The organism is Nocardia sp. SSK8 (genome assembly GCF_037034205.1).
Taxonomy (GTDB): domain Bacteria; phylum Actinomycetota; class Actinomycetes; order Mycobacteriales; family Mycobacteriaceae; genus Nocardia.
Genome location: NZ_JBAGKD010000012.1, coordinates 112678 through 168939 on the forward strand (window position 1 = coordinate 112678; position 56262 = coordinate 168939).

57 protein-coding genes and 1 tRNA gene (2 of these 58 cut by a window edge) are annotated in these 56262 nt (G+C 68.7%); 23 read left to right on the forward strand and 35 right to left on the reverse strand.

Going from position 1 to position 56262, the window contains the following annotated elements; all coding sequences use genetic code 11:
- The 5 genes from WA675_RS21495 to WA675_RS21515 all read right to left on the reverse strand — a co-directional run.
- On the reverse strand, positions 1-292 hold the 5' portion of the coding sequence (locus WA675_RS21495; protein ID WP_336086558.1) for an HIT family protein. 143 nt of this gene lie to the left of the window's left edge; only the first 292 of its 435 coding nucleotides appear in the window; the start codon lies at positions 290-292; its stop codon lies beyond the left edge, outside the window.
- 46 nt (positions 293-338) lie between these two features.
- Complete coding sequence (locus WA675_RS21500; protein ID WP_336086560.1) at positions 339-674, reverse strand: hypothetical protein; 336 nt, start codon at positions 672-674, stop codon at positions 339-341.
- A 127-nt stretch (positions 675-801) separates the two neighbouring features.
- Positions 802-873: transfer RNA gene (locus WA675_RS21505), tRNA-Thr, on the reverse strand.
- A 127-nt stretch (positions 874-1000) separates the two neighbouring features.
- Entirely contained in the window at positions 1001-1237 is a 237-nt protein-coding gene (locus tag WA675_RS21510) for an MbtH family protein (protein WP_022565839.1), read from the reverse strand.
- 139 nt (positions 1238-1376) lie between these two features.
- Positions 1377-2210, reverse strand: coding sequence for an alpha/beta fold hydrolase (locus WA675_RS21515; RefSeq protein ID WP_336086561.1), 834 nt, complete (start codon positions 2208-2210; stop codon positions 1377-1379).
- Positions 2211-2381: 171 nt separating this feature from the next.
- Between WA675_RS21515 and WA675_RS21520 the strand changes: the two genes are divergently transcribed.
- The 4 genes from WA675_RS21520 to WA675_RS21535 all read left to right on the forward strand — a co-directional run bounded on the left by WA675_RS21520 (position 2382) and on the right by WA675_RS21535 (position 6434).
- The gene (locus tag WA675_RS21520; protein WP_278264795.1) at positions 2382-2540 is read left to right on the forward strand and encodes a hypothetical protein; all 159 of its coding nucleotides are present in this window, start codon (positions 2382-2384) and stop codon (positions 2538-2540) included.
- 67 nt (positions 2541-2607) lie between these two features.
- Positions 2608-4143, forward strand: a complete 1536-nt coding sequence (locus WA675_RS21525; RefSeq protein WP_336086714.1) for an alpha,alpha-trehalose-phosphate synthase (UDP-forming) — start codon at positions 2608-2610, stop codon at positions 4141-4143.
- 141 nt (positions 4144-4284) lie between these two features.
- Positions 4285-4989: a response regulator transcription factor gene (locus WA675_RS21530; RefSeq protein WP_336086564.1), complete on the forward strand. Its 705-nt coding sequence runs from the start codon at positions 4285-4287 to the stop codon at positions 4987-4989.
- A complete protein-coding gene (locus WA675_RS21535) occupies positions 4986-6434 on the forward strand; it encodes a HAMP domain-containing sensor histidine kinase (protein ID WP_336086566.1) in 1449 nt (482 codons plus the stop codon). Before WA675_RS21530 ends, WA675_RS21535 begins: the two co-directional genes overlap by 4 nt.
- 95 nt (positions 6435-6529) lie before the next feature.
- Here the strand turns inward: WA675_RS21535 and WA675_RS21540 are convergent, their stop codons facing one another.
- Positions 6530-7039 carry a h domain protein gene (locus WA675_RS21540; RefSeq protein ID WP_336086568.1) on the reverse strand — a complete coding sequence of 170 codons (510 nt, stop codon included), beginning with the start codon at positions 7037-7039 and terminating at the stop codon, positions 6530-6532.
- A gap of 17 nt (positions 7040-7056) precedes the next feature.
- On the opposite strand from WA675_RS21540, the gene WA675_RS21545 reads away from it, so the two are divergent.
- Entirely contained in the window at positions 7057-8106 is a 1050-nt protein-coding gene (locus tag WA675_RS21545) for an RNA-guided endonuclease InsQ/TnpB family protein (RefSeq protein WP_336086715.1), read from the forward strand.
- Positions 8107-8156: 50 nt separating this feature from the next.
- On the opposite strand, the gene WA675_RS21550 is transcribed toward WA675_RS21545, so the two are convergent.
- From WA675_RS21550 to WA675_RS21600, 11 genes are all read right to left on the reverse strand, one after another.
- Positions 8157-8984, reverse strand: a complete 828-nt coding sequence (locus WA675_RS21550; RefSeq protein ID WP_336086570.1) for a hypothetical protein — start codon at positions 8982-8984, stop codon at positions 8157-8159.
- Positions 8981-10384, reverse strand: a complete 1404-nt coding sequence (locus WA675_RS21555) for an MlaD family protein (protein ID WP_336086572.1) — start codon at positions 10382-10384, stop codon at positions 8981-8983. Before WA675_RS21555 ends, WA675_RS21550 begins: the two co-directional genes overlap by 4 nt.
- Positions 10381-11613, reverse strand: a complete 1233-nt coding sequence (locus tag WA675_RS21560; protein WP_336086716.1) for an MCE family protein — start codon at positions 11611-11613, stop codon at positions 10381-10383. The genes WA675_RS21555 and WA675_RS21560 overlap by 4 nt, the downstream gene beginning before the upstream one ends.
- Before the next feature lie 29 nt (positions 11614-11642).
- Positions 11643-12911: an MCE family protein gene (locus WA675_RS21565; protein ID WP_336086574.1), complete on the reverse strand. Its 1269-nt coding sequence runs from the start codon at positions 12909-12911 to the stop codon at positions 11643-11645.
- Positions 12908-13975 carry an MCE family protein gene (locus WA675_RS21570; protein ID WP_336086576.1) on the reverse strand — a complete coding sequence of 356 codons (1068 nt, stop codon included), beginning with the start codon at positions 13973-13975 and terminating at the stop codon, positions 12908-12910. Before WA675_RS21570 ends, WA675_RS21565 begins: the two co-directional genes overlap by 4 nt.
- Entirely contained in the window at positions 13968-14996 is a 1029-nt protein-coding gene (locus WA675_RS21575; protein ID WP_336086578.1) for an MCE family protein, read from the reverse strand. The genes WA675_RS21570 and WA675_RS21575 overlap by 8 nt, the downstream gene beginning before the upstream one ends.
- On the reverse strand, positions 14993-16192 hold the full coding sequence (locus tag WA675_RS21580) for an MCE family protein (protein ID WP_336086580.1): 1200 nt from the start codon (positions 16190-16192) through the stop codon (positions 14993-14995). The genes WA675_RS21575 and WA675_RS21580 overlap by 4 nt, the downstream gene beginning before the upstream one ends.
- 4 nt (positions 16193-16196) lie before the next feature.
- Positions 16197-17048 (reverse strand): MlaE family ABC transporter permease, encoded by an 852-nt coding sequence (locus tag WA675_RS21585; RefSeq protein WP_336086583.1) that lies wholly within the window; start codon positions 17046-17048, stop codon positions 16197-16199.
- 5 nt (positions 17049-17053) lie between these two features.
- The gene (locus WA675_RS21590) at positions 17054-17818 is read right to left on the reverse strand and encodes an MlaE family ABC transporter permease (protein ID WP_278264806.1); all 765 of its coding nucleotides are present in this window, start codon (positions 17816-17818) and stop codon (positions 17054-17056) included.
- A gap of 324 nt (positions 17819-18142) precedes the next feature.
- Positions 18143-19045 carry a 3-oxoacyl-ACP reductase gene (locus WA675_RS21595; RefSeq protein WP_336086586.1) on the reverse strand — a complete coding sequence of 301 codons (903 nt, stop codon included), beginning with the start codon at positions 19043-19045 and terminating at the stop codon, positions 18143-18145.
- A 43-nt stretch (positions 19046-19088) separates the two neighbouring features.
- Positions 19089-19277: a ferredoxin gene (locus WA675_RS21600; protein ID WP_019044780.1), complete on the reverse strand. Its 189-nt coding sequence runs from the start codon at positions 19275-19277 to the stop codon at positions 19089-19091.
- Positions 19278-19465: 188 nt separating this feature from the next.
- On the opposite strand from WA675_RS21600, the gene WA675_RS21605 reads away from it, so the two are divergent.
- Complete coding sequence (locus WA675_RS21605; RefSeq protein ID WP_336086590.1) at positions 19466-20659, forward strand: acyl-CoA dehydrogenase family protein; 1194 nt, start codon at positions 19466-19468, stop codon at positions 20657-20659.
- Between the two features lie 23 nt (positions 20660-20682).
- Positions 20683-21777, forward strand: coding sequence for an acyl-CoA dehydrogenase family protein (locus WA675_RS21610; RefSeq protein ID WP_336086592.1), 1095 nt, complete (start codon positions 20683-20685; stop codon positions 21775-21777).
- A 70-nt stretch (positions 21778-21847) separates the two neighbouring features.
- On the opposite strand, the gene WA675_RS21615 is transcribed toward WA675_RS21610, so the two are convergent.
- Entirely contained in the window at positions 21848-22432 is a 585-nt protein-coding gene (locus WA675_RS21615; protein ID WP_336086594.1) for a TetR/AcrR family transcriptional regulator, read from the reverse strand.
- A 100-nt stretch (positions 22433-22532) separates the two neighbouring features.
- Between WA675_RS21615 and WA675_RS21620 the strand changes: the two genes are divergently transcribed.
- Positions 22533-23711 (forward strand): FAD-dependent oxidoreductase, encoded by a 1179-nt coding sequence (locus tag WA675_RS21620; protein ID WP_336086596.1) that lies wholly within the window; start codon positions 22533-22535, stop codon positions 23709-23711.
- Positions 23712-23855: 144 nt separating this feature from the next.
- Here WA675_RS21620 and WA675_RS21625 read toward each other — a convergent pair whose 3' ends face one another.
- Positions 23856-25499, reverse strand: coding sequence for an acyl-CoA synthetase (locus tag WA675_RS21625; RefSeq protein ID WP_336086598.1), 1644 nt, complete (start codon positions 25497-25499; stop codon positions 23856-23858).
- An 84-nt stretch (positions 25500-25583) separates the two neighbouring features.
- On the opposite strand from WA675_RS21625, the gene WA675_RS21630 reads away from it, so the two are divergent.
- Positions 25584-26366, forward strand: a complete 783-nt coding sequence (locus WA675_RS21630) for a crotonase/enoyl-CoA hydratase family protein (protein ID WP_336086600.1) — start codon at positions 25584-25586, stop codon at positions 26364-26366.
- Positions 26367-26421: 55 nt separating this feature from the next.
- Here the strand turns inward: WA675_RS21630 and WA675_RS21635 are convergent, their stop codons facing one another.
- Complete coding sequence (locus WA675_RS21635; RefSeq protein ID WP_336086601.1) at positions 26422-26835, reverse strand: VOC family protein; 414 nt, start codon at positions 26833-26835, stop codon at positions 26422-26424.
- Between the two features lie 132 nt (positions 26836-26967).
- Between WA675_RS21635 and WA675_RS21640 the strand changes: the two genes are divergently transcribed.
- Entirely contained in the window at positions 26968-27966 is a 999-nt protein-coding gene (locus WA675_RS21640; RefSeq protein WP_336086603.1) for a sigma-70 family RNA polymerase sigma factor, read from the forward strand.
- A 10-nt stretch (positions 27967-27976) separates the two neighbouring features.
- Here the strand turns inward: WA675_RS21640 and WA675_RS21645 are convergent, their stop codons facing one another.
- On the reverse strand, positions 27977-29512 hold the full coding sequence (locus WA675_RS21645) for an acyl-CoA synthetase (RefSeq protein WP_336086605.1): 1536 nt from the start codon (positions 29510-29512) through the stop codon (positions 27977-27979).
- Positions 29513-29534: 22 nt separating this feature from the next.
- Positions 29535-30572: an LLM class F420-dependent oxidoreductase gene (locus tag WA675_RS21650; RefSeq protein WP_336086607.1), complete on the reverse strand. Its 1038-nt coding sequence runs from the start codon at positions 30570-30572 to the stop codon at positions 29535-29537.
- 59 nt (positions 30573-30631) lie between these two features.
- Here WA675_RS21650 and WA675_RS21655 point away from each other — a divergent pair, with 59 nt between their 5' ends.
- The 5 genes from WA675_RS21655 to WA675_RS21675 are packed head-to-tail and all read left to right on the forward strand — an operon-like array spanning position 30632 to position 35106.
- Positions 30632-31603 (forward strand): Zn-ribbon domain-containing OB-fold protein, encoded by a 972-nt coding sequence (locus WA675_RS21655; RefSeq protein WP_336086609.1) that lies wholly within the window; start codon positions 30632-30634, stop codon positions 31601-31603.
- A gap of 8 nt (positions 31604-31611) precedes the next feature.
- A complete protein-coding gene (locus tag WA675_RS21660; RefSeq protein WP_336086611.1) occupies positions 31612-32634 on the forward strand; it encodes a thiolase domain-containing protein in 1023 nt (340 codons plus the stop codon).
- The gene (locus tag WA675_RS21665) at positions 32631-33800 is read left to right on the forward strand and encodes a thiolase domain-containing protein (RefSeq protein WP_336086613.1); all 1170 of its coding nucleotides are present in this window, start codon (positions 32631-32633) and stop codon (positions 33798-33800) included. The genes WA675_RS21660 and WA675_RS21665 overlap by 4 nt, the downstream gene beginning before the upstream one ends.
- Positions 33797-34684 carry a TIGR03619 family F420-dependent LLM class oxidoreductase gene (locus tag WA675_RS21670; RefSeq protein ID WP_336086616.1) on the forward strand — a complete coding sequence of 296 codons (888 nt, stop codon included), beginning with the start codon at positions 33797-33799 and terminating at the stop codon, positions 34682-34684. The genes WA675_RS21665 and WA675_RS21670 overlap by 4 nt, the downstream gene beginning before the upstream one ends.
- Positions 34684-35106: a nuclear transport factor 2 family protein gene (locus WA675_RS21675; RefSeq protein WP_336086618.1), complete on the forward strand. Its 423-nt coding sequence runs from the start codon at positions 34684-34686 to the stop codon at positions 35104-35106. The genes WA675_RS21670 and WA675_RS21675 overlap by 1 nt, the downstream gene beginning before the upstream one ends.
- A 56-nt stretch (positions 35107-35162) precedes the next feature.
- Here the strand turns inward: WA675_RS21675 and WA675_RS21680 are convergent, their stop codons facing one another.
- A complete protein-coding gene (locus WA675_RS21680) occupies positions 35163-36443 on the reverse strand; it encodes a cytochrome P450 (protein ID WP_336086620.1) in 1281 nt (426 codons plus the stop codon).
- A 133-nt stretch (positions 36444-36576) separates the two neighbouring features.
- On the opposite strand from WA675_RS21680, the gene WA675_RS21685 reads away from it, so the two are divergent.
- Together WA675_RS21685 and WA675_RS21690 are read left to right on the forward strand one after the other, a co-directional pair.
- Positions 36577-37740, forward strand: coding sequence for a steroid 3-ketoacyl-CoA thiolase (locus WA675_RS21685; RefSeq protein WP_336086622.1), 1164 nt, complete (start codon positions 36577-36579; stop codon positions 37738-37740).
- Between the two features lie 365 nt (positions 37741-38105).
- Positions 38106-38522 carry a helix-turn-helix domain-containing protein gene (locus WA675_RS21690; RefSeq protein ID WP_019044759.1) on the forward strand — a complete coding sequence of 139 codons (417 nt, stop codon included), beginning with the start codon at positions 38106-38108 and terminating at the stop codon, positions 38520-38522.
- A 266-nt stretch (positions 38523-38788) separates the two neighbouring features.
- On the opposite strand, the gene WA675_RS21695 is transcribed toward WA675_RS21690, so the two are convergent.
- From WA675_RS21695 to WA675_RS21715, 5 genes are all read right to left on the reverse strand, one after another.
- The gene (locus WA675_RS21695) at positions 38789-39823 is read right to left on the reverse strand and encodes a hypothetical protein (protein WP_336086628.1); all 1035 of its coding nucleotides are present in this window, start codon (positions 39821-39823) and stop codon (positions 38789-38791) included.
- Positions 39820-40335, reverse strand: a complete 516-nt coding sequence (locus WA675_RS21700; RefSeq protein ID WP_336086630.1) for an ImmA/IrrE family metallo-endopeptidase — start codon at positions 40333-40335, stop codon at positions 39820-39822. Before WA675_RS21700 ends, WA675_RS21695 begins: the two co-directional genes overlap by 4 nt.
- Before the next feature lie 11 nt (positions 40336-40346).
- Positions 40347-41576: a hypothetical protein gene (locus WA675_RS21705; RefSeq protein ID WP_336086632.1), complete on the reverse strand. Its 1230-nt coding sequence runs from the start codon at positions 41574-41576 to the stop codon at positions 40347-40349.
- A 394-nt stretch (positions 41577-41970) separates the two neighbouring features.
- Complete coding sequence (locus WA675_RS21710) at positions 41971-42882, reverse strand: SDR family oxidoreductase (protein ID WP_336086634.1); 912 nt, start codon at positions 42880-42882, stop codon at positions 41971-41973.
- A gap of 144 nt (positions 42883-43026) precedes the next feature.
- Positions 43027-43803 (reverse strand): SDR family oxidoreductase, encoded by a 777-nt coding sequence (locus WA675_RS21715; protein WP_336086636.1) that lies wholly within the window; start codon positions 43801-43803, stop codon positions 43027-43029.
- A 70-nt stretch (positions 43804-43873) separates the two neighbouring features.
- Between WA675_RS21715 and WA675_RS21720 the strand changes: the two genes are divergently transcribed.
- From WA675_RS21720 to WA675_RS21740, 5 genes are all read left to right on the forward strand, one after another.
- Entirely contained in the window at positions 43874-44638 is a 765-nt protein-coding gene (locus tag WA675_RS21720) for an enoyl-CoA hydratase family protein (RefSeq protein WP_336086639.1), read from the forward strand.
- 5 nt (positions 44639-44643) lie between these two features.
- Entirely contained in the window at positions 44644-45522 is an 879-nt protein-coding gene (locus WA675_RS21725) for a CoA transferase subunit A (protein ID WP_336086642.1), read from the forward strand.
- Entirely contained in the window at positions 45519-46319 is an 801-nt protein-coding gene (locus tag WA675_RS21730; protein WP_336086644.1) for a CoA-transferase subunit beta, read from the forward strand. The genes WA675_RS21725 and WA675_RS21730 overlap by 4 nt, the downstream gene beginning before the upstream one ends.
- Before the next feature lie 71 nt (positions 46320-46390).
- The gene (locus WA675_RS21735; protein ID WP_336086646.1) at positions 46391-47473 is read left to right on the forward strand and encodes an NAD(P)H-dependent flavin oxidoreductase; all 1083 of its coding nucleotides are present in this window, start codon (positions 46391-46393) and stop codon (positions 47471-47473) included.
- Positions 47474-47828: 355 nt separating this feature from the next.
- Entirely contained in the window at positions 47829-48134 is a 306-nt protein-coding gene (locus WA675_RS21740; RefSeq protein WP_336086648.1) for a hypothetical protein, read from the forward strand.
- Between the two features lie 39 nt (positions 48135-48173).
- Here the strand turns inward: WA675_RS21740 and WA675_RS21745 are convergent, their stop codons facing one another.
- The 7 genes from WA675_RS21745 to WA675_RS21775 form a co-directional block, all read right to left on the reverse strand.
- Positions 48174-50144: a molybdopterin-containing oxidoreductase family protein gene (locus WA675_RS21745; protein WP_336086650.1), complete on the reverse strand. Its 1971-nt coding sequence runs from the start codon at positions 50142-50144 to the stop codon at positions 48174-48176.
- 43 nt (positions 50145-50187) lie between these two features.
- Complete coding sequence (locus WA675_RS21750; protein ID WP_336086652.1) at positions 50188-51042, reverse strand: hypothetical protein; 855 nt, start codon at positions 51040-51042, stop codon at positions 50188-50190.
- A gap of 94 nt (positions 51043-51136) precedes the next feature.
- Positions 51137-51730, reverse strand: coding sequence for an Rv0361 family membrane protein (locus tag WA675_RS21755; RefSeq protein ID WP_336086654.1), 594 nt, complete (start codon positions 51728-51730; stop codon positions 51137-51139).
- Between the two features lie 276 nt (positions 51731-52006).
- The gene (locus tag WA675_RS21760; RefSeq protein ID WP_442945689.1) at positions 52007-53191 is read right to left on the reverse strand and encodes an acetyl-CoA C-acetyltransferase; all 1185 of its coding nucleotides are present in this window, start codon (positions 53189-53191) and stop codon (positions 52007-52009) included.
- Positions 53192-53200: 9 nt separating this feature from the next.
- The gene (locus tag WA675_RS21765; protein ID WP_336086656.1) at positions 53201-53821 is read right to left on the reverse strand and encodes a TetR/AcrR family transcriptional regulator; all 621 of its coding nucleotides are present in this window, start codon (positions 53819-53821) and stop codon (positions 53201-53203) included.
- 61 nt (positions 53822-53882) lie between these two features.
- Positions 53883-54680, reverse strand: coding sequence for an SDR family oxidoreductase (locus WA675_RS21770; RefSeq protein WP_336086658.1), 798 nt, complete (start codon positions 54678-54680; stop codon positions 53883-53885).
- A complete protein-coding gene (locus tag WA675_RS21775) occupies positions 54677-55858 on the reverse strand; it encodes an acyl-CoA dehydrogenase family protein (protein WP_442945693.1) in 1182 nt (393 codons plus the stop codon). The genes WA675_RS21770 and WA675_RS21775 overlap by 4 nt, the downstream gene beginning before the upstream one ends.
- Before the next feature lie 85 nt (positions 55859-55943).
- Between WA675_RS21775 and WA675_RS21780 the strand changes: the two genes are divergently transcribed.
- On the forward strand, positions 55944-56262 hold the 5' portion of the coding sequence (locus tag WA675_RS21780) for a FadD3 family acyl-CoA ligase (RefSeq protein ID WP_336086661.1). It continues 1247 nt past the right edge of the window; only the first 319 of its 1566 coding nucleotides appear in the window; its start codon is at positions 55944-55946; its stop codon lies beyond the right edge, outside the window.

The following is a 56262-nucleotide window of genomic DNA, read 5'->3' on the forward strand; positions in this document are numbered from 1 at the left end:
GGGCGATGCTGCGGCCCGCGATCGCGGAGAAGACCGATTCCGGCGCGAGTTCGGCGCGCAGAGCGGACGCCGCCCGGCGGGCGGCCCAGCCGACGACCGCGGCCTCGTCGTCGGTGAGGTCGGCGAAAGTGGGTGCGTGGCGGGTGGTTTCAACGAACAGGTAGCCCGGTAGTGGCGGGTTCTGAGTCAACGGACGATGGCTTACCGTCACGAGGTCATCGGTGAAGATCACCGGGCCGACGAGTGGGCCGTCGCCGCGATGTTTGTCGCAGATCGGGCAGGCGGTGTTCACGGTCGTCAGGGTAGTGCCGCGGCGAGCTGACTGGTGCGCAGGGCGGTCATGGATGGTCTCCGATCGTGGTGCGCGCGGCGACGGCGTCGAGCACCTCGACCTGCGCTTCGGGGACGCCGACAGCCATGAGAAGCCCGTCGGCGGTGCTCGCGAAGTCGAAGGTGAAGAACGAGCAGCAGCTGGTCTCCTTGGCCGCGAGCTCGCGGGCGAAAGGCTCGACCTCGGGATCCAGAACCAGCTCGAGCCGGACCGGACTGGGTCGGCGCGACCCCCGGACAGCGGCGAACAACTGATCGAACTCGGCGACCCGCACCGGCCGCTGCACGGTGGGCAGGGTGCACGCCGCAGGCACCCAGTCCCCCTGACCTGGTGAAATCCTCATATGTCCACGGTAAGCCTGTACCCGGGTACCGGATGCAACCCGACCGGGAGCAGTCCAACGCGAGGAATCGCTCCCACAGACAGGTCGAGCCTGTGGTCAGGTAATGACCACAGGCTCGACCTGGAAGAGCCCCCTGTCAGGATTGAACTGACGACCTTCGCTTTACAAGAGCGGTGCTCTACCACTGAGCTAAGGAGGCGGGTTCTAGCTGGGCCCCGGAGGGCAGCGACCATCATAACCGGGCGCGGCGGCCGCGGGCATCGGTAGTGCCACGCGGCCGACGCGCTCGGTGAGTGCGGTCCCGGCGCAGTATCGGAAGTTACTGCTCAGGACTGGGCGCGGGCCGCATCGTCGGCGGCCATCGCGTCGCGCAGGCTCTTGGGACGCATATCGGTCCAGTTCTTCTCGACGTACTCGACGCACGCGGCCCGGCTCTCTTCGCCGAACACGACACGCCAACCCGCCGGGACCTCCGCAAACGCGGGCCACAGGGAGTGCTGCTCTTCATCGTTGACCAGAACGAAGAAGCGGCCGTCCTCGTCGTCGAAGGGGTTGGTGCTCAATTTCACCTCACTGGATACTGGCGCTGTGTACGGGATCGCACCGGGTGCGAACCCCCGGGCGTTGTGTCGACCCTAGCAAGGGAGACGTTACGTCTGGGCGGTTACCTCGGCAGTGTCCGTTTCCGCGCGGTGCGCGGTGTCAGCCCGCGAAGAAGTCGAGGAGGATCTTGTTGACCGCCTCGGGCCGCTCCAGGTAGCCGTAGTGGCCGGTGTCGGGGATCTCCTGGTACCTGGCGCCGGGGATGGCCTCGGCGACCTCACGCGACAGGTAGGGCGGGATCATCCTGTCATCGGCGAAGCCGATTGCCAAGCACGGGACGGTGATCGCCCGGTAGGCGGCCACCCGGTCGAAGTCGTGGTCCATCGCCCGCTGCGCCCGGATGCCGGGGGTGGCGGGGCCGCCGGTGAACTCGAACAGGTCGAGCCAGTCGCGGGCGGCGTTGGTGTCGGCCATCGTCGCCGGGGACAGGTTCATCACCGCGGTGAGGGCGGCCTCGAACTTGGCGGGCAGCTGCACGCCCGCGGCGTCGAGGTCCTGCTCACCGGCCGAGAGGGTCTTCTGGAACTGGTCGAGGCGGCCGTGACCGGCCATGAACACCGCCTTGCGGACCAGATCGGGCCGGGCCAGCGCCAGCTCCTGGGCCACCCGGGCGCCCATCGAGGTGCCCGCGACCAGGGCCGGACCCTCGCCGAGGAACTCGATCAACGCGGCGGTGTCGGCGACCAGCTCCTCGATCCGCATGCCACCGGCGGCCTCGTGCGAGGGCGCGATGCCCCGGTTGTCGAAGGTGCAGACCCGGTATCCGGCGGCGACCAGCGCGGGCACCTGGTGCAGTTCCCACACCCGGCCCGGCGAACCGGTGCCCATGATCAACACCACCAGCGGACCGCCACCTGCGATATCGGTGCCCTTGGTACGGTCGCCCTTGACCTGATAATTCAGCGCGATCCCGTTGACCGTGGCCAGTGGCATGAAACAAACCTCTCTGCGGAGTTGAGCTGTCCGACCCCACGGTAACGGGACAACCACGACACGGCACCGGGGCGGGGTGATCGGACCAGGAGTTCATCGGCCGTCCACGGGGGCCCGATAGTATTGACTACTCGCACGCGAAGCGTTTGAAAACCGGGAGGACGAACCATTATGGCCGCGAAGAGCAGCGCCAACGACATCGCCGACGACGAGCTCGAGCCGCTGGCCGACGAGACCGCTCGCCAGGCGCAGCGCGTCGTCGCGGCATACGCCGACGACGCCGACGAGTGCCGCATGCTGCTGTCGATGCTCGGCATCGGCCCCAGCTGAGCCGACCCGGCGACCACAATCTCAAAGCGGGACCCTGCGACGCGCAAAGGATGCGTGAGTGGACCAGATGATCGATAAACAGTCCAACGACCGTCCGTCCGAGAACAGCGAAGCCGTCGCGCCCGCGCCGAGCGGATCGGGCTCGGGGTTCGTGGTCGTCGCCAACCGGCTGCCGGTCGACCTCGAGCGCCTGCCCGACGGCACGACCAGGTGGAAGCGCAGCCCCGGCGGGCTGGTCACCGCCCTGGAGCCGGTGCTGCGCAGCAACAAGGGGGCGTGGGTCGGCTGGGCCGGGGTGCCCGATGTCGAGGTCGAGCCGATCATCGAGGACGGACTCGAACTGCATCCGGTGCCGCTGTCGGCGCAGGAGGTCGAGGACTACTACGAGGGGTTCTCCAACGGCACGCTGTGGCCGCTGTATCACGATGTGATCGTCCGGCCGGTCTACGACCGGTCCTGGTGGGCGGCCTATGTCGAGGTCAACCGCCGGTTCGCCGAGGAGACTGCGAAGGTGGCGGCCGAGGGCGCCACGGTTTGGGTGCAGGACTACCAGCTCCAGCTGGTGCCCAAGATGCTGCGAATGCTGCGGCCCGATCTCACCATCGGCTTCTTCCTGCACATCCCGTTCCCGCCGGTCGAGCTGTTCATGCAGATGCCGTGGCGCACCGAGATCATCGAGGGCCTGCTCGGGGCCGATCTGATCGGTTTCCACCTGCCCGGCGGCGCGCAGAACTTCCTCTACCTGGCCCGCAGGCTGGCCGGTCAGCCGACCTCGCGCGGCACCGTGGGCGTGCGGTCCAAGCTGGGTGTGGTGCAAGTGGGCTTCCGCACGGTGCGGGTGGGCGCGTTCCCGATCTCGATCGACTCCGCCGATCTGGACGAGCTCTCGCGGCGCCGCTCGGTGCGCGAACGGGCGGCCAAGATCCGCGCCGAGCTGGGCAATCCCAAGAACATCATGCTCGGCGTCGACCGCCTCGACTACACCAAGGGCATCGACATCCGCCTCAACGCGCTGCAGGAGCTGCTGCAGGAGGGCCGGATCGACCCGGCCGACACGGTGATGGTGCAGCTGGCCACGCCCAGCCGCGAGCGCGTGCAGAGCTACATCAAGATGCGCGGCGACATCGAACGCCAGGTGGGCCGGATCAACGGCGAGTTCGCCCGGGTGGGCTATCCGGTGGTGCACTACCTGCACCGGCCGATCCCCCGCGACGAGCTCATCGCGTTCTTCGTGGCCGCCGACGTCATGCTGGTGACGCCGCTGCGCGACGGCATGAACCTGGTCGCCAAGGAGTACGTGGCCTGCCACAGCGACCTCAACGGCGCGCTGGTGCTCAGCGAGTTCACCGGCGCCGCGGCCGAGCTGCGCCAGTCCTACCTGTGCAACCCGCACGACCTGGACAGCGTCAAGGACGCCATCGTCGGCGCCCTCGACGACGAACGCGACACCCGCCGCCGCCGGATGCGCTCGATGCGCCGCCAGGTGCTCACCCACGATGTGGAGCGCTGGGCCCGCGCCTTCCTCGACGCGCTCTCCCAGGGCAATGTCGCCGGGGCCGCGCTGCTCAGCGACGAGGACGTGTACCCCGAAACGCGGCGCTGAACGGCACACAGCGACCTCACAGCGTCGGTCCAGCCACTTCCCAGCCGGGTGGTGGAGCATTGCGGCATGAACGGTCAGCGGCCGGAGGCGGTAGCGCAGCGTGACCACGCAGGCCGCCCGGGCATGCCGAATGGAGGCAGCATGAGTGGTGTGCCGCAGGCACCCGAGGCGCGGGTGCTCGTCGTCGACGACGAACCGATGATCGTGGAACTGCTGTCGGTGAGTCTGCGTTTCCAGGGCTTCGAGGTGGCCACGGCCGCCGACGGCGCCGAGGCGCTGGACCGGGCCCGCGCCTTCCGCCCGCAGGCGCTGATCGTCGACGTGATGATGCCCGGGATGGACGGCTTCGGGCTGTTGCGCAGGCTGCGCAGCGACGGCGTCGACGCGCCGGTGCTGTTCCTGACCGCCCGCGACGACGTGGACGACAAGATCACCGGGCTCACCCTGGGCGCCGACGACTATGTCACCAAGCCGTTCAGCCTCGAGGAGGTGGTCGCCCGGTTGCGGGTGATCCTGCGCCGGGCGGGCCAGGCCAAGCCCGAACAGGCGAGCACCCGGCTGCGCTTCGCCGATATCGAACTCGACGACGACACCCACGAGGTGTGGAAGGCGGGCGAGCCGGTGGCCCTGTCCCCCACCGAGTTCACGCTGCTGCGCTATTTCATGGTCAACGCGGGCAGTGTGCTGAGCAAGCCGCGCATCCTGGATCACGTGTGGCGCTACGACTTCGGTGGTGAGGTGGGCGTGGTGGAGACCTATGTGTCGTACCTGCGCAAGAAGGTCGATACCGAGCAGCGGTTGATCCACACCCTGCGCGGGGTCGGTTACGTGATGCGGGAGAAATGAGCGCCGCGCTGCGTGCCCGGCTCGCGGCGATCCCGCTGCGGGTGACGCTGGTGCTGATGCTGGTGCTGCTGGCCGGATTCGGTTTGGTGGCTTCGGGTTTCGTGGTGACCACCGCCATGGCCAACTCCCTGCGGAACCGCACCGACCAGCAGCTCACCGACGCGGCGATGGAATGGGAACGCCGGATGACCCTGCCCGCGCCGCCCGGACCACCGCAGAACCCCAGTGGTCAGCCGCCGAGCCGCTACTACCTGCGCGCCGAGACACTCGACGGCTCGCGCACTTTGGTGCTGGACCACGTGTTCGGCACCGACGCGAAACCGGCACTGCCCGATCCGCCGGTGACCGAGCCGGTCACCGTGGGCTCGACCGGTGACGCCACCGAGCAGTGGCGGGTGCTGACCGTGTGCGGGCCGGTGTCGCAGGCGACGGTGGCGCTGCCGCTCACCGAGAACATCGACACCGTGCGCAATCTCGTTGTCGTGCAACTGATCGTGGGCGCGCTGGTGCTCACCGCGCTGGCCGTGGCCGCCTATTTCGTGGTGCGCGGCAGCCTGCGGCCGCTACGTAGGGTGGAGGCGACCGCGGCGGCCATCGCCGAGGGGCAGCTGCATCGCCGGGTTCCGGTGCGCGGCAACGACACCGAGGTCGACCGGCTATCCCGCTCACTCAACAGCATGCTCACCCAGATCCAGCAGGCCTTCGCCGCGACCGAGGCCTCCGAGGCCGCCGCGCGCGAATCCGAGTCGCGGATGCGGCGATTCGTCGCCGACGCCAGCCACGAACTGCGCACCCCCCTCACCACCATCCGTGGCTTCGCCGAGCTCTACCGTCAGGGCGCGACCGGCGACCCGGCCACCTTCATGAACCGCATCGAACACGAAGCCCAGCGCATGGGCCTGCTGGTGGAGGACCTACTCATGCTGGCCCGCCTGGACGCCCAACGCCCCGTCGACCTGCGCCCGGTGGACCTGCTGGCCCTGGCAGGCGACGCCGTCCACAGCGCCCGCGCGGTCACCGCCGCCGAGGGCACCCACCGCCCGATCACCCTCGACATCGCCGACGGCACCGGCACCCTGGAAATCCTCGGCGACGACCACCGCCTGCGCCAGGTCCTGACGAACCTGCTCAGCAATGCCCGGGTCCACACCCCGGACGGCACCGCGATCACCGTGCGGCTGACCCCAGCCGACGACGAAGTGCGGCTCGAGGTAGCCGACACGGGCCCTGGTCTAGCCCCCGAGGACGCCACCCTGGTCTTCGAGCGCTTCTACCGCGCCGATGCCTCGCGCACCCGCGGCAGCGGGGGAACCGGCCTCGGCTTGTCGATCGTGGCGGCGCTGGTCGCGGCACACCGCGGCACCGTGCGGGTCGAGCAGACGCCGGGCGGCGGCGCGACCTTCGTGGTGCTGCTACCGCGGGGTGATCTCCCCCGATCCACCTGACGACTCCGGCATTTTCGTGCGATCGGAAGGCCGCTGGTAGGAAAACTGACTGGGCCGCATCCGAATGCGCGAAAACACCGGCGTCTCCGGCCGGGTCAGACCGGGGTGACCTGGGAGACCAGCCAGCGGTCGTCGGACTTGTCCAAGGAGACGCGCACGCGGCTGCCCGAGGTAGTGCCGTCGGGGGTGTCCTTGCTGGTGGTGAGCTGGTTCAGGTAGAGCAGGACCACGGCGTGGTCGGGGTCGGCGGAGACGACGCCCTCGGCCTGGGTGGTGGCCTTGACGGTGAGCTGCTTCTCCTTGGCGCCGGGGGCGATGGCCTCGGTGATGAGCTTCAGGTAGTCGGCGCGGAAGGATTCGGTCAGGCCCTCGGCCGCCTTGGGGAGTTCGGTGTCGACCGTGGCGGGCTCGTAGGTGAACATGGCGCTCACCGTGCGGCCCGCGGTGGTCATGGCGTCGGAGCGGGCCTGTTCGGTGCGGTCGTGCTGCCAGAGCTGGTAGCCGCTGACGCCGAGCACGATGGCGGCGATCAGGCCTAGGGCCGCCAATGTGCCGAAAACGATCTTGATTGACTTTCCAGTCACCGAGCCGCTCCTATCATCCATAGCGATACCGGCTTGATATCGGTTGTACAGTCCACCAGCAACGTAGCGGCGCGAAACCGACGTTCGCGCATCTGTCCAAGATGCTGACCGCCGCACGAAGTCGAACTGCGTGGCTGCGCGCGGGATCGCAAGTCGCCCAACAGCAAACCCTGCGAACTTACGCTATTGCCCTGAAGCATTCGTTCACGATCAAAAGCAGAAGCCGACCGACTACCAAGTCGCGCAAGACGTCCCTGCCATCGCTGGAGTACACAACGCGGGGATTTTCGATCCGCGATCGCCGATTGCGGTTGCCGAACGGCGTGTCGGTACCAGTTGTGTGGTCGCGTGAGCTGCCCTCCACACCAACATCTGTTCGTGTCTACCAAGACTGCCTGGGACATTGGTACGCGTCGTTCGTAACTCGCCGCCCGCTGGCGCCAGCGCCAGCGACCGACGCCGCGATCGGGATTGATTGGGGAATCGCTACAACCGCTACGACAACAAGCTTCGCCCACGACCTGCCCTATTCTGGCTACCGTCGTCGGTGCGCTGCGGAGCTGGCCCGAGCGCAACGGAAGATGGCGCGCCGTCGCCGCCCCCGTGGACAGACCCCGTCGCGGGGCTACCAGTGCGCGCGCCGTGAAGTGGCTCGCCTGCACAAGAAGGCAGCCCGTCAGAATACTCATACTGCTCGTGTGTGGGCCCGACGGGTTGTTGCCGACCATCACACCATCGCAGTCGAGGATTTCAAGCCCTTGTTCCTGGCTCGTTCCACTATGGCCCGTAAGGCGGCTGATGCCGCGATCGGGATGACGAAACGTGAACTGATCGAGCGTGGCAGGCGGGCGGGCCGAAAGGTGGTGTTGGTGCCACCCGCTTACACAACAATGACCTGCGCGAACTGTTCTGCGAGAGCCAAGCGGCCGCTCGCGTTGGGTACTCGAATCTTTCGGTGTGAATTCTGCGGGCATACCGCAGACCGAGACCGGAACGCTGCCCACGTAATTCTGGCAGCCACGGTAGAACTCGACCGTGCCAGTGTTGACGACGTAAGACACCAGCTGCCTCCTTCCAAGGATGCGTAGAAGCGTGCGGTCCGAGCTGGGAATCTCCAGGCTTCGTCCACGGAGAGGGGCTAACCGACGAACTCCACCTTCGACACGGTCATTCCGGAATCGGCGTTAGCCACGGTGACCCGGAAGCGGTACTGACGGGACTGCGGTTCGGGGGAACCGTTGTTGCTCACCATCTGCTTGGCGGCGACGAGTACCTGCGCGGATTCGTCGTCCGCGGTGACGATGCCCGACTCGACGACCTCGCCCGTGGAGACCACGTTGGCCTGCTTGACGATGTCCATGAACGGGTCGACGCGGCCGTCGAACTCGGTCTTGAAGTCGCCGGAGGCCACCGCGAGGATGCGGTCGATGTCCTCCTTGGCGGACTCGGCGCGGATGGTGGTCAGGTTGAGCACGGCCTGGCGGGCGGTCTCGGTGTACTGGGCGCGCAGGTCTTCGTCCTTGTTCACCGAGTAGGCGGTGAAGGCGGCGAAACCGGCGCCGACGACGAGGCCCAGCACGAGCAGGATGGCGGCGGCCAGGGTAAGGATGCGGCCGGTCGAGATCGAGGAGCCGGGCTCGGCGGGTTCGGTCGCGGAGTCGTTGTCGAGGCGCACGGTGTCGGTGTCGAGCCGCGCGGTGTCGGTGTCGAGCCGCGCGGTGTCGGTGTCGAGGCGCACCGAAGCGGCGGCGATCTTCGCCGTGGCCGCCTCGGTCGTCGCCGGAGCGTTGGCGAGCTTGTCCGTCTTGTCGACCACCGCCGTCGTCGCCGTGGCCTCCACGTCCGCGACCTGTGATGCGGTTTCGCTCTTACCGAGCGTGACCGTAGCGGCCGTGGCGTCCTCGACCGGGGGTCCGGCCGAGCGTGCGGCCCGCCTGCGCGGGCGGCGGTTGTCGTTGTCGTTCATCGTTGCTGCTCCTCCAACATCGCCTGCCAGCTGGCCGGGACCGTGCCCGAACCGTCCGTGGCGATATCACCTTGGCGGTAGGTACGTCCGTCGGTGCCCAGATAGCTGCCTGTCGACGGATCATAGGGGCGCGCTGCGGCGGGGGTCACACCACCCGTCGATGCGCCTGCCGGGGCCGAGGCCGGGGCGACCGGCTGAACCGGACCGAACGGCGGATTGTTGCCTTCCGGCACGAACCCGGTCCGGCACAGTTCGGGGGTGGGCGCCCGGCGGCCGGGGAACTCCATGCACGGGGTGTTGCGGATGCCGCGCACGGCGATGTTCGAGTCCTGGGGCACCTTGCAGTACAGCCCGGGCGGTGTGTCGACCGCGTTCAGCTCGCTGGGCTGGCGCCACTGATCGGCGGGCAGGAAGCCGGTGGTGCAGGCGGGCGGGTCGTTGAGCACGGTCATGAAGTCGACCATGACGCCGTACTGGATCGGCCCCCGGATCGCGGTGCGCAGCGCGGCGATCAACGGCGGGAAGACGACCAGAAGCTGTTCCACGCTGGCGTTGTACGTCACGCCGACCTGCCCGAGGCTCACCAGATTGCGAGCCAGGATGGGCAGCGTGGGGCGCAGGTCCTGGAACTGCTGGTTCACCGTCTCCATCGCGGAAGGGCTGTTGTTCAACAGGTTTCGCAGGGCGGGATCGTGCTCGCGCAGCGTATCGGTCACCGTGGCCAGATCCGCTGTCCAGGAACGGATGTCGTCGGCGGAGCGGGTCTGGGTGTCGAGGAGCGGGCCGATCTGGTCGAGCAGCTTCTTTGTCGGTTCGATGTCGTCCTCGGCCTGTTGGACCAGCAGGGCCGCGGAGTCGATGAATCGCTGCAGGTCGGGTCCGGCACCGTTGAAGGCGTGGAAAGCCTCGTCGATGACCTGCTTCAGGCGGGTGTCGGCGACGGTGGCCAGCAGCTTATCGGCCTGGTCGAGCATCGCGCCGACATCCTGGGGCAGGTGGGTGCGCTGCACCGGGATCACCGAGCCGTCGCGCAGATGCCCGTCGGCGGGCTGGTCGGTGGGCACCAGGTCGACGTACTGCTCGCCGATCGCCGAGACACTGCGCACCCACGCGCTCGAATCCTTGGGCACCTTGTAGTCGCTGTCGATCGATAGATCCGCCTCGACACCCTCCGGGGTAAGCCGCACCGCCTCGACCTTGCCGATGTTCTGGCCGCGGTAGGAGACATTGGCGGTGGGATAGAGCCCGCCGGTGGCGGCCAGTTGCACGGTGACCGCGTACCGGCCGATCCCGAACATCGCGGGCACCTGCAGGTAGGTACTGCCCATCACGACGAGACCGACCACGGTGAGCACCGCGAAGATCGCGAGCTGGGCTCGCACGAACCGGGTGAGTTTCATCGACCCGCCCCTTCCTGGCCGGGCAGCGGCGCGGTGATGCCGGGGATGGCGGGCAGACCTGGAATCGTGGGCAGCCCAGGCAGATTCAGAGCCGGTGCCGGAGCCGGTGCCGGGGCGAACGGCGCGGTGGCCGGGTCGGCGGCATCGGTGGCGGTCGTCGGCGCGAACGAACCGACGACACCCTCGACGCCACCGAAGCGTCCGCCGAGCGGGGTGCCGGTGAGCCAGTTGCTGTCCAGCCTGCTGCCGGTCAGGTCGAGGGTGATGAACAGGTTCATGTAGTCGCCCATGATGGCGTTGTCGATGTTCTTGATCGGGAACGGGAAGGTCGGCAGGATGCCCATCGCCTGGACGAGGTTCTGGCCGGTGTCGGCCAGGGTCTTCAGCACCGGGCCGAGGCTGCGCAGATTGGCGACCAGGTTGTCGCCGCTGGTCTTGATCAGCCGTTCGCTGACATCGCCGAGCTCACCGAGCGCGGTGATCGCGGCGGTGATGTTCGCCGACCGGTCGGCCAGCGCGGTCAGGGCGGGGTGGATCTGTTCGATCGCCTCGGCGATCACGTCCTTCTGCCCGGCGAGTTTGCCCGCGAGCTGGTCCAGGCCCTCCATGGCGGCGATGATGCTGCCGGTCTGGCGTTCCAGGCCGGTGGTCAGCTCGTTGAGTTGGGGCAGCAGGTCGGCGATCTCGTCCTCGCGGCCAACCAGCATCGCGTTCAGTTCTGTGGTGATGGTCTCGAGTTGCGCGATACCACCGCCGTTGAGCACCACCGACAACGAGGACAGCACCTGTTCGGTGGTCGGGTAAGCCCCGGCCCGATCCAGCGGGATGGTGTCGCCGCCGCGCAGTTGCCCGACCGGCTCGACCGTGGTCGGCGGGGACAGCTCGATGTGGTTGCTGCCGAGCAGGCTGGTCTGGCCGATCTTGGCGACCGCGTTGGCGGGCAGGTGCACCTCGGGGTTGAGCGAGACCGTCACCAGCGCGTGCCAGCCCTCGACCTCGATCCCGGTGACATTGCCGACCTCGACGTCGTCCACCCGTACCGGCGAATTCCGGGTCAGGGTGGTGACATTGGGCATCTGGATCCGCACGGTGTACGAGCCGGGTCCGCGTCCCTCCGAGCCCGGCATGGGCAGGGAGTTGAGCCCGTCGAACTGACAGCCGGTGGTGCCGAGCGCGACGGCGATGCCGACAGCCAGCCCGGCGAGAGTGCGTCGCCGCCGCTGACTCACGGCCGCCTCGATTCTGGACTGACTGATGTTCACCGCTGTCCTCCTGGAACGGCCAGACCGGCGAGTCCTTCGGGCACGGTGATCGGCGCGGCCGTGGGCGCCGGGGCCGAAGTCGGCTGGCCCGCGCCTTCGAGGCTCGGGTCGCTGTAGACCAGCTGGTCGGGGAAGGCGGTGACGCCGCTGGCCGGGTTGGTCATGATCGGCACGTAGTTCATCGCCAGGGAACTGATCACCGGCGCCAGGAACTCCGCGCACAGATCCGCGGACTTGTCGGAGTTGTTGTTCTCGAGTGCCCGGATGGACCCACACAGGAAGCTGAGTGGGTTGGCACTGTTGTTCAGCGCGATCGCGCCGGTGAGCGAGCCCTGGGCGGGCTTGTAGAGCTGATAGAAGTTGACCATCGCGGTCGGCCCGGAGTGCAGGACACGCTCGATCTCGGGCCGCTTGTCGACGAGGGTCTGGGTGACGTCGGCGAGCCGTTCGACGCCCTCGGTGAGTTCACCGCCGGTTCCCTCGAGGAACCGTTGCACATCCGCCAGCGCCACGTCCAGGCTGTCCAGCCCGGCACCGAGGTCTTCGGACGCACCGGCCAGCACCGACGACACCGACGCCAGCCGCCCACTGAACTGGACGATCTGCTCATTGCTCGCCGAGAGCACCTCGACGAACTTCTGCAGGTTGCGGATGGTGCCGAACAGGTCGGTGCGGCCGTCGGAGAGGGTGGTGAGGGTGGCCGACAGTTCGCGCAGGGTGTCGCGGAACTTCTGGCCGTTGCCGTCGAGGTTGTCGGCGGCGGTGTCGACGAAGCGGCCGAAGGAGCCCTGCTGGTCGTCGCCGACTGGGCCGAGTGCGGTGGAGAGCTTGGTGAGCTCGGCCTTGATCTCGTCCCACTCGACCGGCACCGCGGTGCGTTCGAGCGGAATCTGGGCGCCGTCGGCGAGTTTCGGGCCACCGGAGTAAGCGGGCGCGATCTGCACGAACCGGGCCGAGACCAGCGACGGCGCGATGATCACAGCACGCGCGTCGGCGGGCAGGGCGACGCCGCTGTCGATGCTCATGCGCACCTTCACCTGGCCCTTCCCTGGCTCGATGGAATCGATGCTGCCGACGGTCACGCCGAGCACCCGCACCTCGTCGCCCTCGTACAGGCCGGTGGTCGAGGTGAACGCGGCGGTCACGGTGTTCTTCCCGCCGCCGGTGACGAGGTAGACGCCGAGCGCGACCAGCGCGGCGACCACCACGACCGCCACCGCGATCGTCCAGCGCGGCAAGCCGCGCACCTGCTGGGTGATGCTCATCGCGGCGGATCCTCCTCGGCGGGAGCGATGTAGGGCGTTTTGGGGTTGGTGAAGATGTCGATGAGGTCTTGGGGCACCTGTTCGGGCCAGACCAGCGCGTCGACGAGCGGGCGCAGTTCGGTACTGCTCGCGTTCACCACGTAGGCGTTGAACCAGGGACCGTTGCCGACCTGCTCGCCGAGGGCGGCGGCGTAGGGGCCGAGACCATCGAGAGCGTCGCGCAGGTTCTGCTCGTTGCGCTGAAGCAGGCCGAGCACCGAATTCAGCCGGTCCAGGACGGGCTGCATCTGCGGTTCGTTGTCGGCGACCAGCCCCGACAGCTGCCTGGCGACATCGTCGACGTAGACGACGAGCTGGTTGATCGCGGCGCGGCGGCGGTCGAGCTCGCCGAGCAGTTCGTTGCCATCGAGCAGCAGGGTGTTGAGCTGCGTACTGCGGTCGGCGAGGATCTTGGTGACGTTCTGCGCCCTGGCCAGCAGATCGGTGAGCGCCTGATCACGGGTGTTGATGCTGCGCGAGAGCGCAGTGACGCCGTCGAGGGCGTTGCGCAGCGGGCCCGGGGTGTCGGCGAAAGCGGCGGAGAGGGTGTCGAGAGTCTGGTCGACCTGGTCCAGATCCAGATCACGCACCGTGCCACCGAGATCGCTGAGTGCCTCGTTGAGCGAGTACGGCGAGGTGGTGCGCTCGACCGGGATGGTGTCGCGGGTGCCGAGGGCGCCGGGGCCCGCGGGCACCACGTCCAGGGACTTGCGACCGAGCACCGTATTGGTCTTGATCGCGGCGGTCGTCTTCTCGCCCAGCACGATCGACTCGTCGAGGTCGAACTTCACCAGGACCTTGTCACCGTCGAGCGAGACCTGCCGCACCTCCCCCGAACGCACGCCAGCCACGTGCACGGGGTCGCCCGGGACGAGTCCACCCGCGTCGAGGAAGTTCGCGGTGAACGTCGCGCCGGAGCGGATAAAGGGCAGTTCGGTGAACTGCAGGGTGGCGAGCGAGATCGTCACCGCCAGCACGATGCCGACGATGCCGATCGTCGCCGCCGAGGATTTGTTCTCATTCATTGGGCGCGCACCTTCCGGTCGCCTGCAGACCCGGCGCGTGCACTTCCATCGGCTGACCGTCCGGGCCGGTGATCAGGAAGTTGGTACCGCAGATGTACAGCTGCAGGAACGAGCCGTAGGCGCCGATCCGGATGAGCTTCTTGTAGGTGTCGGGCAGCTTGCCGAGCACCCAGTCCAGGTGGTCGGAACCCTCGTCGAGGTTGGTGGCCAGGCGACCGGTCTGCTCGATGGTGTTGCGCAGATCGGGGCGGGCCGTGACCAGCAGGTCGTTGAGTTCCTGTGTCGCACCAGCGATCCGAGGCAGTGCGGCACCGATCGGGTCGCGCTGGGCGGACAGGTCGCTGACCAGGCGCTGCAATTCGTCGATGGTGGTGGCGAATTGGTCGCCGCGGTCATCGATGGTGGCCAGCACGGTGTTGAGGTTGTCGATGACACTGCCGATCAGCGCGTCGCGGTCGGAGAGGGTCTTGGCGAAGTTGCCGCCGCTGTTGAGCAGCGAGACCAGCGTGCCGCCCTGGCCCTGGAAGATCTGCAGCAGCGCGCCGGTCAGGTCGTTGACCTGCGCCGGATCGAGTCCGCGTAGCAGCGGCTTGAAGCCGCCGAGCAGCAGGTCCAGATCCAGTGCGGGAGAGGTCTGTTCGCGGCCGATGGTGTCGCCGTCGGAGAGCCGCCGGGCCGAGCCGGGGCCCTCCTGCAGTTCCAGATAGCGATCGCCGACCAGGTTCTCGTACTTGATCGCGGCCCGGGTGCTGGCCAGCACGGCGTACTTGCTGTCGACATCGAACTCCACGTGCGCGAAGTTGTCGTCGCCGACCTTCACCGAGGTCACCGAACCCACCGGCACACCCGCGATGCGCACCTTCGCCCCGGGCAGCATGCCCGAGGAGCTGGTGAAGACCGCGTTGTAGCCGGTCTCGCGGGAGAAGCGCGCCTGGCTCAACACGATCGCCAGGCCCGCGAACACCAGCGTCATCACTACGGTGAAGATCGCCAGCTTGACCGTAGTGCCTGTGTTCCTCACCGCGTCACTCCCGGCAGTCCGTCCAGCAGCAGCTGGAATACCTTTGGCGCCCCGTGGAAGTCGTGCTGAGTATTCGGCGTGTATACCGAACCCTCGCTGGTATCGGTCACCAGATAATCCGAGTGGCTGTTCGGCACCCGATCCACCACACCCTCACACCGCGGGCCGCCGGTCGCGTTCACCTTGGGCAGGTCGTTGGGGTAGGAGTACGGCTGGGCGCCGAGCATGAAGCTCGCGTTCATACCGACACCGGGCAGCCTGCCGCCCATCATCTCCTCGGCGATCGGCATCAGCGGGCCGAGGCCGTCGATGACACAGCCCAGCGCGGGCGCGTATTCGAACAGCAGGGCGGTCGTGGGCCGCAGCAGATCGAGCGCGGTCACCAGATCGTGCTCGTTCTCCCGCAGCACCGAACCCACCGTGTCGGACAGCCCGATGACATTCACCAGCACATTGTCGAGCTGGCCCTGCATCTCGGCGATGGTCTGCGAGGTGACCGTCGCATTGTCGACGGTGCGCAGCAGCGGGTCGGTGACTTCGCTGTAGAGGTCGGTCACCGCGGCGGTCTTGTCCAGGTCCGACTGCAACGTGGGCAGGTACGGGTTGAGTTCGCGCAGATAGCGATCCGAGCGGACGAGCAGGTCGCCCATCTTGTCGCCGCGGCCCTCGAGCGCGGTACCCAGCGCGGTCAGGGTGGCGTTGAGTTTCTCCGGTTCGACCTGGGCGAGCACGTCGGACAGGTGCTGGAACAGGGTGTTGAACTCGACGGTCACCGAGCTGGCGGCCACCGTGGAGCCCGGTGCGAGCGAGGTGGTGGCGGGCTGGTCGGGGACGATGAAGTTGACGTACTTGGCGCCGAAGACCGTGGTCGAGCGGATGTCGACGCCCGCGTTGGCGGGGACCAGCTTCAGCTGGTCGGGGTCGACCGCCAGCCGCAGCTGGGCGCCGTCGTCACGCAGGTCGATGTCGGTGACCCGGCCGATCTCGACGCCGCGCACCTTCACCTTGGCGTCGGGGTCGAGCACCAACCCGGTGCGCGGGGTATCGATCAGCACCACCGCGGTATTGGTGAACGCGCCCTGGAACAGGGCGATCGCGAGCGAGGCGCCGGCGACGAGCAGGCCGACCAGCGCGAGCGCGGCGAGCTTGCGCCCGAGCCCGCCCTGCAGTGCGGCAACGATCCGTGAGGTGTCCATCGCGCTATCCCGAGAGGTGGAAGTTGCCGGAGGTGCCGTAGATGGCCAGCGAGATCAGCAGGGTCACCGTGACCACCGCGACCAGCGAGGCGCGCACCGCATTACCTACCGCGATCCCCACGCCGACCGGACCGCCCGCGGCGGTGAAGCCGAAGTAGGTGTGGATCAGCATCACCGCCAGCGCCATCACGATCGCCTGCGCGAACGACCAGAGGATGTCGCTGGGAATCAGGAAGGTGGAGAAGTAGTGGTCGTAGACGCCCGCGGACTGGCCGTAGATGACCACGGTCGCGAAGCGGCTGGCGAGGAAGGAAGCGATCACCGCGAGCGCGTAGAGCGGCACGATCGCGATCATGCCCGCCAGCACCCGGGTGCCGACCAGGAACGGCACCGGCCGGATGGCCATCGATTCCAGCGCGTCGATCTCCTCGGCCACCCGCATCGCGCCCAGCTGGGCGGTCGCGCCCGCGCCGATGGTGGCGGCCAGGCCGATGCCGGAGATCACCGGGGCGGCGATGCGCACATTGATGAAGGCGGCGAAGAAGCCGGTCAGCGCCTCGACGCCGATATTGCCGAGCGAGCTGTAGCCCTGCACCGCGATGGTGCCACCGGCCATCAGCGTCAGGAACCCGACGATGACGACGGTGCCGCCGATGACGGCCAGCGCGCCACTGCCCATGCTGATCTCGGCGATCAGCCGGATGGTCTCGGTGCGGTAGTGCACCAGGGCGCGGGGCACCGAGGCGAGCGCCTTGACGAAGAAGATCGCCTTGTCGCCCAGCGAATCCACGGATTTCGAGGCCCGCTCGAAACGGCGGACCGTGCGCGGGAACTTACTACGAACAATGAATGCCATCGTGGTCACCGCACCGTGAATTTCAGGCCGATCGCGGTGACCACGACGTTCACCACGAAAAGGGCCATGAAGGCGAATACCACCGTTTGGTTCACCGCGTCACCGACACTCTTGGGCCCGCCTTTCACCTGCAATCCCAGATAGCAGGCGACCATTCCGGCGATCAGGCCGAACAGGCCCGCCTTGATCTCGGAGATGATCAGTTCGGGCAGATTCGTCAGCAGCGGAATGCCGTTGACGAACGCGCCGGGATTCACGCCCTGCAGAAAGACCGAGAAGGCGAAGCCGCCGACGATACCGACGGTGCACACCAGGCTGTTGAGCATCAGCGCCACGAACATCGAGGCGAGCACGCGCGGGACGACGAGCCGGGCGACCGGGTCGATGCCCAGCACCTTCATCGCGTCGATCTCCTCGCGGATGGTGCGCGCGCCCAGGTCGGCGCAGATCGCGGTGGCGCCCGCGCCCGCCACGATCAGCACCGTGACGATCGGCCCGACCTGGGTGACGGCGCCGAAGGCGGCGGCCGCACCGCTGAGGTCGGCGGCGCCGATCTCGCGCAACAGGATGTTGAGCGTGAACACGACCAGCACGGTGAACGGAATCGCCACCAGCAGTGTCGGCACGATGGAGACGCGGGCGACGAACCAGGACTGGTCGACGAATTCACGCCATTGGAAGGGTCGGCGGAAGGTGGCCCGAGCCACTTCCGCGCCGAGTTCGAAGAATCCGCCGACCGCCCGCAACGGGACAGCAAGGAGGTCGTTCATGCGGATTCCTCCTTGTTCGACGGGCGGGCCGAGAGGCCCGCGTACCCGTACTTCACCGCCACCCCGATCTGAAGACTGCCCAAAGACTAGAACACGTTCCCGCTAATGTCTGCCGTTTCAGAAGACTTAGAGCAGGACTTTTTCTCGCGTATCGGGACCAAAACTGAAACGAATGCTTATCGAACTCAACCGGCCTCCTGTGACTCGCCACACACCCCGACGCTCATGTCTACCAACAGCTGGACCGGCGTACAACTGCACAGAGGTCAATGTTTCGTCGCGGCACGCGGCGAGCCAACATCGGGCAAATCGCCGACGGGAAGATCAGCCCAGATCGCGTAGGGCGCGGGCCGAGAAGGTGTGGTCGGCGGGGCGCTCTGCGAAGTAGCCACCCAGGGTGGCGGCCAGATCGGCCGCGGACCACTCGGCGCCCGCCGCGTCGAAACGCTGCTCGACGGTCGGGGCGGCCATCAGGGCCACCATCGGGCCGTAGACGACGAACACCTGGCCGTTGACCGCGTCGGCCGCGGGCGAGGCGAGGTAGGCGACGAGCTTGGCCACATGCTCGGGGGCCAGCGGGTCGACGGTGCCCTCGGGCGCGGAGGCGAAGACCGCTTCGGTCATCGCGGTCCTGGCCCGCGGGCAGATTGCATTGGCGCGCACGCCGTAGCGCGCGAGGCCGCGGGCCGCGGTGAGCGTGAGGGCGGTGATGCCCGCCTTCGCCGCGCCGTAGTTGGCCTGGCCTTCCGGACCGAGCAGGCCCGCCTCCGAGGAGGTGTTGACCAGGCGGCCGTAGACCGGCTCGCCCGCGGCCTTGGCGGCCGCGCGCCAGTAGGCACCGGCATTGCGCGAGAGCAGGAAGTGCCCGCGCAGATGCACCGCGATCACCGCGTCCCAGTCCTCGTCGGACATGTTGAACAGCATGCGGTCGCGGGTGATACCCGCGTTGTTGACCACGATGTCGAGGCCGCCCAGCGATTCCTCGGCGGTCGCGATCAGCGCGTCGGCGGTGGACCGCTCGGCGATCGAGCCGCCGACGAACTCGGCCTTGCCGCCGAGCTCGCGAATCGCGGCGATGGTCTCGGCGGCGGCGTCCTCGGTGAGGTCGTTGACGACCACCGCCGCGCCCGCCGCGGCCAGCGCGAGGGCTTCGGCCCGGCCGAGACCGGCCCCGGCGCCGGTCACGATAGCGACCCGGCCCTCCAGTGAAGTCTGCATCACACTCATCGGGCCGACTTTAGAACGTGTTTCACTATCCGACAAGAGGCGATCACGCCAACCGCAGCGCGGCCTTGGGGCACTGCGCCACGGCTTCCTCCACGTCGGCGACGCGATCGTCGGCCACATCGCCCTCGAGCACGTGCAGGTTGTCGTCGTCATCGAGTTCAAACATGTCAGGGGCGATTCCGACACAGACGCCGTTCGCTTCGCACCGGTCGAAATCGACGATGATCTTCATGAGAGCTTCCTTCCACGCGGTCTCGGCGACACTAACCCAGACAGTGGGCACCGCGGAGCGGAACGGCCGCCGAATCACTGTCAATACTGGAACATGTTCCAGTTGATATGCAATGATCGGTTTCGGCGGGGCTCATCCCCTGCGTCCCGCCACCCACTGTTTGGCCGCGAGAGACCGAGGTAGCAACGATGCGCGTCGCGTATACGCCGCAGCAGGAAGAACTCCGCGCCGAGCTGCGCGAGTATTTCGGCACGCTGATGACGCCGGAGCGGCGCAAGGCGCTGAGCCTGCAGACCGGCGAGTACGGCGAAGGTGACGTCTACCGCGAGGTCGTGCGGCAGATGGGCCGCGACGGCTGGCTCACGCTGAGCTGGCCGAAGGAGTACGGCGGCCAGGACCGCACCACGATGGATCAGCTGATCTTCGTCGAGGAAGCCGCCATCGCCGGCGCCCCGGTCCCGTTCCTCACGCTGAACTCGGTCGCGCCGACGATCATGCAGTACGGCACCGAGGAGCAGAAGAAGTTCTTCCTGCCCAAGATCGCCTCGGGTGAGCTGCATTTCGCCATCGGCTACTCCGAGCCGGGCGCGGGCACCGACCTGGCCTCGCTGCGCACCTCGGCCGTGCGCGACGGCGACGACTTCGTGATCAACGGCCAGAAGATGTGGACCAGCCTCATCGCCTACGCCGACTACATCTGGCTCGCCGTGCGCACCGACCCCTCGGCCAAGAAGCACAAGGGCATCACGATGTTCATCGTGCCCACCGATACCGCGGGCTTCTCCTGGACGCCGGTGCACACCATGGCCGGGCCTGACACCTCCGCCACCTACTACCAGGACGTGCGGGTGCCCGCCTCGGCGATGGTCGGCCCGGAGAACGGCGGCTGGTCGCTGATCACCAATCAGCTCAATCACGAGCGCGTCGCGCTCACCTCGGCGGGCCCGCTCTCGCTGGCGGTGAACCAGACCGTGGAGTGGGCCAAGCAGACCACCGGTCCCGACGGCAAGCGCGTCATCGACCAGGAATGGGTGCGGCTGAATCTGGCCCGCGTCTACGCCAAGGTCGAATACCTCAAGCTGCTGAACTGGGAGATCGCCAGCCGCGCCGATCAGGGCGGCGAGGCGGCACCCAAGCCGTGGGACGCCTCGGCCTGCAAGATCTACGGCACCGAGCTGTCGACCGAGGCGTATCGCCTGCTGATGGAGGTCGTCGGCGCGCACGGCTACCTGCGCCAGGACTCCCCCGGCGCCGCGATGCTGGGCAGGCTGGAGCGGATGCACCGGGCCGCGCTGATCCTCACCTTCGGCGGCGGCACCAACGAGGTGCAGCGCGACATCATCGCCATGACCGCCCTGCGCCAGCCCGCCTCCGCCCGCTGATCGACGAAAGCCGGTATCCCCTCATGGATTTCACTCCCACCGAAGCCCAGCTCGATCTCGCCCGGCTGACCGGCGAGATCTGCGCCAAGCTGGTCACCGCCGACCGCCTGCGCGAACTCGACACCGCGGGCCGCTTCGACGAGCAACTGTGGAAGGCCCTCGCCGACGCGGGCGTGCTGGCCGCGGCGCTCCCGGAAGACCTGGGCGGCAGCGATTTCGGCGCGCTGGAACAGACCGCGATCCTGCGGGAACTCGGCAAGGCCGCGGCCGCGGTGCCCGCGCTGTGGTCGGTGGTCGTCACCGCCGACGCGCTGGCCCGGTTCGGTGACGCGGATCAGCGCGCGCTGGCCGCCCGCGCGGGCACCGGCGAGATCGTGCTCACCGCCGCGCTGGCCGAGCCGCTGCGCGCGACCACCGACGCACCCGGAATCGTCGCCACCGAGGGCGACGGCTGGACCGTCACCGGTACCGCGACCACCGTCCCCTTCGCCGATCGTGCCGCGCGAATCCTGGTGCCCGCCACCGTGTCCGGTCAGCCCGCGGTGTTCGTGGTCGACCCCGAGCACGCCTCGGTGACCCGCACCGCCCAGCAGGTCGTCGACCTGGCTCCGGAGTTCCTCGTCGAATTCGCCGATACCCCGGCGCGACTGCTCGGCACCCTCGACACCGGCGCCGAGGTGCTCACCCGGTTGCGCGAGCATGCCTGGCTCGGCCTGTCGGCCCTGCAGCTCGGCACGCTCGAGCGGGCGCTGGAACTCACCGCCGAGCACACCCGCACCCGCGAGCAGTTCGGCAAGCCACTCGGCTCGTTCCAGGCTGTCGCCCAGCGCCTTTCGGACGCCTACATCGAGATCGGCGGCCTGCGCCTGGCCGTCACCCAGGCCGCCTGGCGGATCACCGAGGGCCTGCCCGCCACCGAGGCCGTGCACATCGCCAAATTCTGGGCGGCCGAGGCGGGCCACAAGGTCGCGCACACCGTCATCCACGTGCACGGCGGCCTGGGCATCGACCGCGACCACATCGTGCACAACTACTTCACCGCCGCCAAGCACCACGAATTCGCCCTCGGCGGCGCCACCCCCCACCTCCTCGCCCTCGGCGCGGAACTGGCGGGCTGACCCGACTCACCCCGCCCAGCGCCCGTGCCGGTTGCCTTCCCTACGCATCCGGCACGGGCGCTGTCCGCGTTCAGAGTGGAGCGGGCGGGGTCGAGGTGAGGTAGCGCTGGAGGGTCGGGGCGATGTCGGCGACGAGGTCGTCGGGGCGCATCTCGACGACCGGGGGTAGGCGCAGGATGTAGCGGCACAGGGCGATGCCGAGGAGCTGGGTGACGATGAGGCCGCCGCGGCGGGGGGCGTCGGCCGGGTCGCCGACGCGCAGAACGGCGGGCAGGACCTGTTCGGCGAAGATGACGCGGAAGCGGTCGGCGACGGAGTCGTCGGTGATCGAGGAGCGCAGCAGGATCAGCAGGACCGTGTTCTCGCGGCCCTCCCAGATGGCCAGGAAGCGGCGGACCAGGGTCTCGCCCAGGGCGTCCGGGGGCGCGGCGGCGAGGTCGGGCAGGTCGAGGTCGATCGCCACGGCCGCCGCGAACAGGCCGTCCTTGCTGCCGAAATATCGCATCACCATGGACGGGTCGATCTCGGCGTCGGCGGCGATGGCGCGAATGGTGGCCTTGGCGTAGCCGTCGACGGCGAAGCGCGCGCGGGCCGCGTCGAGGATGACGGCTTTGGTGGCGTCGGAGCGACGCACCGGAGGGTTCGGCGTCTTCATGCCAACAAGTGTAGGCCAACAACTGTTGACTTGCCGCCACCGGCGGGTCTACCGTTATGCCTACAAGCGTTGGCAAACAAGCGTTGACCAGGAGTCGCAGATGTCCGCCACCCAGCTCCCCGCCTTCACCTCCGTCGTCATCGTCGGCGCGGGCCCTGCCGGGCTCACCGCCGCGATCGTGCTCGCCGAGGCCGGTATCGACCATGTCCTCATCGACCGGCTCGGCGAGGGCGCGAACACCTCGCGTGCCGCCGTGGTGCATGCCAGGACCCTCGAAGTTCTCGCGGAACTGGGCTTGGCGGACGAGCTCGTCGCGCGCGGTATCAAGGTGCCCACCTTCAAGATCCATGACGGCCCGAAGACCCTGGCCACCATCGGATTCGGCGACCTGCCGACCGAATTCCCCTACACGCTGATGATTCCGCAGGATGTCACCGAGGCGGTCCTGCTCGAGCGCCTGCACCGGGCGGGCGGCACGGTCCACCGGCCCTGCACGGTGACCGGGCTGACCGACGAGGACGGCGGCGTCACCGTCGAATACACCGATGCCGACGGCACTCCGGGCACCATCACCGCCGCGTATGTGATCGGCGCCGACGGGATGCACAGTGTGGTGCGCGAGCAGGCGGGCATCGGGTTCACCGGCGACACCTACCCGGCCTCGTTCGTCCTGGCCGACGTGCGGATGAGCTGGCCCACTCCGCGTACCGAAGTGTCCCTGCATCTTTCGCCCGAGGGTGTCACCGTGGTGGCTCCGCTGCCCGATCCCGCGCAGGAGCGCTACCGCGTGGTCGCCACCGTGGACGACGCTCCCGAACGCCCGTCACGCACCGACATCCAGCGGCTGCTCGACGCCCGCGGCCCCGGCGGCGAGGTCCGGGTCGACGAGGTGCTGTGGAGCTCGCGCTTCCGCGTGCACCACCGCGTGGCCGAGCGGTACCGCGCGGGTCGCGTCCTGCTCGCGGGCGACGCCGCGCATGTGCACAGCCCGGCGGGCGGTCAGGGTATGAACACCGGCATCCAGGACGCCGCCGCGCTCGCGGGCCTGCTGGCGAAAGTGGTCGCGGGCGAGCCGGATTCGCTGCTCGACAGCTACGAGACCATCCGCAGGCCGATCGCCTTGGACGTCGTCGCCTTCACCGACCGCATGACCCGCATGGCCACCCTGCGCTCGGCACCGGCCCGCACCGCGCGCAACACCGCCCTGCGCCTGCTCACCAGCATCCCCGCCGTCCGCAACACACTCGCCACCCGCCTCGCCGAACTCACCACCCGCTAGCGGGCCGATCACCGCGCTCTGGTGGCGCCCGAGTGGCCAGGGGCGTGGCGGCCCGAACGACGCGCCACCTCGTCCAGCCATTCCATCCGAGCAGGAACGCGAATCGGCCCGCCCGGGGTGCCGGGCGGGCCGAGTCGTGGCGAGTTACGCGGAGCCCGCGTCGGCGTGCTCGTCGGCGGGGCGCTCGTCGGTTTGCGCCTTGGCCCAACGGTAGTCGGGCTTACCGGCGGGCGAGCGCTTGATCTCGTCGACGAACCACAGGCTGCGTGGCTGCTTGTACGAGGCGATCTCCTGAGCGAGCACCGGCTTCAGCTCGGCCAGGCTCGGGCGCTTGCCGTCGCGACACTGCACCACGGCGACCACGCGCTGACCCCAGCGCGCGTCCTCCACACCGACCACGAGCGCGTCGAAGATGTCCGGATGCGCCTTGAGCGCGCCCTCGACCTCTTCGGGGTAGATCTTCTCGCCGCCGCTGTTGATGCTCACCGAGCCACGGCCGAGCATGGTGACGGTGCCGTCCTCCTCTACGCGCGCGTAGTCGCCGGGGATCGCGTAGCGGACCCCGTTGAACTCCTTGAACGTCGCGGCCGACTTGACCTCGTCCTTGTAGTAGCCCAGCGGGATGTGGCCGCTGCGCGCGAGCAGGCCGATCACGCCCGAGCCGGGCTCGACCGGATTGCCCTGCTCGTCGAGCACCTGGGTGGCCGCGTCGATCTTCACCCGGGGGCCACCGGTGTGCGTGGCGCCCTTGGCGACCAGTGACAGGCCGCCGAAGCCGGTCTCCGAGGAACCGATGGAATCGGAGATCATCCGGTTGGGCAGCAGCTCCAGGAACTTGTCCTTGAGCGGCGGCGAGAACAGCGCCGCGCTGCTGGCCAGCACGTACAGCGTCGAGAGGTCGTAGGGCTCCCCGGTTTCCGGGTTGCCCTCGTCGAGCGCGTCGAGCATCGGCCGGGCCATGGCGTCACCGGTGATGAAGATCAGGTTGATGCCGTGCTTGTCGACGGCCTGCCAGACCGCGTGCCCGCTGAACTCGGGGATCATCACGGCCTTGCCGCCGCCGAAGAGGCTGTGGAAGGTGGCCCACTGCGAGCCGCCGTGGATCATCGGCGGGATCGGGAAGCGCACCATCTGCGGGTTGGCCGCGCCGACCTTGGCCAGCTCCCACTCGTCCTTGACGTATTCGCCGGTGACGAAGTTGATGCCCGCGCCGAGCACCCGCCACACGTCCTCGTGCCGCCACATCACGCCCTTGGGCAGGCCGGTGGTGCCGCCGGTGTAGAGCATGTAGATGTCGTCGGGCGAGCGTTCGCCGAAGTCACGCTCGCCCGAGGAGGCGGCCAGCGCGGCTTCGTACTCGACGGTGTCCGGCGGGGTCGGGGCATCGGTGCCGTCATCGACGACGACCAGCGTCTTCAGGCCGGGCACCTTGGCCCGCACGGCTTCGACCTTGTCCGCGTAGCGGCGCTCGTAGATGAGCGCGGCCATGTCGGAGTTGTCGAAGATGTGCAGTAACTCGTTCTCGACGTAGCGGTAGTTGACGTTGATCATCACCGCCCGCGCCTTGAAGATGGCGACCATCGCTTCGACGGCCTCGACGGTGTTACGGGAGTAGATTCCGACTTTGTCGCCGGGACGCACACCCTGTTCTTGCAGGTAGTGGGCCAGCTTGTTGGCCCGCTCCTCCAGTTCGGCATAGGTCGACTCACGATGCTCGCCGACCAGCACGATCCGGTCGGGCATCAGGTCGACGGCGTGTTCGACGAGATCGGCTATGTTGTAGCTCACAAAGTCAAAAATAGAACGTGTTACTGTTTCTGACAAGGTTTCGGCGAGACTCGCTCGCGAGTCTCGGAAGTCAGGAGAATTCGGATGGCCCACTGCCTGGTCGAGAAGCGCGACCATGTCCTCATCGTGACCATGAACCGGCCGGAGGCGCGCAACGCCCTCTCGGGCGAGATGATGGCGATCATGCGCGACGCCTGGGACCAGGTCGACAGCGATCCCGAGATCCGCGTCGCCATCCTGACCGGCGCCGGAGGCGCGTTCTGCGCGGGCGCCGACCTCAAGGCGATGACCGCCCAGCACCCCGGCGACTCCTTCAAGGGCGGCGGCTGGGACCTGTCCCGCATCGACGCCCTGCTCAAGGGCCGCAGGCTCACCAAGCCGCTCATCGCGGCCGTGGAGGGCCCGGCCATCGCGGGCGGCACCGAGATCCTGCAGGCCACCGATATCCGGGTGGCGGGCGAGAGCGCGAAATTCGGTGTCTCCGAGCCGCGCTGGGGCCTGTTCCCGCTCGGCGGCTCGGCGGTGCGCCTCCCCCGCCAGATCCCGGCCACCGTGGCCGCCGATCTGCTGCTGACCGGCCGCCACATCAAGGCCGCCGAGGCCAAGGAGATCGGCCTGATCGGTCACGTCGTCCCGGACGGCACCGCTCTGGACAAGGCGCTGGAACTGGCCGAGATGATCTCCGCCAACGGCCCGCTGGCCGTGCAGGCGATCCTCAAGACCATCCGCGACACCGAGGGCATGCACGAGAACGACGCCTTCAAGGTCGACGCCGAACTGGGCGCCGCCGTCTTCAAGTCCGCCGACGCCAAGGAAGGCCCCAAGGCCTTCGCCGAGAAGCGCAAGCCCACGTTCACCGGCTCCTGAACGGCCGCGAGGGCGCCGGGCTGTCCGCCCTGCGCCCTCGTCGACAAGGGGAAACTCAGCCCGGGTAGTTCATGAAGAACGGCTCCCACTGGTGCCCGTCCGGGTCGATGAACGTGCGGCCGTGCATGCCGACCTGGGCCTCCTGCGCGCGCTTGTCCTCGTTGACCTCCTCCTTGGCGCCCGCGGCCACGGCGGCGTCGGTGAGCACGTCGACCTCCTCGGCGCTGGCCAGCGACAGGGCGTAGCCCGCGGCGGTCTGGTTGACGGTGTCGGCGATCGGGCGCTTGCTGAAGGTCGAGAAGAAGTCCTTGGTCAGCAGCATCAGGCAGATGTTGTCGTCGATGACGATGCACGACGCGTTCTGATCGGTGAAATCCTCGTTCACCTTCCAGCCCAGCGCCTCGTAGAAGCTCTTGGAGCGGTCGAGGTCGGCGACGGGGAGGTTGATGAAGATCATCTTGCTGCTCATGGGTATCGGCCTTTCGGGCGTCGTTGCGGTCTCGAACATGTAGACGCGGCGCCCGCGCGGGATTCATCGGTCGGCGGCGAAATCGTTTTCGCCCCTGTCGGGTGTCGGACCCCTGTGGCATGGTGAGGAACTATGACCGACGCCACAACCGCGACCACCGGCCCGGACCCCGCCGTCCTCGCCGAATTCGAATCCCACCGGCGCGAGTTGTGCGCGTACGCCTACCGCATGCTCGGCTCGTCCTTCGAGGCCGAGGACGCCGTCCAGGAGACCTTCACCCGCGCCTGGCGCTCCTACGATTCCTTCGAGGGACGCGCGAGTCTGCGCTCGTGGCTGTACAAGATCGCCACCAATATCTGTCTGGACATGCTCGACCGGCCACAGAGCCGGGCCAGACCGATGGACCTCAACGGGCCGGGGCGCCCGGATTCCCCGCTGCCGCCCCCGCAGCCCGATTACGTGTGGATCGAGCCCATCCCCAACGGCCTGGCCTTCGGCGCCGACCCGGCCGAACACGCCTCCACCAAGGACACCCTGCGCCTGGCGTTCGTGGCCGCCTGTCAGCATCTGCCCGCCACCCAGCGCGCGATCCTGATCATGCGCGAGGTGCTGCGCTTCTCCGCGAGCGAGACCGCCGAGGCGCTGATGATGTCGCCCGCGTCGGTGAACTCCGCGCTGCAGCGGGCCAGGGCGACCATGTCGAAGGTGCAGCCCGCGGTCACCGACGGGTTCGACGAGACCGACCCCGATCAGCGCAAGCTCGTCGACGATTTCGTGCAGGCCTTCGAGGCCTACGACATGGACGCGCTCACCACCCTGCTCAAAGCCGATGTGGCGCTGTCGATGCCGCCGTTCGAGCTGTGGATCTCCGGGCCGGAGAACGTGGCCGCGTTCATGCTCGGCACCGGCAGCGCGTGCCGCGATTCGCGGATGGTGCCGCTGGCGGGCGCGAACGGGCTGCCCGCCTTCGGGCACTACAAGCCGAGCGAGGAGCCCGGCGTCTGGGTGCCGTGGTCGATCACGGTGCTCGAGCTCGACGGCGGCACCATCGCCGGGCTCAACTTCTTCCTCGACACCGATCGGCTGTTCCCGCTGTTCGGCCTCGCGCCGGAGCTGCGCGAGGCCGTCTAGCGGCGCCCGCTCAGAGCAGGCGGCGCTTGTACAGCTTGCCGTTGGGGTCGCGCGGCAGCTCCGCACGGTATTCCACCGTGCGGGGCAGCTTGTACTTGGCGAGCTGTCCGGCGGCGAATTCGGTGAGCTCGGCGGTGAGCGCGTCGTCGCCCTCGGTGCCCTCGACGGGCTGCACGAACGCCTTCACCTGCTGGCCCCAATCCGGGTCGGGCACACCGAGCACCGCCACGTCGGCCACCTTCGGGTGGCTCATCAGCACGCCCTCGATCTCGGCCGGGTAGATGTTGACGCCACCGGACAGGATCAGGTCCGAGCGGCGGTCGCACAGGTAGAGGTAGCCGTCCTCGTCGAGGTAGCCGATGTCGCCGACGGTGAACAGGTCACCGACGCGCGCCTCCTCGGTCTTCTCCTTGGCGTGGTGGTACTCGAAGCTGGAGGCGCCCATCTTCATGTAGACCATGCCCTCCTTGCCCGCGGGCAGTTCGGAGCCGTCGGTCTCGTCGAGGATCTTGATCACCGACCACGGCCATGCCTTGCCCACCGAACCGGGCTTGCGCAGCCACTCGGCCCCGTTGATCACCGTGCCGCCGCCCTCGGTGGCCGCGTAGTACTCGGTGACGACCGGGCCCCACCAGTCGAGCATCTGCCGTTTGGTCTGCTGCGGGCACGGCGCGGCGCCGTGCACCATGCTGCGCAGCGAGGACACGTCGTAGCGGGCGCGCACGTCCTCGGGCAGGGCCAGCAGGCGGTGGAACTGGGTGGGCACCATGTGGCTGTGGGTCACCTTGTGCCGCTCGATCAGGGCGAGCATGTCCTCGGCGTCCCAGCGGTCCATCAGCACCAGCTTGTGGCCGAGCTGGATGGAGATGGTCGAGAAGTTGAGCACGGCGGTGTGATAGAGCGGCGAGCCGCAGATGTGCACGTGATCGTCGTAGGGGGCCAGTTCGAACAGGCCGAAGAACGACTTGTTCGGCGCCGGAACCACATCGGGATCGGCCCCGGTGAGCGGGCGGCGCACGCCCTTGGGGCGGCCGGTGGTGCCCGAGGTGTAGAGCATCGGGGCGCCCACCGAGCGCTCGTCCGGGCGGCCGGTGTCGGCGGCGCCCAGCCACGACACCGGCCGGAAGCCGGGCACCATACCCACGGCGAAGCGCGCGTCGGCGGACAGTTCGGCCAGGTCGGCGGCCTCGGCGGCGGTCGCGGCGAAGCGCTCGCTGGCCAGGAAGGCCGAGGCCTCGCTGTCACCGAGGATGTAGGCGATCTCCGGCGCGGTGAGATGCCAGTTCACCGCGACGATGTAGAGCCCGGCCTGGTAGGCGGCGAAGTACGCGGCGATGGCCTCGACGCCGTTGTGCAGCATGCTGACGACGACGTCCCCGGTCCGCAAGCCGATCCCGCGTAGCCCATTGGCGTAGCGGTTGGCCAGGGTGGCCAATTCTCGATAGCTGATCTCGGTGCCGTCCGGGTCGACGACGGCGATCCGCTCGGGATCGGCCGCGGCGATATTCCACAGTCCGAGGACTTCCGTTGTCTGCTGGCTGCTCATCTCATCGAATTTAGAACGCGTTCTACCGTTCTACAAGGGGTGCGATGCGACGCAGTTGATCCGCGTCGGAAACCGAGATCAGCATCATGGTCACCCCGGCGTCCTCCCATTCCTTCAGCCGGGCCCGGACGTGCGCCTCGTCGCCGAAGATGGCGGTGTCGGTGATCAGCTCGTCGGGCACCGCGGCGGCGGCCTCGGCCTTGCGGCCCGCCTGGAACAGCGCCGTGATCTCGTCGACCTCGGCGGCGTAGCCCATCCGCTTGTACACCTGGGCGTGGAAGTTCAGCTCGGGCGCGCCCATGCCGCCGATGTAGAGCGAGGTGACCCAGCGCATCCGCTCGATCTCACCCGCCGGATCGTCGGTGACGACCACCTGCGCGCTCGCCGCGATCTCGAAATCGGCCCGGCTACGCCGTGCGCCCGGCCGCGCGAAGCCCTCGTCGAGCCACTCGTTGTACATCCCGGCCAGGCGCGGGGCGTAGTAGATCGCCAGCCAGCCGTCGGCGATCTCGGCGGTCTGGGCGACGTTCTTCGGGCCCTCCGCGCCCAGCCAGATCGGCAGATCCGCGCGCAGTGGGTGCACGATCGGCTTGAGCGGCTTGCCCAGTCCGGTGGCGCCCGGACCGGTGTAGGGCAGCCCGTAGTGCTTGCCGTCGGAGGTCACCGGCGCCTCGCGCGCGAGGATCTTGCGCACGATGTCGACGTACTCCCTGGTGCGCCGCAGCGGCTGCGCGAACGGCTGGCCGTACCAGCCCTCCACCACCTGCGGGCCGGAGACCCCGAGACCGAGGATGGCCCGGCCGCCGCTGAGATGGTCCAGCGTGAGCGCGTGCATGGCGGTGGCGGCGGGCGTGCGCGCCGACATCTGCGCCACCGAGGTGCCCAGCCGCACCCGCTCGGTGCGCGAGCCCCACCAGGCCAGCGGCGCGAACGCGTCCGAGCCCCAGGACTCCGCCGCGAACACCGCGTCGAAGCCCGTCTCCTCGGCGGCGACCATCAGCTCACCGACGTTCTCGGGCGGCCGCGCACCCCAGTAACCGAGTTGCAGTCCGAATTTCATGAGGGCGCCCTTTCGGCGAATCCTTGCGAGCAGAATAAGAACCTGTTCTACTCGACATTGTGACCCAGGGGAATACCGCAGTGGAAGTATTGAGTGCACCCCTGAGGGTGCGATTCGACTACACCAGGTCCGTCGGACCCATCATCGGCGCTTTTCTGACCGGACTGCGCGAACGCCGCATACTCGGCGTCCGCGGCAGTGACGGCCGCGTCCTCGTGCCGCCCGCCGAATACGACCCGGCGACCTCGGCCCCGCTGGCCGAGCTCGTCGAGGTCGCGGCGACCGGCACCGTGACGTCGTGGACGTGGGTTCCCGAGCCGTTGCCGGGCCAGCCGTTCGACCGGCCCTTCGCGTGGGCGCTGATCCAGCTCGACGGTGCCGACACCGCCCTGCTGCACGCGCTCGACGTGTCCGATCCGAGCCAGGTGCACACCGGCCTGCGGGTCCGCGCCCACTGGGCCGCCGAACCCACCGGCACCATCCACGACATCGCCTACTTCGAACCCGGCGAGACCGCCGAAGCCGCGACACCATCCGGCGAGACCGCCGAACCCATCTCCATGCTGACCACCCCGGTGGACCTGAACTACAAGCACACCGCCTCTCCCCAGGAGAGCATCTACCTGCGCGGACTCGCCGAGGGCAAGCTCATCGGCGGCCGCTCCGAGGCGGGCGGGCGGGTCTACTTCCCGCCGCGCGGCGCCAACCCGACCGACGGCACCCCGACCAACGACCTGGTCGAGCTGCCGGACAAGGGCACCGTCACCACCTTCTGCATCGTCAATGTGCCGTTCCTCGGCCAGCGGATCAAGCCGCCCTACGTGGCGGCCTATGTGCTGCTCGACGGTGCCGACATCCCGTTCCTGCACCTGGTCCTCGGTTGCGACGCGAGCGAGGTCCGGATGGGCATGCGGGTGGAGGCGGTGTGGAAACCCCGCGAGGAATGGGGCCACGGCATGGCCAATATCGACCACTTCCGGCCGAGCGGTGAGCCCGACGCGCCGTACGAGTCCTACCAGCACCACCTCTGAGAGGCGACGTGACTACACCCGAAATCGCGGTGGTGGGCTTCGCTCACGCACCGCATGTACCGGAGACCTTCGGCACCACCAATGGCGTCGAGATGCTGGTCCCGTGCTTCCAGCAGCTCTACGCGGACCTGAACATCACCAAGTCCGATATCGACTTCTGGTGCTCGGGATCCTCGGATTACCTGGCGGGCCGGGCCTTCTCGTTCATCTCCGCGGTGGACGCGATCGGTGCCGTGCCGCCGATCAACGAGTCGCACGTGGAGATGGACGCCGCCTGGGCGCTCTACGAGGCGTGGGTGAAGCTGCTGTCCGGCCAGGCCGAGACCGCGCTGGTCTACGGCTTCGGCAAGTCCTCGGCGGCGGCGAACATCCAGCAGGTGCTGACCCTGCAGCTCGACCCGTATCTGGTCGCCCCGCTGTGGCCGGACGCCGTCTCGATCGCGGGCTTGCAGGCGCGCGCCGGGCTGGACGCGGGCCGCTGGACCGAGCAGGAGATGGCCGCCGTCGCAGGCGGTGACATCGAATCCCTGCTCGCCGCACCGTATGTGGCCGATCCGCTGCGCGCCCACGACATCGCGCCGGTCACCGACGGTGCCGCGGCCATCGTGCTCGCGGTCGGTGACCGGGCCCGCGAACTGTGCGAGCGGCCCGCCTGGATCACCGGAATCGCGCACAACATCGACGCCCAGGCGCTGGGTGGTCGCGACCTCACCCGCGCCCCTTCCGCCACCGCGGCCGCCGCGGCGGCGACCAAGGGCGACAACAGCTTCGACCTGGCCGAACTGCACGCGCCGTTCAGCCATCAGCAGCTGATCCTGGCCGAGGCGATCGGCCTGTCCGCCGACACCCCGATCAACCCGTCCGGCGGCGCTTTGGCGGGCAACCCGATGTTCGCGGCGGGCCTGGAACGCATCGGCAACGCCGCCACGGCCATCATCTCCGGCTCCGCGAACCGGACCCTCGCTCACGCGACCAGCGGCCCCGCGCTGCAGCAGAACCTGGTCGCCGTTCTGGAATCGGAGGCACGATGAGCTTCCCCGCCGCGGTGCTCGGCACCGGCCAAACTCATCACGTGACAAAACGGTCCGATGTCTCGATGGCAGGCATGTGCCGCGAGGCGATCGATCGCGCGCTCGCCGACGCGGGCCTGACGATCGCCGAGATCGACGCCGTCGTCGTCGGCAAGGCGCCGGACTACTTCGAGGGCGTCATGATGCCCGAGCTGTATATGGCCGAGGCGCTCGGCGCGGCGGGCAAACCGCTGCTGCGGGTGCACACGGCAGGCTCCGTCGGCGGCTCGACCGGTATCGTGGCCGCCAATCTGGTGCAGGCGGGCGTGCACGGCAAAGTCCTGGCGATCGCCTGGGAGAAGCAGTCGGAGTCGAATGCCATGTGGGCGTTGTCGATTCCGGTGCCCTTCACCATGCCGGTCGGCGCGGGCGCGGGCGGCTACTTCGCCCCGCACGTGCGCTCCTACATCCGCCGCTCCAACGCGCCCATGCACATCGGTGCCATGGTCGCGGTGAAGGACCGGCGCAACGGCGCGAAGAACCCGCTCGCGCATCTGCACCAGCCCGACATCACCGTCGAATCGGTGCTGGCCTCGCAGATGCTGTGGGACCCGATCCGCTTCGACGAGACCTGCCCGTCCTCCGACGGCGCCTGCGCGGTGGTGATCGGCGATGCCGAGGCCGCCGCGGCGGTCGAGGCGCAGGGCAAGCAGGTCGCCTGGGTGCACGGCACCGCCATGCGCACCGAGCCGACCACCTTCTCCGGCCGTGACCAGGTGAATCCGCAGGCCGGTCGCGACGCGGCCGCCGCGCTGTGGAAGTCGGCCGGGATCACCGATCCGCTCGAGGAGATCGACGTCGCCGAGATCTACGTGCCGTTCTCCTGGTTCGAGCCGATGTGGCTGGAGAACCTGGGCTTCGCCGCCGAGGGCGAGGGCTGGAAGCTCACCGACAAGGGCGAGACCGAGATCGGTGGCCGCATCCCGGTGAACCCCTCCGGCGGCGTGCTCTCCTCCAACCCGATCGGCGCCTCCGGCCTGATCCGCTTCGCCGAGGCGGCCAAACAGGTGATGGGCCGGGCGGGTGACTACCAGGTCGACAACGCCAAGAAGGCCATGGGCCACGCGTACGGCGGTGGTTCCCAGTACTTCTCGATGTGGGTCGTCGGAAGCGAGCGTCCGTCATGAAATTCACCGTCGGCGTCGCGCTGAGCCCGCTGGACCAGCTCACCGAGCTGGCCAAGACCGCCGAGGAATGCGGATTCACCTCCATCGGCCTGCCCGACTCGCTGTTCTATATGAAGTCGCAGGCCGCCGACTACCCCTATACCCCCGACGGCAGCCGCTTCTGGGGTCCGGAGACGCCGTGGGTCGACCCGCTGATCGCCGCGGCGTCCATGGCCGCGGTGACCACCGACCTGCGCTTCTACACCAATGTCCTCAAGCTGGGCTCGCGCAATCCGCTGCTGCTGGCCCGCCAGGTGGGCTCGATCGCCAATATGTCGAACAACCGCTTCGGCTTCGGCGTCGGGATCGGCTGGGCGCCCGAGGAATTCGAGTGGTGCGGGGTGCCCTACGAGCGGCGCGGCGCCCGCGTCGACGAGATGATCGAGGTGATCAAGCTCGTCCTCGACGGCGGCATGGTCGAATTCCACGGCGAGTTCTACGATTTCGACTCGCTGCAGATGAGCCCCGCGCCCAGTCAGCCGGTGCCGTTCTACGTCGGCGGGCACACCGGCCCGGCCCTGCGCCGGGCGGCCCGCATCGGTGACGGCTGGACCTCGGCCATGATGAAGTTCGAACAGTTGCAGACCACCATCGCGACACTCACCGAACTGCGCGCCGAATACGGCCGCACCGAGGTGCCCTTCGAGATCCAGGCCGTGTGCATCGACCGCTTCGGCCGCCGCGGCTACCAGGAGCTGGCCGACGCGGGCGTCACCGACACCATCGTGGTGCCCTGGATGATGGACGGCATCGGCTTCGACGGCGAGCTCGCCGCCAAGCAGGACTCGCTGCGCCGCTTCGCCGAGAAGTACATCGCCGATCCCATCGTGGCGGAGGTGCCCTGATGAGCGAGACCACCGTGGACCGTTCCGCCCGCGCCGCGGGCCTGGCCTCCCAGGCCGCGGTGCGCGCCAAGGACAAGGACGCCTGGGTCGCCCTGTTCGCCGCCGACGGCATCGTCGAGGACCCGGTCGGCCCTTCGGGTTTCGACCCCGAGGGCGTCGGCCATCGCGGCCACGCCGCGATCGGGGCGTTCTGGGACAAGGCCATCGCGCTGACCGACTCGATCGAGTTCCTGTTCGAGGACTCCTTCGCCTGCGGCGACGAGATCGCCTTCACCGGCCTGATCCGCACCACCATGGCGGGTCATGTCATCGACGCCGAGGGCGTGTTCACCTACAAGGTGGACGCCGACGGCAAGATCGCCGCCCTGCGCGCGTTCTGGGAAGTGGAGCGCGCGATGGGTACCACCCGCGCCGTGTCCTGACCCATCGACGAGATCGGCCCCGATACCTTCGCGGTATCGGGGCCGATTGCTCGAGGTCAGTGGGCGACCGGGCAGCCCTTGGTCTGGTAGTCGACGGGCAGTTCCTTGATGCCGTTGAGCCAGCCCGAGCGCAGGCGCTTGGGGTCGCCCATCTTGGTGATGTCGGGCAGGTGGTCGGCGATCGCGTTGAAGATCAGGTCGACCTCGAGGCGGGCCAGGTTGGCGCCGACGCAGAAGTGCGCGCCGGTGCCGCCGAAGGCCAGGTGCTGGTTGTCCTGACGCATGATGTCGAACTTCTCCGGGTTCTCGAAGACGTCCTCGTCGAAGTTGGCCGAGCGGTACAGCATCACCAGCCGCTGGCCCTTCTTGATCTGCACGCCGCCCAGCTCGGTGTCCTCGAGCGCGGTGCGCTGGAAGGAGGTGACCGGGGTGGCCCAGCGGATGATCTCGTCGACCGCGGTGGCCGGGCGTTCCTTCTTGAAGAGTTCCCACTGGTCGGGGTTCTCCATGAAGGCGATCATGCCGTGGCTGATGGCGTTGCGGGTGGTCTCGTTGCCCGCGACCGCCAGCAGGATGACGAAGAAGCCGAACTCCTCGGGAGTGAGCGCCTCCCCGTCGACATCGGCCTCGATCAGCGTGGTGACCAGGTCGTCGGCCGGACAGGCCTTGCGGGCCTCGGCCATCTGGTACGAGTAGCCGAGCAACTCCATCGACGCCTTGACCGGGTCGATGTCGACATTGTCGGGGTCGTCGTAGCCGGTCATGTCGTTGGACCACTCGAAGACCTTCATCCGGTCCTCCTGCGGCACGCCGATCAGCTCGGCGATGGCCTGCAGCGGCAACTCGCAGGCGACCTGGGTGACGAAGTCGCCCGTGCCCGCCTCGGCCGCGGCCTTGACGATGCGCTCGGCGCGCGCGGACAGCTCGGCGCGCAGACCGTTGACCGCGCGCGGGGTGAACCCCTTGGCGATCAGCTTGCGGAGCTTGGTGTGCTCCGGGGCGTCCTTGTTGAGGATGACGAAGCGCTGTAGCTCGATCTGCTCGCGCTGGATGTCGTCGTTGAAGCGCGGGATCGCGGTGTTCTCGTAGGTGGAGAACACATCGCTGCGCCGCGAGACCTCCTTGACGTCGGCGTGCTTGCTCACCACCCAGAAGCCGTCGTCATGGAAGCCGCCGACCTCCGGCGACTGCGAGTTCCACCAGATCGGCGCCGAGCGGCGCAGCTCGGCGAACTCCGCCACCGGGACACGCTCGGCGTAGATGTCCGGGTCGGTCACGTCGAACCCGTCGGGCAGGTTCGGCAGGGTACCCGTGGCTTCGTTGCGCGGATCTACCACCAGATGTCTCCTTCGACAAACTGAAACACGTTCTACAATCATTCAAGCACAGGGGGTTGCTGGTACGGAAGTACCTCGCGGTTTTACCCTGGGCTTGAGAACAGAACTTGTTGCAGTTACGAGGGAGAATCAGATGGGCACACCCGTGATCGTGGAGGCCGTTCGCACCCCGATCGGCAAGCGCCGGGGACAGCTTTCGGGACTGCACGCCGTGGAATTGCTCGGCCTGGCCCAGCGCGGGCTGCTCGACCGGGCCGGGCTGGATCCGACCGAAGTCGAGCAGGTGATCGGCGGCTGTGTCACCCAGGTCGGCGAGCAGGGCAACAATGTCACCCGCACCGCCTGGCTGCACGCTGGCCTGCCCTGGCAGACCGGCGCGACCACCGTCGACGCCCAGTGCGGTTCGGCCCAGCAGGCCAACCACCTCATCGCGGGCCTGATCGCCACCGGCGCGATCGACACCGGCGTCGCGTGTGGCGTCGAGGCGATGAGCCGGGTGCCGCTGGGCGCGAACGTCCCCAAGGACGGCGGCGCGCGCCGCCCGGCCAGCTGGTCGATCGATATGCCCGACCAGTTCGGCGCGGCCGAGCGGATCGCGCGCAGGCGCGGCATCACCCGCGCCGATGTGGACCAGTTCGGTTTGCGCTCACAGCAATTGGCCGCGCAGGCCTGGGCCGAGGGCCGCTTCGATCGCGAGGTGCTGACAGTCTCGGCGCCGGTGCTGGATTCAGAGGGACAGCCGACCGGCGAGAAGGTGGAGGTCACCCGCGACGGCGGCCTGCGCGCCACCACCCTCGAGGGCCTCTCGGCGCTCAAGCCGGTGGTCGAGGACGGCATCCACACCGCGGGCACCTCCTCGCAGATCTCCGACGGCGCCGCCGCCGTGCTGCTGATGGACGAAACCGTCGCGCGCCGAGAGGGTTTGCGTCCGCGCGCCCGCATCCACACCCAGGTGCTCGTCGGCGCCGAGCCCGAGTACCACCTCGACGGCCCGGTGCAGGCGTGCACGCGACTGCTCGAACGCTCCGGAATGTCGATTTCGGATATCGATGTTTTCGAGATCAACGAGGCATTCGCATCGGTTGCCCTTTCGTGGGCGTCTGTACACCAGCCGGACATGGATCGGGTAAATGTCAACGGCGGTGCGATCGCAATCGGGCATCCGGTCGGTTCCACCGGTTCGCGGCTGATCACGACCGCGCTGCACGAACTCGAACGCACCGGCGGCGGCACCGCCATGGTGCTCATGTGCGCAGGCGGGGCCCTCTCCACCGGCACCATCATCGAGCGCCTGTAGACTGGCCCTGACCGAAACCGGGCGCCCAGGTTGAACATTCATCCCAGGGCGCCCGGAACGTGTCGTACGCCACACAATCAAGGGGGCCGGGGGGACGATGACGTATCAGCTATCTTTGAGCTACCATGGGTCCATGGTGGAAGACCTCTGCGACGGGCACGAACTCGGACACCCTCCGGCTCCACAAGAGTCGTTGGCGTGGCCCGCAAACGCGACCGCCGCCGCCCCCGCACGCAGGTGAGGGCCGGAAATCGCAGAGAAATCCCGAATCAGGCGTAGGTTTTCAGTTACTGAGCCGCTAATATCAATGATACGTATCCGAGATAACGACTGTTAGTACAGTGAAGGGAATTGGGCGGCTCACAATGGCTGATTTCGCGGCGCGGCTGAACAAGCTGTTCGAAACCGTGCATCCCCCGGGGCGCAAGCCGCACACCAACGCAGAGGTTGCGGCTGCGCTGACTGCCTCCGGGCATCCGATCTCGAAGCCGTATCTCTCGCAGCTGCGGTCGGGACAACGAACCAACCCGTCCGACGAGACGGTGGCCGCCCTGGCGAAGTTCTTCAAGGTCAAGCCTGACTACTTCTTCAACGACATCTACGCGGCCAAGATCGATCACGACCTGGAGCTGCTCGCGCAGCTGCAGGGCTACGGGCTGCGTCGGCTGTCCAGCAGGGCATTCGACCTCTCGGAAGAATCACAGAATCTGCTCACCTCCATGGCGGAGAAGCTTCGGGCCAGCGAAGGTTTGCCCGAAATCCCGCCGGATGGAACGGAATAGGAACCACACGGCGGTCGGCCTGACGCACCTGATGGTGTCCTGGGACCGGCCGTAGAGGACCGGATACGCACAGAGAACGGGCCTGAGACGGTGCAACCCACCAGCTCAGGCCCGTTCTCTGTGTTATTTGGCGGCTGGCGCCGCGGTTCTCGGCCCTGTAACCCCGGTTCTTCCCTCCCTCCGGGCACTCCTTCGTCGCACCCTCCGGTCAGTCCAGAACCGGGGCGGGCCGAGAACACAACAGTTGGACCAGGCCAGGTCGGTGCTCAGCCTTTAGACGCCGCGGTCTTCGGTGCCGATCCCGCTGCGGCGACGGCTTCCTCGTACTTGCTGGCGAGGGCGAGGACCCAGCCACGGGGGCTGACGCCGGGGGGTGGGGCGATCCAGCGGGCGTCGACGAACAGCTCGCCCAGGGGATTCCGGGTCCACTCGGCCACCACGGCGGCGCGTTCGGGGATCGAGTTCGGGGGCTCACCTGCGGCCGGGATGACGATGCCGCTGCCGGAGAGCAGATACAGCGCGTCCATCACCTGGGCGACGTGGTCGGAGGCCTTGAGCTGGGCGGACGTGGCGTTCTGCTCGGGGGCGACCACCTCGGGGAAGCGGCCGACCATGAGTTTGTGCAGCGGGCGGATGCGGCGCAGCAGCACCCGAGCCCGCCACCACAGCTCGATCACGATGGAGACCGCGCCCAGCGAGATCAGCAGGCTCGCGATCTCCCAGGCGGCCCAGCCCCACAGCGGCTCACCGGGCGGCGGCGGGACGGCGCCCTGGAGCGCGCGGCCCGCGTTGGCCACGGCCAGCACGGCGACCAAAGCCGTTCCGGCGGTGTAGATCGCGATGCCACGGCCCAGGGTGGTCCAGTCCAGATTGCGCAGACCGGTGGTCACGATGAACACCGCGCCCAGCGCGACGAAGATCCAGCCGAAGGTGAACGACCACGCCAGGGTGATCGCGATGGCCAGCGCGCCGAGGCCGTAGACCACCAGCGCGACCTGGCGCAGATTGCGCCGCGAGACCACCGGCCAGGCCGCCGAGGCGACCACCGAGGTGGCGGTGGTGAACAGGATCCAGGCCGAGACGACGATGCCGGTGGACAACCAGCCGTTGTGCACGCCGCCGGGCAGCAAGTTGTCGACGGCGACCGCGATGTCGGGAATGGCGACGGTCGCGGCGAGCGCGACCGCGGCCACCGCGACGACAATGGCCACGCGGGCGGTCGTGGCGGGCTTGACCAGCACGCGACCCACTCGCGCACCCGCGGCAACCCAGACCAGCAGGGCTGTCAACCAGAGTGTCATCCGAGTGCCTCATCGAATCGAAGGACCGAGACGCCTGCGCCCCGGTTGTTGAACACGCGCAACCGGGTCATGAGCATGGCCGCGAAGGTCTCGGCCTCCCATTCGGCCAGGTCGTCGGAGCCGTCCTCGACGATCTGGGCGTGCGCGCGCTGGCTGAGCATGTAGGCGATCAGGTCGTCGCTGACCTCGAGGGTGGTCTCCACCGCGGGCGCGCCCTCGTGGTCGAACACGATGTGGCCGAGTTCGTGGGCGAGGGTGTGGTCGCGGCTGGGCAGGGCGTCGGCGAGCACGATGATGTCGCGTTCCGGGTAGAACCGGCGCTGACCACACACCCCGGGCCCCAGCTGCGCGCTGGTGATCTCGATCTCGCGGTCACGTTCCAGCGAGACCGCCGCCACCACCTCGTCGAGGGTGGTCGCGTCGGAGTCGGCGGCCACCGCGCACACGGCGTCGACGGCGGCGGCCACGCGCCGGTAGGACCGGGAGGTGCTCTGGGTCTTGCTCCTGCTCATCGAAGATCCCCTCACGACCTCGGTCCGAAGAACTCGGCACGCGCCGCGTTCACCCGTGCCTGGGCGGCCGCGGCACCTTGGAAACTCACCGCACCCGAACCGGTTCCGGCCAGGGTGAGCGCGATCAGGCCACCGATCACCGACAGCAGCTTCGGCTCGGGCAAGCCGCTGTTGTCACTGGTCGGCACGAACTCGTGGTTGGGCTTGGCGGCCGGGGCCGGGGCCGCGGCGGGCGGCGCGGCGGGCGCCGGTGCCTCTGGGGCAGGCGGCACGGCAGCCGGAACCGGTGCTGCCACAGCGATATTCGGCACCGAGACCGACGGCGCGGCGGGGGCTGGGGGGATGGCGATCGGCGGTAATGCGGGCGCCGCCGGGGCGCTCGGGAGCGGAATGAGCAGCAGGAGCAGCGGGCTGGCCGAGCCGACCGCGGCGGAACCCACGGCGGCCGAACCGGTCGCCGCCGAACCCGCGCCCGCCGAACCGACGGCGGCCGAGCCGATTCCAGCGGAACCGACTGCGGCGGAACCGGTTCCGAGAACCGCCGAGCCGAGTCCGAGCGCGGCGGAGCCGGTGCCCGCCGCCGCCGAACCGACGGCGGCCGAGCCGGTACCGAGAACCGCGGCGGCGCCCGCCGAGCCCGTTGCGAGGACGCCCGCCGCACCGGCGGAACCGGTGGCCAGGACCGCGCCGACACCGGCCGAGCCGGTGCCGAGGACCGCGGCGATGCCTGCCGAGCCCGTCCCGAGGACGGCTCCCACACCCGCCGAACCGGTGCCGAGCAGGATGCCGAGGCCCGCCGAGCCCGTGCCGAGCGCGAGGCCCGCTGCCGCGGAACCGGCGCCTGCCGCGGAACCCGCGGCGGCCGAGCCGGAGGCGGAACCGGAGCCCGCTACTTCCTTGGTGGGGATGGCTTGGTTGGGCTGGCCGGGGATGGAGAGCGGCTGCCACTCGTCTTCGGAGACGGGGGCGCCTGCCGGGTTGCCGCCGGGCTGTCCCCCGCCGGAGCCGCTCGGGACGCCGAGCTGGGCTGGGTCGCCGTTGTCCGGGCCGTTGTCCTGGCCTTGGTCGTTGCCTTGCCCCGGGCCGTTGCCCTGGCCCTGGCCCTGGCCCTGGCCCTGGCCCTGGCCCTGGCCCTGGCCGGGAGTCTGGTCGCTGTCGGCGCAGTTGTTGCCATTGCCGTTGCCGCCACCCCGGCCACAATTGTCACGCTGACGTTCCCCCGGCGCACCGGGCAACCTCAACTCGGGATGATCGCTACCCTGGCCGCTATCCCCCTGACCATTGCTCCCGGCCCCGCTACTACCGCTACCGGGCGACTGGGCGGCGGGTGTGGAGGGCTTGTCCGGGGCGGCGACAGCGACCGCTGGCCCGAGTAGCGCACAGCCCGCCAGCACACTCGCAGCGGCAAATACGCGCAACATGCGACCTACGGCCATGCGCTTGTCATCCCCTTCGTTCCCGGCGCAGCATTACCCCCGGTCGCGATTCATGCCGGGATCGACGAACAGTAGCCCATAGTAAACCCACCGCTGGTCCCCCGCAGCGGAGAGCAAAAGTCGTACAGCCCCCTGAACGCCCGTGAAATGGCAAAGCACAGGTCCCGGGAGATTCCCGGGACCTGTGCTCCGAAGTTTGCTATGCGCCGTAAACCGGCTCCGGCGGGGTGCTCTTCTCGATCAATTCGGCCACCACCGGGCCCAGCTCGGCCGGGTTCCAGCGGGCGCCGCGGTCGACCGGGGTGCCGTGGCGCCAGCCCTGGGCGAGGGCCACCTTGCCGCCCTCGACCTCGAACATCCGCCCGGTGATCCCGGCCGATTCGGTGCTGCCCAGCCAGACCACCAGCGGGGAGATGTTCTCCGGCGCCATGGCGTCGAAGCCGGATTCCGGCGCGGCCATGGTGTCGGCGAAGACGGTCTCGGTCATCCGGGTGCGGGCGGCCGGGGCGATGGCGTTGACGGTGACGCCGTAGCGGCCGAACTCCGCCGACGCGGTGAGGGTGAGCCCGGCGATGCCCGCCTTGGCGGCGCCGTAGTTGCCCTGGCCGACGCTGCCCTGCAAACCGGCACCGGAGCTGGTGTTGATCACCCGGGCGTCGACCGGACGACCGGCCTTGGCCTCCCCGCGCCAGTATTCCGCGGCGTGACGCATGGTGGCGAAGTGGCCCTTGAGGTGCACGCGGACCACCGCGTCCCACTCGTCCTCGCCGAGGTTCACCAGCATCCGGTCGCGGACGAACCCGGCATTGTTGACCAGCACGTCCAGCCCGCCGAAGGTGTCCACGGCCTGGCGGACGAGCCTGCGCGCGCCCTCCCAGTCGGCCACGTCGTCGTAGTTGGCCACGGCCTGGCCGCCCGCCGCGACGATCTCGTCAACCACCTGCTGCGCGGGCGTCTCGGCGGTCTCGGCGCCGTCGAGCGCGGTGCCCACATCGTTGACCACCACGCGCGCGCCCGCCGCGGCGAAGGCCAGCGCGTGCGCGCGCCCGATCCCCCGGCCCGCGCCGGTGACGATGACCGTGCGGCCTGCGCAGATCTGCTGGTCGTCCATGTTCGAAGCTCCTGTGTTTGTTGGCGGCTGGCGCCGCGGGTTTTCGGCCTCGTGACCCCGCATCCGAGGGGCGATACTTCGGCTTCGCCGTTACGTCTCGCCCCTCGGATGCGGGGCGGCCGAAAACCGTGGTGGTTGATGTGGTCAGTGGTTCGTCGTGGCGGCGTCCAGGAAGGCTGGGCGTTCGCCGCCGCCGTGGACGAGCAGGGTGGCGCCGCTGACGTGGGTGGCCAGCGGGGAGGCCAGGAAGAGGGCGGCGTTGCCGACGTCGGCGGGGGCGGCCAGGCGGCCCATCGGGACGGTGCGGGCGACCGCGGCCACGCCGTCGGCGTCGCCGTAGTGCAGGTGGCTGAGTTCGGTCTCCACCGGGCCGACGACCACCGAGTTCACCCGCACCTTGGGCGCCCATTCGACGGCCAGTGAGCTGGCGAGGTTGTCCAGTCCGGCCTTGGCGGCGCCGTAGGCGGCGGTGCCGGGCGAGGGGCGGTGGCCGCTGACGCTGGTGATCATCACGATCGAGCCGCCCGCGTCCTGCTTCCGCATGACCGCGTTGGCGTGCTGGGCGATGAGCAGCGGCGCGAGCAGATTCAGCTCGACGATCTTGGCGTGGAACTTCGGGCTCGCGGCCTCGGCGAGGGCGAAGGGGGCGCCGCCCGCGTTGTTCACCACGTGGTCGATCCGGCCGTGATCGGCCACGATCCGGTCGAACATGGTGGCGACGGCGTCGGGATCGCGCACATCACAACTGTGGTGTTCGGTGCCGCGATCACCGACCGTGATCGGCTCGTCGGCGGGCCTGCGCGCGCAGGTCAGCACGGTCGCGCCCGCGGCGAGGAAGGCCCGGCTGATCCCGGCGCCGACGCCGCGCACTCCACCTGTCACCAGAACGATCTGCTCGGAAAGGTCGATTTCTACAGCCACCGTGTTAACCTACCAAGCAATTGCTTGCTTTGTCTCGGGTTCGCCGAGGCGCGCACGATGGGACACCGCGATGGGGATCAACCGTCACACCGAGACCGAGGGCGTCGAAGTCGTCACGGTCGACTATCCGCCGGTCAACGCACTGCCCTCGGAGGGCTGGTTCGCCCTGGCCGAGGCCGTCCGGGCAGCCGGGCGCAACCCGGAGACCCGGGTGGTTGTGCTGCGGGCGGAGGGACGCGGCTTCAATGCCGGGGTCGACATCAAGGAGATGAACGCCGATACCGGCCACACCGCGCTGATCCGCGCCAATCACGGCTGCTTCGACGCCTTCGCCGCGGTCTACGACTGCGAGGTGCCGGTGGTCACGGCGGTCAACGGCTTCTGCCTCGGCGGCGGCATCGGCCTGGTCGGCAACTCCGACGTGATCGTCGCCTCCGACGACGCCACCTTCGGTCTGCCCGAGGTCGACCGGGGCGCGCTCGGCGCCGCCACTCACCTGGCCCGGCTGGTCCCCCAGCATCTGATGCGGACCATGTTCTACACCGCGGGCAAGCTCACCGCCCAGCAGCTGCACCACTACGGCTCGGTGTATCAGGTGGTGCCGCGCGCCGAACTCGACGCCGCGGCCATGGAGGTCGCCAAGAACATCGCCGACAAGGACGGCCGGGTGATCCGGGCCGCCAAGCGCGCGCTCAACGGCATCGACGTGCAGGACGTGCACCGGTCCTACCGCTATGAGCAGGGCTTCACGATGGAGCTGAACCTCGCCGGAGTCGCCGACGAGATCCGGGCGCGTTTCGACGACGATCTCGCCGCGCAGAAGAAGGAGAAGTAATCGCCATGCGCGACAAGACGATGACGCTCGACGAGGTGGTCGGCGAGCTGCGCAGCGGCATGACCATCGGCATCGGCGGCTGGGGTTCCCGGCGCAAGCCGATGGCGCTGGTGCGCGCGCTGCTGCGCTCGGAGGTCACCGACCTGACCGTGGTCAGCTACGGCGGTCCGGATCTGGGTCTGCTGTGCTCGGCGGGCAAGGTCCGCAAGGCCTACTACGGCTTCGTGTCGCTGGACTCGGCCCCGTTCTACGACCCGTGGTTCGCCAAGGCGCGCACCTCGGGCGCGATCACGGTGCGTGAGATGGACGAGGGCATGGTCAAGTGCGGCCTGCAGGCGGCCGCCGCCCGGCTGCCGTTCCTGCCGATCCGCGCCGGTCTCGGTTCCGCGGTGCTCGACTTCTGGGAGGGCGAACTGAAGACGGTCGCCTCGCCGTACCCCGCCGCCGACGGCCGCACCGAGACGCTGGTGGCCATGCCCGCGCTGAATCTGGACGCCGCCTTCGTGCACCTGGATCTGGCCGACAAGCACGGCAATGCCGCCTACACCGGTGTCGACCCGTACTTCGACGACCTGTACTGTCTGGCCGCCGAACGCCGTTACGTCACCGCCGATCGCCTGGTGGAGACCGAGGAGCTGGTGAAAGCCGTTCCGCAGCAGGCGATCATCCTCAATCGCATGCTGGTCGACGGCGTGGTGGAAGCGCCCGGTGGCGCGCACTTCACCTTCTCCGGCAGTTACGGGCGCGACGAGAAGTTCCAGAAGCACTACGTCGCCGCCGCAGCCACCGACGAGTCGTGGGCCGAGTTCAAGGCGCGCTATCTCGACGTCTCCGAGGCCGAATACCAGGCCGCCGTCCACGCTTTCGCCGAGGAGCAGAAATGAGTGCAGCATCGCTGAGCGATTCCGTGCGGGGTGGCGGCCGGGAGACGGGTGGGCATGTGACCCGTGCTGAAGTCTGCGTCGTCGCCGCCGCGGAAATCTTCCGTGGGGCGGGCGAGATCATGGCCAGCCCCATGTCGACGGTCACCACCATCGGCGCGCGCCTGGCCCGGCTCACCTTCGAACCCGATCTGCTGCTGTCCGACGGCGAGGCGCTGTTCTTCGCCGAGGTCCCGGCGATCGGCGCCAAGGCCGCGATCGAGGGCTGGATTCCGTTCTCGAAGGTCTTCGATGTGGTCGCCTCCGGGCGCAGGCACGTGGTGATGGGCGCCAACCAGCTCGACCGGTTCGGCAACCAGAACCTGTCGGCCTTCGGCCCGCTCCAGCAGCCGACCCGGCAAATGTTCGGGGTGCGCGGCGCGCCGGGCAACACCATCAACCACGCGACCAGCTATTTCGTGCCCCGGCACAGCAAGCGGGTCTTCGTCGATCAGGTCGACATCATCTCCGGTATCGGTTACGACCGTGTCGATCCGGCGAACCCGGCCTACCGGTTCCACCACTTGCACCGCGTGGTCACCAACCTGGGCGTGTTCGATTTCGGCGGTCCCGACCACACTCTGCGCGCGCTGTCGCTGCATCCGGGCGTGAGCGCCGACGAGGTCGCCGAGAACACCTCCTTCGAGGTCGCCGAGCTGGGTCAGGCGGGCGAGACCCGGCTGCCCACCGAGGACGAGCTGCGCATCATCCGGACCGTGCTCGACCCCAAGGGTTTCCGCGAGAAGGAAGTGGCGGCGTGAGCGGTCAGCGGCCGGAGGCGGCAACGGAGCGCAACCACGCAGGCCGCCCGAGCACGCCGAGGGGAGACAGCATGAGCAGGTTGCGTACGCCGCTGACCGAGCTGGTCGGGATCGAGCATCCGGTCGTCCAGACCGGGATGGGCTGGGTCGCCGGGCCGCGTTTGGTCGCGGCCACCGCCAACGCGGGCGGCCTCGGCATCCTGGCCTCGGCCACGATGACCTTCGAGGAGCTCGAGGCGGCGATCGCCAAGACCAAGTCGCTGACGAGCAAGCCCTTCGGCGTGAACATCCGCGCCGACGCGACCGATGCCACCGAGCGCATCGACCTGCTCATCCGCGAGCAGGTCAAGGTCGCCTCCTTCGCGCTCGCGCCGAAGCAGGACCTCATCGCCAAGCTGAAAGACGCGGGCGTGGTGGTGGTTCCGTCGATCGGCGCGGCCAAGCACGCGGTGAAGGTGGCCTCCTGGGGTGCCGACGCGGTGATCGTGCAGGGCGGCGAGGGCGGCGGGCACACCGGTCCGGTGGCCACCACGCTGCTGCTGCCCTCGGTGCTCGACGCCGTCGACATCCCGGTGATCGCGGCGGGCGGCTTCTTCGACGGTCGCGGCCTGGCGGCGGCACTGAGTTACGGCGCGGCCGGGGTGGCCATGGGCACCCGCTTCCTGCTCACCCAGGAGAGCACCGTGCCCGAGGCCGTAAAGCAGGAGTACTTGGCGCGCGGGCTGCAGGACACGGTGGTGTCGGTGAAGGTCGACGGCATGCCGCACCGGATGCTCAACACCGAACTGGTGGACAAGCTCGAGCATTCCGGCGGCTGGCGCGGGTTGTCGGCGGCGGTCGGCAACGCGGCCAAGTTCAAGTCCATGACCGGCATGAAGTGGTCGACGCTGGTGCGCGACGGGCTGGCGATGCGCAAGACCAAGGACCTCAGCTGGTCGCAGGTCGTGATGGCGGCCAATTCGGCCATGCTCACCAAGGCGGGCCTGGTCGAGGGCCGCACCGACGCGGGTGTGCTGCCCGCGGGCCAGGTCACCGGCATCATCGACAGCCTGCCGACGGTGGCCGAGCTGATCGACCAGATCGTCACCGACGCGGTCGCCCGGATCGACGCCGTCGCCGCGCTGACCGGCGAACCGGCCATCGACCAGCACTGAGAAGACTGGGCGGCCGAGTCCGCCCGCCCAGGCGACCCGACATCGCCTGGGCACCCGACCTGCCGTTGACCCGGCGAACCGACGCCATCCCCTCGCGCCGACGGACGAGCCACCGTCTGCGGGGAGGTGGCCGAGCACCGGGCCGGGTGCGCGCCCACGAAGTGCGCACCCGGCCCGGTGTTTTTCGTGCTGTCCCGGGTAACGGCGACGCTCTACAATGTGATGTATATCACGTAAGGGTGGGCCCGTCGGACCCACCGAACATCGACCGGCGCGGAGGCCTATCAGTGGTCGGGGCGTAGTCCCCCACGCTGATGGGAGGTTTGTGATGAGGGCGCTCGTCAGAAGGGCGTTGGTGAGCACGTTGGCGGCGGCGCTGCTCGGCACCGGTGTGGTGCTGGGTGTGGCGCCCGCGCAGGCGCAGTGGCAGCCGGGCTGTGCGGCGTACCCGGTGAACAACACCGCGGCGTATTCGCAGTGCTACTGGCCCGTGCGGCATCAGGTGCGGATCGAGTGCAGGCACTCGTGGGGCTGGTTCGGTGGCCCGTGGGGCACCTATCAGCGGTGGGGGAATGTGGCTTGGGACGGCCAGCAGTCCTGGGCGCGGTGCGATTTCCCCGGCACCCTGGTGCGGTGGGAGGTCGTGCATCCCTGGTGGTGAATCCGGACAGGGCGTGACGCTCGGGCGCCGCGCCCTGCTTCACCGTGGGCGCACCTCGACGCGGTTGTCGTGGAAGACCGCGCCGCCCGCGTAGTCGGCATCGCGTTCGGCGATGGTGGCGTTGACGGTCGCGCCGCCGGTGAGCTTGGCCCAGCGGCCCTTGGTGGTCGCGGCGACGCCGGGGCGGACGCGATCGGAGATCTCGGCGACGGCCTCGAAGGAGCCGCGGGAATTGGCGACCACCACCGGTGTGCCGTCGGTGATTCCGCGTGACTCGGCGTCGGCGGGGTGCAGGGTGATGCGGGGTTCGCCTGCGCGGCGGCGTAATTCGGGGTTGGAGCCGAAGGTGGTATTGAGGAAATAGTGGGAGGCGGCCGAGATCAGGACCAGACCGGAGCCGGTGTCGCCGGGTGGGGTGTAGCCGGGCATGGGATCGTGACCCGCCAGTTCCGCTCGGGTGGAGACGAATTGGAGCTTGCCCGCGGGGACCGGGCCCGGCTCGATCTTCAGGTAGCCATCGGTGCGGAGCCGGTCGAGGTCGTAGCCCTTCAGTAATTGCCGCATCAGTTCTTCGTCGGAGTCATAGAGCGCGGGCTCGGTGAGACCCAGGCGCCGCGACAACCGACGGAAAGTCTCTGTGGTGGATAGGCATTCGCCCGGTGCCTCGACGGCGGGTTCGTTCCAGACCAGGTAGAGGTGGCCGTATCCAGCGAGCACGTCGAGGTGCTCGGGCTGCATGGTCGCCGGTAGGACGATGTCAGCGTAGTCGACGGTGTCGGTCGAGAAGTGTTCCAGGACAACAGTGAACAGGTCATCGCGCGAGAGACCCTCGATGACGCGACCCTGGTCGGGATTGGAACCGACCGGATTGGCGGCGATCACGAATAAGGCTTTGACCGGCGGGTCGTCGGCGTCGAGCAGGGTTTCGCCGAGCCTGGTCATCGACAGGGTGCGCACCGGGTGTGGGAGCAGGTCGTCGCGGATCATGGCGTCGAGGTCGACCCGAAAGTGTCCGCTGGTCGAATAGTGCAGTCCCCCACCGGGAATCGCCCAGTCGCCGGTGACGCCGGGTAGGCAGGCGAGCAGCCGTAGCGCCATTCCGCCGCCCGCGTGCCGCTGCATCCCCTGGGAGGCGCGGATGGCGGTCGGGCGGGTGCGGGCGATCCGTTCGCCGAGCCCGACGATCTGTGCCTCGGTGAGGCCGGTGATCGCGGCGACCCGCGCGGGCGGATACTCGGCGATGCGCTCGCGGAACTCGGGCCAGCCCTCGGTGTGTTCGGCCAGGTAGGCGTCGTCCTGGGCGCCCAGCGACACGATCACGTGCAGCAGGCCCAGCGCCAGCGCCGCGTCGGTGCCCGGCAGCGGCGCCAGGTGCTCATCGCAGCGTTCGGCGGTCTTGGTACGCACCGGGTCGATGGCGACCAGATGCGCGCCGCTGTCCTGGATGAACTTCCAGACGTGATGGCCGGAGCTGAGCGGATTGGTGCCCCAGAGCAGGATCAGTTCCGAATGCGCGAGATCCTCGGGGTCCATGCCGCCAGAGGTGCCGAGGGTGTAGCGCACGCCCGCGCTGCCCGCGACCGAGCAGATGGTGGGCCGGTGGTGCGAGGCGCCGAGCACATTGAACATCCGGCGGCCGGGGAAGCCCTCCATCCCCTGGAGGTAGCCGAGACTGCCGGTGCCGTGGAAAGGCCAGATCGCCTCGGCCCCGAATTCGTCGATGATCCCGGTGAGCCGCGTCGCGATCTCGTCCAGCGCGGTCTCCCAGCTGATCCGCTCGAACCGCCCCGACCCCTTCGGGCCCGTCCGGCGCAGCGGATACCGCAACCGATCCGGGGCCCCGACCTGTTCGAGATACCGATTCACCTTCACACACAGCGCACCCCGGGTCACCGGATGCTCCTTGTTCCCCCGCAGACCGGTCGCCACACCGTCCTCCACGGTGACCACCCACGAGCACGCGTCAGGGCAATCGAGCGGGCACGCACCGAGCACCTTCACGCCACCCATCGTAGGCACCCACCTTGAATTCCCCCTGGAGCTCCGACCCAGCTCACGTGAGCACATCCCCCCGCATCAACCGCCCCACCACCTCGTGCGTCCTCAATTCGCCCCGCGCCTCGGGATGCCGCGTATAGAACCCGATCGCATGCAGTAACAGCGCGAAATCGACCGGGTACATATCGTGCACTTCGAGCATGCGAGGGCTTATCTTGAGAATCTTCGCCACCCGACGATATTTTCCGATATACCGAATATCAGATTCGGCCCGGGGAATTATCCGGATCACCGGCGCGTCATTTCTGGACTCGGCGTAGATCGACTCGATATCGGACCAGCTCAACTCCCTGCGCAGACCGATATCCGTCAGAGCGATGCAGTCGGGAGTCAACACCAGGCGGCTTCCGGCCAAGGTGCGGAGTACGGGAATCAGCACCACCATCAGCACCGCCAGAGTGACCATCAGCACCAGCTGAAGCCAGTTCAAAATCGTCCGAGCGGCGTCATCCGACGACGACACATACCTGGCGACCGTCACTCCACGGACCACGAAACCCGCCAGACAGACGATCGGAAAGCCGAACAGCAGGTATCGCCGGGCCCGGCGAACGCAGAACTCGAGCCCCTCAGCCGCCGTCCCCCGCGGAGCGGCAGCGGGAGCGAAGTACCTCCGCCGAACCCGGATCAGGACGAGCCCTGCCGCCGCCAGTAACGCACTACCGACAATCAACATGGCACCGTTGGCAACTCCGTACCAGCTATCTATCGCCCAAGCGGACGCGGTATAGAACGGGCCGACCAACACACAGCCGAGGAAGAACAGGGCGACGAATACGGCCCGCTTACGAAATCGCGACGGACCCCACTGATCGGGCCAGGGCATGAGCAGATTGGTGGGTAACGGCACGGCGTTCAGAATATGGCCCGGCGGGTGGGGCCACGGCCGGTGAACCGGTTCGGGGAACCGGACCACCGGCCGCTCACCGCGGGGGTCTACTCCCCTACTCGGTCTCGATGACCGGGTTGAGGATCCCGCAGACCAGCCAGCCGCCGTCCTCCTCGACCAGCTTGTAGGTCGCGGTCGTGGTCGTCTTCTGGCCGAGGATGGTCATGCTCATCGCGGTGGTGAAGGTGCCGGAACTACTGCCGGACTTGACGTCCACGCTCCTGAGGGTGGTGGTCGTCTTCGGGAGGTTGGTGTTGCCGGACGGCGCGGCGGTGGGCGTCGCCTGGTTCTTGTACTTGTTGATCTCGTCGCGATCGGCGGCGCACACGAGATCCTCGAGGTCGCCCTTCTGGTCGACCCAGGCCTGCGCGGCCTCGCGCGGGGTGTCGTAACCACCGCCGCCGATCGAGCCGCCACCGTTGACGAAGTACAGCGCGCCGACCGCGACCGCGGCCAGCACCACCACGCCACCGAGGAGGAGAGCGATCTTGCCGCCGCTGCCGCCGGACGGGCGGGGCGGCTGGCCGTAACCCGGCGCGCCGTACTGCGGCGCGCCCTGCTGGTACGGCCTTCCCGGCTGCTGATAGGGCTGGCCGGGCATCGGCTGGCCCGGCATGGGCTGGCCCTGCGCGTACGGCTGGCCGGGCATCGGCCCGCCCGCATACGGTTGACCTTGATACGGATTGGGGGGTTGGGGGTGACCCATTCGGAATTCCTGTTCCCTGTTCACGAGTGACACCCATCCGGCGTCACCTCAGCACATGGCTTACCCACTGCGCCCACACGTTAGGCAGCACAGGGATGAGCAACCCTTCAGCTTGGCGACCGAACAGTTGCTTGGCAAGACCCCGAACACGCCGTATACCGCACTACGGCCCGGTGCCGGATCCTCCAGCACCGGGCCGTGGTACGGCTTCGCGTCGAGTTAGTTCGGCGCGTCGAGACGCTCGATGATGGTGACGTTGGCGGTGCCGCCGCCCTCACAGATGGTGAGCAGGCCGTAGCGGCCGTTGACGCGCTCGAGTTCGTGGAGGAGGGTGGCGAAGAGTTTGGCGCCGGTGGCGCCGAGGGGGTGGCCGAGGGCGATGGCGCCGCCGTTGACATTGACCTTCTCCGGGTCGGCGCCGATCTCCTTGATCCAGGCCAGGACGACAGGGGCGAAGGCCTCGTTGATCTCGATGACGTCGATGTCCTCGATGGTCAGACCGGCCTTCTCCAGCGCCCACTGGGTGGCGGGGATGGGTGCGCTGAGCATGAAGATGGGGTCGGCGCCGCGGGCGCTGACGTGGTGGATGCGGGCGCGCGGGGTGAGGCCGTATTCCTTGACCGCCCATTCCGAGGCGAGCAGGGTGGCCGAGGCGCCGTCGGAGATCTGGCTGGCGACGGCGGCGGTGAGCGGGCTGCCCTCGCTCAGCGGCTGCAGCGAGGCCATCTTCTCCAGGCTGGTCTCGCGCGGGCCCTGGTCGACGGTGAACTCGCCGACCGGCACGATCTCGGCCTCGAACCGGCCCGCGGCGATGGCGGCACGGGCGCGCTCGTGGCTGCGCAGCGCCCAGCGCTCCATGTCCTCGCGGGTGATGCCCCACTTCTCGGCGATCAGCTCGGCGCCGCGGAACTGCGAGACCTCGCCGGTGCCGTAGCGCGAATCCCAGCCGGTGGCGCCGACGAACGGCGAGTCGAAGCCGTACTCCTTGCCCGCGAGCATGGCCGCCGAGATCGGGATAGCGCTCATGTTCTGCACACCCGCGGCGACGATCACCTCGGCGGTGCCGGACATGATGGCCTGCGCGCCGAAGTTCACGGCCTGCTGGCTGGAGCCGCACTGCCGGTCGACGGTGACGCCGGGGACCTCTTCGGGGTAGCCCGCGGTCAGCCACATGGTGCGGCCGATATTGCCCGCCTGCGGGCCGATGTTGTCGACACAGCCGACGATCACGTCGTCGACAACGGCCGGGTCGATCCCGGTGCGCTCGATCAGCCCGCGCAGGGCGGCGGCACCGAGATCGGCGGGGTGCACACCGGCCAGCGCGCCACCGCGCTTGCCGACCGCGGTACGCACCGCGTCGATCACGTATGCCTGGCGCAGCGGGGTGTAGGGCCGAGCGGTCATGGGAAACTCCTAGCTGGGACTGCTCCCGGGCACGGTGAGCCCGTCGAGCACGATGGTGAGGTATTGCTGGGCAAGGTTTTTCACGGTGATCGGGCCACCGGGGGTATACCAGCGCACCGCCACCCACACGGTGTCGCGCAGGAAGCGGAAGGCCAGTTCCACATCGAGTTCGGGGCGGAAGCTGCCGTCGGCGACGCCCGCGGTGAGCACCCGGTGCCACAGCTCGCGGAACTCGACATTGAATTCGCGGATGTAGCCGAAGCGTTCGGCGTCGCGCAGGTTCTTGGCCTCGGCCTGGTAGATGGCGACGGCGGCGTGGTGCCGGTCGAAGGCCTCGTAGGAGGCCAGCACCAGCGCCTCCAGGGTCTCGCGCGAGCTCAGCCCGGCCGCGGCGATCTCGCGGTAGCGGCCGAACAGGTCGTCGAGGAAGCCGCGCAGGATCTCGTCGACCATCGACTCCTTGGAGTCGAAGTGGTGGTAGAGGCTGCCGGAGAGGATGCCCGCCGAGTCCGCGATGTCGCGCACGGTGGTGGCGCGCAGGCCACGTTCGGCGAACAGGTCGGCGGCGAGGTCGAGGAGTTCGGCGCGGCGCGTGCGTTTCACGGTGTCGGGTGCGGTCACACCTGACATCGTACAACCAAGCAATTGCTTGGTTCCCTGAATGGGGAACCCCCGTGCCACGCCGAGCCGATCATGCTCGTTGACTGCTCACCGAGACCACCTCACCGGTCAGGTATGAGGTGTAGTCACTGGCCAGCATGGCGATGGTCGCCGCTACTTCCCAAGGTTCGGCGGCGCGACCGAAGGCCTCGCGCTCGCTGAGCGCGTCGAGCAGTTCGGTCGAGCTCACCTTGTCCAGGAACGGATGACGCGCGATGCTCGGCGCCACGGCATTGATCCGCACACCGAATTCGGCGGCCTCGACCGCGCTGCACCGGGTCAGCGCCATCACGCCCGCCTTGGCGGCGGCGTAGTGGGCCTGGCCGTGCTGGGCCCGCCAGCCCAGGACGCTGGCATTGTTGACCAGCACGCCACCGTGGCCCGCGCTACGGAAGTAGCCGAGGGCGGCCCTGGTGCAGCGGAAGGTGCCGGTCAGGGTGATGTCGAGGACCTGGTCCCACTGCTCGTCGGTCATGTCGACCACCGGCGTCTCACCGCCGAGACCGGCGTTGTTGACCATGATGTCGATGCGCCCGAGCGCGGCGGCGGCCTCGGTGAGCAGCCGGTTCACCTGGTCGGTGTCGCGGACATCGCAGACCACCGCGGCGACCTGACGCTCCGGGAACTCCTTGGCCAGCAGCTCGGCGGTCTCGGTCAGGCGACGCTCGTGCCAGTCGGAGACGACGACGTCAGCGCCCTCTTCCAGGAGCCTGCGCGCGGTGGCCGAGCCGATGCCGGTACCGGCGGCGGCGGTGATCACGGCCTTACGGCCGGTCAGCAGGCCGTGGCCGGGGATGGACGGGGGCGGGATGGACAGCGGGCCGGTCACGGGCGGGCCTCCCGCGGCAGACCGAGCACCCGCTCGGCGATGATGTTGCGCTGCACTTCGTTCGAACCTCCGTAGATGGTGTCGGCGCGGCTGAACAGATACAGCCGCTGCCATGCGGTCATGTCGTCTTCCCCGGTGATCAGCCCGGCGGCGCCCTGCACCGCCATGGCGAGTTCGCCCAGGTCGCGATGCCAGTTGGCCCACAGCAACTTCGACACCGACGCGCCGCCCGCGTCATCGGCGTCCTCGCTCATGGTGCGCAGCGCGTGCGCGCGCAGCACCCGCAGCCCGACCCAGGCGCGGTCGAGGCGATCGGCGAGGAGCGGGTCGTCGGCGGCGCCGGTGCGGCGGGCCAGTGCCTCGATATCGGCGAGTTCGCGGGCGAAGCGGATCTGCTGACCGAGCGTGGAGATGCCGCGCTCGAAGGTCAGCGTGCCCATGGCGATACGCCAGCCGTCGCCGGGTTCGCCGACGACCAGGTCCGCGTCGGTGACGGCATTGTCGAAGAACACCTCGTTGAATTCCGACGTGCCGGTGAGCTGTTCGATCGGGCGCACTTCGATGCCCGGCTGGTTCATCGGCACCAGCAGGTACGACAGGCCCTTGTGCCTGCTCGAGCCGCGCTCGGTGCGCGCGATGACGAAGCACCAGTCGGCCACGTGGGCGAGCGAGGTCCAGATCTTCTGGCCGTTGATCACCCACTTGCCGTCCTCGAGGCGCGCGGTAGTGCTCACGGCGGCCAGGTCGGACCCGGCGCCCGGCTCGGAGTAGCCCTGGCACCACAGCTCGCCGACCGAGCGCACGCCCGGCAGGAAGCGCCGCTTCTGCTCGTCGGTGCCGAAGGCGAGCAGCGTCGGCCCGAGCAGTTCCTCACCCACGTGCGAGACCCGCGCGGGCGCGTCGGCCTTCGCGTACTCCTCGTGGAAGATCACCTGCTGGCGCACGCTGGCCCCGCGGCCGCCGTATTCGACCGGCCAGCCCAGGCAGGTCCACCCGGACGCGGCCAGGTGCCGGTCCCAGGCGAGGCGCTCGTCGAAGAATTCGTGCTCGCGGCCGGGTCCGCCGGTGCCGCGCAGGTCAGCGAACTCACCGGCGAGGTTCTCGGCCAGCCAATCGCGTATTTCCGCGCGAAACTCCGCGTCGGAGGTCGCGGTATCGGAATCTGAGGTCTGGATCACGCCCACCCCGGTAGGATAACCTACCAAGCACTTGCTTTGTTAGCTGCTTCGGTAAGAACAGCAACCGCACAACGGTGAGGACCCCGTGACATCCCCTGCCCAAACCACCCCGCAGGCGCTGCGAGAGATCGCCGCGGCGCACCCGAACGAGCCCGCCCTTGTCGACGGCGCGATCCGCCTGACCTGGGCCGACCTGCTCGACCAGGTGCGCGTCGCCGCCCGCGCGCTGATCGCTCGCGGCATCGCCTCCGGTGACCGGGTCGCCCTGTGGGCGCCCAATACCCACCACTGGGTCGTCGCCGCGCTGGCCGCGCACTCGGTCGGGGCGGCGCTGGTTCCGCTCAATACCCGGTATGTGGCGGCCGAGGCGGTCGATGTGCTGGGCCGGGTCGGCGCCACGGCAC

Excerpts from the sequence above, each read along its gene's own strand:
- WA675_RS21570 (WP_336086576.1), bottom strand. The coding sequence starts at position 13,975 with ATGAATGAGAACAAATCCTCGGCGGCGACGATCGGCATCGTCGGCATC.
- WA675_RS21765 (WP_336086656.1), bottom strand. The coding sequence starts at position 53,821 with ATGTCAGGTGTGACCGCACCCGACACCGTGAAACGCACGCGCCGCGCC.
- WA675_RS21760 (WP_442945689.1), bottom strand. The coding sequence starts at position 53,191 with ATGACCGCTCGGCCCTACACCCCGCTGCGCCAGGCATACGTGATCGAC.
- WA675_RS21555 (WP_336086572.1), bottom strand. The coding sequence starts at position 10,384 with ATGAAACTCACCCGGTTCGTGCGAGCCCAGCTCGCGATCTTCGCGGTG.
- WA675_RS21590 (WP_278264806.1), bottom strand. The coding sequence starts at position 17,818 with ATGAACGACCTCCTTGCTGTCCCGTTGCGGGCGGTCGGCGGATTCTTC.
- WA675_RS21685 (WP_336086622.1), top strand. The coding sequence starts at position 36,577 with ATGGGCACACCCGTGATCGTGGAGGCCGTTCGCACCCCGATCGGCAAG.
- WA675_RS21615 (WP_336086594.1), bottom strand. The coding sequence starts at position 22,432 with ATGAAGACGCCGAACCCTCCGGTGCGTCGCTCCGACGCCACCAAAGCC.
- WA675_RS21675 (WP_336086618.1), top strand. The coding sequence starts at position 34,684 with ATGAGCGAGACCACCGTGGACCGTTCCGCCCGCGCCGCGGGCCTGGCC.
- WA675_RS21640 (WP_336086603.1), top strand. The coding sequence starts at position 26,968 with ATGACCGACGCCACAACCGCGACCACCGGCCCGGACCCCGCCGTCCTC.
- WA675_RS21630 (WP_336086600.1), top strand. The coding sequence starts at position 25,584 with ATGGCCCACTGCCTGGTCGAGAAGCGCGACCATGTCCTCATCGTGACC.
- WA675_RS21710 (WP_336086634.1), bottom strand. The coding sequence starts at position 42,882 with ATGGACGACCAGCAGATCTGCGCAGGCCGCACGGTCATCGTCACCGGC.
- WA675_RS21730 (WP_336086644.1), top strand. The coding sequence starts at position 45,519 with ATGAGTGCAGCATCGCTGAGCGATTCCGTGCGGGGTGGCGGCCGGGAG.
- WA675_RS21735 (WP_336086646.1), top strand. The coding sequence starts at position 46,391 with ATGAGCAGGTTGCGTACGCCGCTGACCGAGCTGGTCGGGATCGAGCAT.
- WA675_RS21725 (WP_336086642.1), top strand. The coding sequence starts at position 44,644 with ATGCGCGACAAGACGATGACGCTCGACGAGGTGGTCGGCGAGCTGCGC.
- WA675_RS21695 (WP_336086628.1), bottom strand. The coding sequence starts at position 39,823 with ATGACACTCTGGTTGACAGCCCTGCTGGTCTGGGTTGCCGCGGGTGCG.
- WA675_RS21520 (WP_278264795.1), top strand. The coding sequence starts at position 2,382 with ATGGCCGCGAAGAGCAGCGCCAACGACATCGCCGACGACGAGCTCGAG.
- WA675_RS21650 (WP_336086607.1), bottom strand. The coding sequence starts at position 30,572 with ATGAAATTCGGACTGCAACTCGGTTACTGGGGTGCGCGGCCGCCCGAG.
- WA675_RS21665 (WP_336086613.1), top strand. The coding sequence starts at position 32,631 with ATGAGCTTCCCCGCCGCGGTGCTCGGCACCGGCCAAACTCATCACGTG.
- WA675_RS21580 (WP_336086580.1), bottom strand. The coding sequence starts at position 16,192 with ATGGACACCTCACGGATCGTTGCCGCACTGCAGGGCGGGCTCGGGCGC.
- WA675_RS21500 (WP_336086560.1), bottom strand. The coding sequence starts at position 674 with ATGAGGATTTCACCAGGTCAGGGGGACTGGGTGCCTGCGGCGTGCACC.
- WA675_RS21670 (WP_336086616.1), top strand. The coding sequence starts at position 33,797 with ATGAAATTCACCGTCGGCGTCGCGCTGAGCCCGCTGGACCAGCTCACC.
- WA675_RS21620 (WP_336086596.1), top strand. The coding sequence starts at position 22,533 with ATGTCCGCCACCCAGCTCCCCGCCTTCACCTCCGTCGTCATCGTCGGC.
- WA675_RS21600 (WP_019044780.1), bottom strand. The coding sequence starts at position 19,277 with ATGAAGATCATCGTCGATTTCGACCGGTGCGAAGCGAACGGCGTCTGT.
- WA675_RS21515 (WP_336086561.1), bottom strand. The coding sequence starts at position 2,210 with ATGCCACTGGCCACGGTCAACGGGATCGCGCTGAATTATCAGGTCAAG.
- WA675_RS21700 (WP_336086630.1), bottom strand. The coding sequence starts at position 40,335 with ATGAGCAGGAGCAAGACCCAGAGCACCTCCCGGTCCTACCGGCGCGTG.
- WA675_RS21635 (WP_336086601.1), bottom strand. The coding sequence starts at position 26,835 with ATGAGCAGCAAGATGATCTTCATCAACCTCCCCGTCGCCGACCTCGAC.
- WA675_RS21565 (WP_336086574.1), bottom strand. The coding sequence starts at position 12,911 with ATGAGCATCACCCAGCAGGTGCGCGGCTTGCCGCGCTGGACGATCGCG.
- WA675_RS21595 (WP_336086586.1), bottom strand. The coding sequence starts at position 19,045 with ATGAGTGTGATGCAGACTTCACTGGAGGGCCGGGTCGCTATCGTGACC.
- WA675_RS21720 (WP_336086639.1), top strand. The coding sequence starts at position 43,874 with ATGGGGATCAACCGTCACACCGAGACCGAGGGCGTCGAAGTCGTCACG.
- WA675_RS21525 (WP_336086714.1), top strand. The coding sequence starts at position 2,608 with ATGATCGATAAACAGTCCAACGACCGTCCGTCCGAGAACAGCGAAGCC.
- WA675_RS21755 (WP_336086654.1), bottom strand. The coding sequence starts at position 51,730 with ATGCCCGGCCAGCCGTACGCGCAGGGCCAGCCCATGCCGGGCCAGCCG.
- WA675_RS21605 (WP_336086590.1), top strand. The coding sequence starts at position 19,466 with ATGCGCGTCGCGTATACGCCGCAGCAGGAAGAACTCCGCGCCGAGCTG.
- WA675_RS21745 (WP_336086650.1), bottom strand. The coding sequence starts at position 50,144 with ATGGGTGGCGTGAAGGTGCTCGGTGCGTGCCCGCTCGATTGCCCTGAC.
- WA675_RS21610 (WP_336086592.1), top strand. The coding sequence starts at position 20,683 with ATGGATTTCACTCCCACCGAAGCCCAGCTCGATCTCGCCCGGCTGACC.
- WA675_RS21530 (WP_336086564.1), top strand. The coding sequence starts at position 4,285 with ATGAGTGGTGTGCCGCAGGCACCCGAGGCGCGGGTGCTCGTCGTCGAC.
- WA675_RS21535 (WP_336086566.1), top strand. The coding sequence starts at position 4,986 with ATGAGCGCCGCGCTGCGTGCCCGGCTCGCGGCGATCCCGCTGCGGGTG.
- WA675_RS21645 (WP_336086605.1), bottom strand. The coding sequence starts at position 29,512 with ATGAGCAGCCAGCAGACAACGGAAGTCCTCGGACTGTGGAATATCGCC.
- WA675_RS21550 (WP_336086570.1), bottom strand. The coding sequence starts at position 8,984 with ATGAACGACAACGACAACCGCCGCCCGCGCAGGCGGGCCGCACGCTCG.
- WA675_RS21585 (WP_336086583.1), bottom strand. The coding sequence starts at position 17,048 with ATGGCATTCATTGTTCGTAGTAAGTTCCCGCGCACGGTCCGCCGTTTC.
- WA675_RS21540 (WP_336086568.1), bottom strand. The coding sequence starts at position 7,039 with ATGGATGATAGGAGCGGCTCGGTGACTGGAAAGTCAATCAAGATCGTT.
- WA675_RS21690 (WP_019044759.1), top strand. The coding sequence starts at position 38,106 with ATGGCTGATTTCGCGGCGCGGCTGAACAAGCTGTTCGAAACCGTGCAT.